This is a genomic window from Streptomyces sp. NPDC005648, assembly GCF_040605395.1.
Lineage (GTDB): Bacteria > Actinomycetota > Actinomycetes > Streptomycetales > Streptomycetaceae > Streptomyces.
Genome location: NZ_JBEXCS010000020.1, coordinates 1 through 55741, shown reverse-complemented (window position 1 = coordinate 55741; position 55741 = coordinate 1). Strand labels below are relative to the sequence as shown.

58 protein-coding genes (1 of these 58 cut by a window edge) are annotated in these 55741 nt (G+C 70.4%); 34 read left to right on the top strand and 24 right to left on the bottom strand.

Annotation, left to right across the window (positions count from 1 at the left end; genetic code table 11):
• On the top strand, positions 1–185 hold the 3' portion of the coding sequence (locus tag ABZT17_RS14580; protein WP_356348221.1) for a CoA transferase. The gene continues 871 nt to the left of window position 1, outside the view; only the last 185 of its 1056 coding nucleotides appear in the window; its start codon lies off the left edge, out of view; the stop codon is at positions 183–185.
• On the opposite strand, the gene ABZT17_RS14575 is transcribed toward ABZT17_RS14580, so the two are convergent.
• Positions 162–1181, bottom strand: a complete 1020-nt coding sequence (locus tag ABZT17_RS14575) for a ferredoxin--NADP reductase (RefSeq protein ID WP_356348218.1) — start codon at positions 1179–1181, stop codon at positions 162–164. The genes ABZT17_RS14580 and ABZT17_RS14575 overlap by 24 nt on opposite strands.
• Before the next feature lie 97 nt (positions 1182–1278).
• On the opposite strand from ABZT17_RS14575, the gene ABZT17_RS14570 reads away from it, so the two are divergent.
• The 4 genes from ABZT17_RS14570 (at position 1279) to ABZT17_RS14555 (ending at position 5614) form a co-directional block, all read left to right on the top strand.
• A complete protein-coding gene (locus ABZT17_RS14570; protein ID WP_356348215.1) occupies positions 1279–2787 on the top strand; it encodes an AMP-binding protein in 1509 nt (502 codons plus the stop codon).
• A 71-nt stretch (positions 2788–2858) separates the two neighbouring features.
• On the top strand, positions 2859–3752 hold the full coding sequence (locus ABZT17_RS14565) for an acyl-CoA dehydrogenase family protein (RefSeq protein ID WP_356348213.1): 894 nt from the start codon (positions 2859–2861) through the stop codon (positions 3750–3752).
• Positions 3739–4827: an acyl-CoA dehydrogenase family protein gene (locus tag ABZT17_RS14560; protein ID WP_356348210.1), complete on the top strand. Its 1089-nt coding sequence runs from the start codon at positions 3739–3741 to the stop codon at positions 4825–4827. Before ABZT17_RS14565 ends, ABZT17_RS14560 begins: the two co-directional genes overlap by 14 nt.
• A gap of 1 nt (position 4828) precedes the next feature.
• Entirely contained in the window at positions 4829–5614 is a 786-nt protein-coding gene (locus ABZT17_RS14555; RefSeq protein WP_356348208.1) for an enoyl-CoA hydratase/isomerase family protein, read from the top strand.
• 1 nt (position 5615) lies between these two features.
• Here ABZT17_RS14555 and ABZT17_RS14550 read toward each other — a convergent pair whose 3' ends face one another.
• Genes ABZT17_RS14550 through ABZT17_RS14530 form a run of 5 tightly spaced genes read right to left on the bottom strand, consistent with a single transcriptional unit; the run spans position 5616 to position 12405 of the window.
• Positions 5616–7352 carry an RICIN domain-containing protein gene (locus tag ABZT17_RS14550; protein ID WP_356348205.1) on the bottom strand — a complete coding sequence of 579 codons (1737 nt, stop codon included), beginning with the start codon at positions 7350–7352 and terminating at the stop codon, positions 5616–5618.
• 51 nt (positions 7353–7403) lie between these two features.
• A complete protein-coding gene (locus ABZT17_RS14545) occupies positions 7404–8225 on the bottom strand; it encodes a carbohydrate ABC transporter permease (protein WP_356348203.1) in 822 nt (273 codons plus the stop codon).
• Positions 8222–9193, bottom strand: a complete 972-nt coding sequence (locus ABZT17_RS14540) for a sugar ABC transporter permease (protein WP_356348200.1) — start codon at positions 9191–9193, stop codon at positions 8222–8224. Before ABZT17_RS14540 ends, ABZT17_RS14545 begins: the two co-directional genes overlap by 4 nt.
• Before the next feature lie 7 nt (positions 9194–9200).
• Positions 9201–10451 (bottom strand): extracellular solute-binding protein, encoded by a 1251-nt coding sequence (locus ABZT17_RS14535; protein ID WP_356348197.1) that lies wholly within the window; start codon positions 10449–10451, stop codon positions 9201–9203.
• A 31-nt stretch (positions 10452–10482) separates the two neighbouring features.
• Positions 10483–12405, bottom strand: a complete 1923-nt coding sequence (locus ABZT17_RS14530; RefSeq protein WP_356348195.1) for a beta-L-arabinofuranosidase domain-containing protein — start codon at positions 12403–12405, stop codon at positions 10483–10485.
• A 220-nt stretch (positions 12406–12625) separates the two neighbouring features.
• Here ABZT17_RS14530 and ABZT17_RS14525 point away from each other — a divergent pair, with 220 nt between their 5' ends.
• Complete coding sequence (locus ABZT17_RS14525) at positions 12626–13648, top strand: LacI family DNA-binding transcriptional regulator (protein ID WP_356348193.1); 1023 nt, start codon at positions 12626–12628, stop codon at positions 13646–13648.
• A gap of 46 nt (positions 13649–13694) precedes the next feature.
• Here the strand turns inward: ABZT17_RS14525 and ABZT17_RS14520 are convergent, their stop codons facing one another.
• Entirely contained in the window at positions 13695–14462 is a 768-nt protein-coding gene (locus ABZT17_RS14520; RefSeq protein WP_356348191.1) for an SDR family NAD(P)-dependent oxidoreductase, read from the bottom strand.
• Between the two features lie 99 nt (positions 14463–14561).
• Here ABZT17_RS14520 and ABZT17_RS14515 point away from each other — a divergent pair, with 99 nt between their 5' ends.
• The gene (locus ABZT17_RS14515) at positions 14562–15716 is read left to right on the top strand and encodes a thiolase family protein (RefSeq protein ID WP_356348188.1); all 1155 of its coding nucleotides are present in this window, start codon (positions 14562–14564) and stop codon (positions 15714–15716) included.
• Here ABZT17_RS14515 and ABZT17_RS14510 read toward each other — a convergent pair.
• From ABZT17_RS14510 to ABZT17_RS14500, 3 genes are all read right to left on the bottom strand, one after another.
• Entirely contained in the window at positions 15713–16771 is a 1059-nt protein-coding gene (locus tag ABZT17_RS14510; protein ID WP_356348186.1) for a dihydrodipicolinate reductase, read from the bottom strand. The genes ABZT17_RS14515 and ABZT17_RS14510 overlap by 4 nt on opposite strands.
• Positions 16768–17613 (bottom strand): acyl-CoA thioesterase domain-containing protein, encoded by an 846-nt coding sequence (locus ABZT17_RS14505; protein ID WP_356348184.1) that lies wholly within the window; start codon positions 17611–17613, stop codon positions 16768–16770. The genes ABZT17_RS14510 and ABZT17_RS14505 overlap by 4 nt, the downstream gene beginning before the upstream one ends.
• 126 nt (positions 17614–17739) lie before the next feature.
• Complete coding sequence (locus tag ABZT17_RS14500; protein ID WP_356348182.1) at positions 17740–18411, bottom strand: TetR/AcrR family transcriptional regulator; 672 nt, start codon at positions 18409–18411, stop codon at positions 17740–17742.
• A gap of 156 nt (positions 18412–18567) precedes the next feature.
• On the opposite strand from ABZT17_RS14500, the gene ABZT17_RS14495 reads away from it, so the two are divergent.
• From ABZT17_RS14495 to ABZT17_RS14480, 4 genes are read left to right on the top strand one after another with little or no spacing between them, the layout of a single operon-like run.
• Positions 18568–18717, top strand: a complete 150-nt coding sequence (locus ABZT17_RS14495; RefSeq protein ID WP_356348180.1) for a hypothetical protein — start codon at positions 18568–18570, stop codon at positions 18715–18717.
• Entirely contained in the window at positions 18707–19723 is a 1017-nt protein-coding gene (locus ABZT17_RS14490; protein WP_356348178.1) for an acyl-CoA dehydrogenase family protein, read from the top strand. Before ABZT17_RS14495 ends, ABZT17_RS14490 begins: the two co-directional genes overlap by 11 nt.
• Positions 19720–20895 (top strand): acyl-CoA dehydrogenase family protein, encoded by a 1176-nt coding sequence (locus ABZT17_RS14485; protein WP_356348176.1) that lies wholly within the window; start codon positions 19720–19722, stop codon positions 20893–20895. Before ABZT17_RS14490 ends, ABZT17_RS14485 begins: the two co-directional genes overlap by 4 nt.
• A gap of 10 nt (positions 20896–20905) precedes the next feature.
• Positions 20906–21688: an enoyl-CoA hydratase gene (locus ABZT17_RS14480; RefSeq protein WP_356348174.1), complete on the top strand. Its 783-nt coding sequence runs from the start codon at positions 20906–20908 to the stop codon at positions 21686–21688.
• On the opposite strand, the gene ABZT17_RS14475 is transcribed toward ABZT17_RS14480, so the two are convergent.
• Positions 21685–22530: a helix-turn-helix transcriptional regulator gene (locus tag ABZT17_RS14475; protein ID WP_356348172.1), complete on the bottom strand. Its 846-nt coding sequence runs from the start codon at positions 22528–22530 to the stop codon at positions 21685–21687. The two genes, ABZT17_RS14480 and ABZT17_RS14475, sit on opposite strands and share 4 nt — an antisense overlap.
• A gap of 103 nt (positions 22531–22633) precedes the next feature.
• On the opposite strand from ABZT17_RS14475, the gene ABZT17_RS14470 reads away from it, so the two are divergent.
• Entirely contained in the window at positions 22634–23341 is a 708-nt protein-coding gene (locus ABZT17_RS14470) for an SDR family oxidoreductase (RefSeq protein ID WP_356348170.1), read from the top strand.
• Positions 23342–23480: 139 nt separating this feature from the next.
• Here the strand turns inward: ABZT17_RS14470 and ABZT17_RS14465 are convergent, their stop codons facing one another.
• The 5 genes from ABZT17_RS14465 to ABZT17_RS14445 form a co-directional block, all read right to left on the bottom strand.
• Positions 23481–24242, bottom strand: coding sequence for an acyl-CoA dehydrogenase family protein (locus tag ABZT17_RS14465; protein WP_356348168.1), 762 nt, complete (start codon positions 24240–24242; stop codon positions 23481–23483).
• Positions 24243–24244: 2 nt separating this feature from the next.
• Positions 24245–25345, bottom strand: coding sequence for an acyl-CoA dehydrogenase family protein (locus ABZT17_RS14460; RefSeq protein ID WP_356348166.1), 1101 nt, complete (start codon positions 25343–25345; stop codon positions 24245–24247).
• Positions 25342–25767 (bottom strand): nuclear transport factor 2 family protein, encoded by a 426-nt coding sequence (locus tag ABZT17_RS14455; RefSeq protein ID WP_356348164.1) that lies wholly within the window; start codon positions 25765–25767, stop codon positions 25342–25344. The genes ABZT17_RS14460 and ABZT17_RS14455 overlap by 4 nt, the downstream gene beginning before the upstream one ends.
• Positions 25757–26329, bottom strand: coding sequence for a carboxymuconolactone decarboxylase family protein (locus ABZT17_RS14450; protein WP_356348162.1), 573 nt, complete (start codon positions 26327–26329; stop codon positions 25757–25759). The genes ABZT17_RS14455 and ABZT17_RS14450 overlap by 11 nt, the downstream gene beginning before the upstream one ends.
• Before the next feature lie 83 nt (positions 26330–26412).
• Entirely contained in the window at positions 26413–26880 is a 468-nt protein-coding gene (locus ABZT17_RS14445; protein ID WP_356348363.1) for a pyridoxamine 5'-phosphate oxidase family protein, read from the bottom strand.
• Positions 26881–27013: 133 nt separating this feature from the next.
• On the opposite strand from ABZT17_RS14445, the gene ABZT17_RS14440 reads away from it, so the two are divergent.
• The 13 genes from ABZT17_RS14440 to ABZT17_RS14380 are packed head-to-tail and all read left to right on the top strand — an operon-like array spanning position 27014 to position 40503.
• On the top strand, positions 27014–28468 hold the full coding sequence (locus ABZT17_RS14440; RefSeq protein WP_356348160.1) for an aldehyde dehydrogenase family protein: 1455 nt from the start codon (positions 27014–27016) through the stop codon (positions 28466–28468).
• Positions 28469–28513: 45 nt separating this feature from the next.
• Positions 28514–29902, top strand: a complete 1389-nt coding sequence (locus tag ABZT17_RS14435; protein WP_356348158.1) for an ABC transporter substrate-binding protein — start codon at positions 28514–28516, stop codon at positions 29900–29902.
• Entirely contained in the window at positions 29902–32013 is a 2112-nt protein-coding gene (locus tag ABZT17_RS14430) for an ABC transporter permease (RefSeq protein ID WP_356348156.1), read from the top strand. Before ABZT17_RS14435 ends, ABZT17_RS14430 begins: the two co-directional genes overlap by 1 nt.
• A complete protein-coding gene (locus tag ABZT17_RS14425) occupies positions 31994–32704 on the top strand; it encodes an ABC transporter ATP-binding protein (protein ID WP_356348154.1) in 711 nt (236 codons plus the stop codon). The genes ABZT17_RS14430 and ABZT17_RS14425 overlap by 20 nt, the downstream gene beginning before the upstream one ends.
• Positions 32701–33408, top strand: coding sequence for an ABC transporter ATP-binding protein (locus tag ABZT17_RS14420; RefSeq protein WP_356348152.1), 708 nt, complete (start codon positions 32701–32703; stop codon positions 33406–33408). Before ABZT17_RS14425 ends, ABZT17_RS14420 begins: the two co-directional genes overlap by 4 nt.
• On the top strand, positions 33405–33842 hold the full coding sequence (locus ABZT17_RS14415; protein WP_356348150.1) for a hypothetical protein: 438 nt from the start codon (positions 33405–33407) through the stop codon (positions 33840–33842). Before ABZT17_RS14420 ends, ABZT17_RS14415 begins: the two co-directional genes overlap by 4 nt.
• Positions 33808–34125: a hypothetical protein gene (locus tag ABZT17_RS14410; RefSeq protein WP_356348148.1), complete on the top strand. Its 318-nt coding sequence runs from the start codon at positions 33808–33810 to the stop codon at positions 34123–34125. The genes ABZT17_RS14415 and ABZT17_RS14410 overlap by 35 nt, the downstream gene beginning before the upstream one ends.
• 43 nt (positions 34126–34168) lie before the next feature.
• Positions 34169–35467 carry an amidohydrolase family protein gene (locus tag ABZT17_RS14405; RefSeq protein WP_356348146.1) on the top strand — a complete coding sequence of 433 codons (1299 nt, stop codon included), beginning with the start codon at positions 34169–34171 and terminating at the stop codon, positions 35465–35467.
• On the top strand, positions 35467–36234 hold the full coding sequence (locus ABZT17_RS14400) for an SDR family NAD(P)-dependent oxidoreductase (protein WP_356348144.1): 768 nt from the start codon (positions 35467–35469) through the stop codon (positions 36232–36234). The genes ABZT17_RS14405 and ABZT17_RS14400 overlap by 1 nt, the downstream gene beginning before the upstream one ends.
• Entirely contained in the window at positions 36234–37403 is a 1170-nt protein-coding gene (locus ABZT17_RS14395; protein WP_356348142.1) for a CaiB/BaiF CoA-transferase family protein, read from the top strand. The genes ABZT17_RS14400 and ABZT17_RS14395 overlap by 1 nt, the downstream gene beginning before the upstream one ends.
• Positions 37400–38224, top strand: coding sequence for an enoyl-CoA hydratase (locus ABZT17_RS14390; protein ID WP_356348140.1), 825 nt, complete (start codon positions 37400–37402; stop codon positions 38222–38224). Before ABZT17_RS14395 ends, ABZT17_RS14390 begins: the two co-directional genes overlap by 4 nt.
• Positions 38209–39342 (top strand): thiolase family protein, encoded by a 1134-nt coding sequence (locus tag ABZT17_RS14385; protein WP_356348138.1) that lies wholly within the window; start codon positions 38209–38211, stop codon positions 39340–39342. Before ABZT17_RS14390 ends, ABZT17_RS14385 begins: the two co-directional genes overlap by 16 nt.
• A gap of 12 nt (positions 39343–39354) precedes the next feature.
• Positions 39355–40503, top strand: a complete 1149-nt coding sequence (locus tag ABZT17_RS14380; protein WP_356348136.1) for an acyl-CoA dehydrogenase family protein — start codon at positions 39355–39357, stop codon at positions 40501–40503.
• A gap of 6 nt (positions 40504–40509) precedes the next feature.
• On the opposite strand, the gene ABZT17_RS14375 is transcribed toward ABZT17_RS14380, so the two are convergent.
• Positions 40510–41538: a phosphotransferase family protein gene (locus ABZT17_RS14375; protein WP_356348134.1), complete on the bottom strand. Its 1029-nt coding sequence runs from the start codon at positions 41536–41538 to the stop codon at positions 40510–40512.
• On the bottom strand, positions 41535–42854 hold the full coding sequence (locus ABZT17_RS14370; RefSeq protein ID WP_356348132.1) for an acyl-CoA dehydrogenase family protein: 1320 nt from the start codon (positions 42852–42854) through the stop codon (positions 41535–41537). Before ABZT17_RS14370 ends, ABZT17_RS14375 begins: the two co-directional genes overlap by 4 nt.
• A gap of 37 nt (positions 42855–42891) precedes the next feature.
• Between ABZT17_RS14370 and ABZT17_RS14365 the strand changes: the two genes are divergently transcribed.
• The 3 genes from ABZT17_RS14365 (at position 42892) to ABZT17_RS14355 (ending at position 44934) form a co-directional block, all read left to right on the top strand.
• Entirely contained in the window at positions 42892–43578 is a 687-nt protein-coding gene (locus ABZT17_RS14365) for a helix-turn-helix domain-containing protein (protein WP_356348130.1), read from the top strand.
• Entirely contained in the window at positions 43575–44033 is a 459-nt protein-coding gene (locus tag ABZT17_RS14360) for a VOC family protein (protein ID WP_356348128.1), read from the top strand. The genes ABZT17_RS14365 and ABZT17_RS14360 overlap by 4 nt, the downstream gene beginning before the upstream one ends.
• Before the next feature lie 79 nt (positions 44034–44112).
• Positions 44113–44934, top strand: a complete 822-nt coding sequence (locus tag ABZT17_RS14355; RefSeq protein ID WP_356348126.1) for an SDR family oxidoreductase — start codon at positions 44113–44115, stop codon at positions 44932–44934.
• A gap of 51 nt (positions 44935–44985) precedes the next feature.
• On the opposite strand, the gene ABZT17_RS14350 is transcribed toward ABZT17_RS14355, so the two are convergent.
• From ABZT17_RS14350 to ABZT17_RS14340, 3 genes are read right to left on the bottom strand one after another with little or no spacing between them, the layout of a single operon-like run.
• On the bottom strand, positions 44986–45297 hold the full coding sequence (locus ABZT17_RS14350; RefSeq protein WP_356348124.1) for a DUF1330 domain-containing protein: 312 nt from the start codon (positions 45295–45297) through the stop codon (positions 44986–44988).
• A gap of 14 nt (positions 45298–45311) precedes the next feature.
• Positions 45312–45500 carry a ferredoxin gene (locus ABZT17_RS14345; protein WP_356348121.1) on the bottom strand — a complete coding sequence of 63 codons (189 nt, stop codon included), beginning with the start codon at positions 45498–45500 and terminating at the stop codon, positions 45312–45314.
• A 34-nt stretch (positions 45501–45534) separates the two neighbouring features.
• Positions 45535–46812, bottom strand: coding sequence for a cytochrome P450 (locus ABZT17_RS14340; protein WP_356348119.1), 1278 nt, complete (start codon positions 46810–46812; stop codon positions 45535–45537).
• Positions 46813–46990: 178 nt separating this feature from the next.
• Here ABZT17_RS14340 and ABZT17_RS14335 point away from each other — a divergent pair, with 178 nt between their 5' ends.
• From ABZT17_RS14335 to ABZT17_RS14315, 5 genes are all read left to right on the top strand, one after another.
• Entirely contained in the window at positions 46991–47167 is a 177-nt protein-coding gene (locus ABZT17_RS14335; RefSeq protein ID WP_356348116.1) for a hypothetical protein, read from the top strand.
• A 15-nt stretch (positions 47168–47182) separates the two neighbouring features.
• Complete coding sequence (locus tag ABZT17_RS14330; RefSeq protein ID WP_356348113.1) at positions 47183–48082, top strand: NAD(P)-dependent oxidoreductase; 900 nt, start codon at positions 47183–47185, stop codon at positions 48080–48082.
• A gap of 69 nt (positions 48083–48151) precedes the next feature.
• Positions 48152–49438, top strand: coding sequence for an aromatic ring-hydroxylating dioxygenase subunit alpha (locus ABZT17_RS14325; RefSeq protein ID WP_356348111.1), 1287 nt, complete (start codon positions 48152–48154; stop codon positions 49436–49438).
• 18 nt (positions 49439–49456) lie between these two features.
• Entirely contained in the window at positions 49457–49786 is a 330-nt protein-coding gene (locus ABZT17_RS14320; protein WP_356348108.1) for a hypothetical protein, read from the top strand.
• A 55-nt stretch (positions 49787–49841) separates the two neighbouring features.
• Positions 49842–51101 carry an amidohydrolase family protein gene (locus ABZT17_RS14315; RefSeq protein WP_356348105.1) on the top strand — a complete coding sequence of 420 codons (1260 nt, stop codon included), beginning with the start codon at positions 49842–49844 and terminating at the stop codon, positions 51099–51101.
• 73 nt (positions 51102–51174) lie between these two features.
• Here the strand turns inward: ABZT17_RS14315 and ABZT17_RS14310 are convergent, their stop codons facing one another.
• Positions 51175–51939, bottom strand: coding sequence for an SDR family oxidoreductase (locus tag ABZT17_RS14310; protein ID WP_356348103.1), 765 nt, complete (start codon positions 51937–51939; stop codon positions 51175–51177).
• Positions 51940–52284: 345 nt separating this feature from the next.
• Positions 52285–53775 carry an AMP-binding protein gene (locus ABZT17_RS14305; protein ID WP_356348101.1) on the bottom strand — a complete coding sequence of 497 codons (1491 nt, stop codon included), beginning with the start codon at positions 53773–53775 and terminating at the stop codon, positions 52285–52287.
• Between the two features lie 102 nt (positions 53776–53877).
• Between ABZT17_RS14305 and ABZT17_RS14300 the strand changes: the two genes are divergently transcribed.
• The gene (locus ABZT17_RS14300; RefSeq protein WP_356348099.1) at positions 53878–55044 is read left to right on the top strand and encodes an acyl-CoA dehydrogenase family protein; all 1167 of its coding nucleotides are present in this window, start codon (positions 53878–53880) and stop codon (positions 55042–55044) included.
• A 46-nt stretch (positions 55045–55090) separates the two neighbouring features.
• Here ABZT17_RS14300 and ABZT17_RS14295 read toward each other — a convergent pair.
• A partial coding sequence (locus ABZT17_RS14295) for an electron transfer flavoprotein subunit alpha/FixB family protein (protein WP_356348096.1) occupies positions 55091–55741 on the bottom strand: 651 nt, incomplete at its 5' end.

Genomic DNA, 55741 nt, shown 5'->3' with positions numbered 1-55741 from the left:
TCGGCGTCGCCGCGGCGGCCGTGCGCACCCTCCACGAGGCCCTGGAGGCCACACCGGAAATGATCGTGCGGGCCGGCGAGTTCCGTCTGGTCGCCGGCCCGGTGCGCGTCGTCGGCTACGAACCCGCCCATCGGCCCCCGCCCCGGCTGGGCGAGCACGGCTCACTCGTAGTGGACGGTGACTGAGCCCTCGTCGGGCACGCCCTGGCAGGTGAGGACGTAGCCCTCGGCGACCTCCTCCTCGGTCAGGGCGTCGTTCACGCGCATGGTCGCGCTTCCCTCGGTCACCTTGGCCATGCAGGTGGCGCAGTTGCCCGCCTCGCAGGAGAACGGCGGGGTGAGCCCGGCCCGCCTGGCGCTCTGCAGCAGCGTCTCGCTGGGGTGCTTCGGCACCGAGACCCGCTTGCCGCCGAGCAGGATGGTGACCGTGCCGGTCTCCTGCGGGGGCTGTACGGGCGTCCCGGGCACCGCGGGCGTGGGTGCCGGCGCGGGCGTACCGCCGCCGAACCGCTCGCTGAACACCCGCCCCGGCCCCGGCAGCGCCGACTCCACGAGCGCCATGAAGGGCTCCGGCCCGCACACATAGGCGTCCGCGTCTCCGTCGGTCCCGACGAACTCCCGTATCGCCTCCGGGGTGAGGAACCCGGCCTTGGCGTCGAGATGCCGCACGACGGTCAGCCGCCCGGGATGGCACACGGTCAGGTCGTCCAGCAGCGTGGGGAAGATGGCCGACTCCCGGTCCCGGTCGGCGCACAGCAGCCGGACGCTGCGATCGGTGGAGGCGAGGACGCTCTTGGTGAGGGACAGGATCGGGGTGATTCCGCTGCCGCCGCTGAACCCGAGCAGCGGGGTGCTGGCCGGGCGAAGGCAGAACAGGCCGCGCGGCAGGCTGAGTTCGAGCTCGTCGCCCTCCTCCACATGGTCGATCAGCCAGTTGGAGACCTTGCCGCCCGGGACCCGCTTGACCGTCGTCATCAGCTCGGCGTCGACCTCCGGGGCGCTCGACATCGAGTACGAGCGGAACAGGCCCCAGCCGTCCACCCGTACCCGGAAGACACAGAACTGCCCGGCCTGATACGCGAACGGACCGTCGTGCGGGTCCAGCACGAAGGTCCGCGCGTCGGCCGTCTCCTGGACGATCTTGACGACGGTCGCGCGCCGGAACAGGACGGGGCTCGCCATGGACGCCCTCCTCGAGCTCTGGTATCAAGGTTCTATAGAAGTGAGAATACTATTCTCATCAATGAGATGGGACCCTCTCAACGGGTGGGGGCGAGAGATGAGCGAACGGGCCGCGCTGGTCTTCGAGGACCGGGAGTACGGCCGGGCCGAACTGACCGCCCTTTCCGAAGGACTGGCCGGGGTACTGGCCCGGCGGGGCGTACGGGCGGGGGACCGGGTCGCCCTCATGTCCTCGAACCGGCCCGAGTTCGTGATCGCCGTACAGGCCGTGTGGCGTCTGGGCGCGGCGGTGGTCCTGCTCAGCCCGGCGTGGAAGCGGGGCGAGGTCGAACACGCCCTGGACATCACCGAACCGGCGCACGCCATCGGGGACCACCCGGTGCTGGCCGAGCTCATGCCGATGCTGCACTTCGACGAGTTGCACCCCGACGAGCCGATCACGCCGGGCGAGGCCAACCACCTCGTGCCTGGCACCGCTCCCGCCCCGAACGCCGCTGCCGGATCGGACGCCCCTGCCCAAGCCGGTGCCGATGCCGGTGCCGATGCCGTGCTGGTGTTCAGCTCCGGCACCACCGGCATGCCCAAGGCGGTACGCCACACCCACGCGTCCCTCGCCGCCGCGGTGGACCACTGGAGAACCGCCCTCCAGCTCACCGCGAACGACCGTATCCAGATCGCGACACCGCCCTCCCACATCCTCGGCCTGCTGAACATCGTCACGGCCCTGGAGGCGGGCGCGTGGCTGCGGCTGCACCGGCGCTTCGACCTCGACCGACTGCTGCACCACATCGAACTCGACCGCATCACCGTCGAGATGGCGGTCGCGCCGATCGCGCTCGCCCTCGCCTCCCACCCGAAGCTGGAGAGGTACGACCTCTCGTCGCTGCGGTTCATCATGTGGGGCGCGACGCCGGTGACACCCGGCATCGCCGAGACGGTGACGCGCAGGACGGGAGTCGGCTGGGTGCCCGCGTACGGGGCCAGCGAACTGCCCGTCATCGCCTGCAACCCACTCCACGGGTCCCGGTTGGACACCCCCGGGCGTCCCGTCCCCGGGGTGGAGATGCGGGTCGTGTCCCTGGAGAGCGGGCAGCCGGTAGGTTCGGGTGAGACCGGGGAGATCGAGGTTCGCGCCGAGTCGCTCATGGCCGGGTACCTGCCGGCCGAGGCGACGGCGGATGCCCTCCATGACGGCTGGTACCGCACCGGCGACGTCGGCAGCCTGGACGCGGACGGCTGGGTCCGTCTCACCGACCGCTCCAAGGAGATGATCAAGGTGCGGGCCTTCCAGGTCGCCCCCGCCGAGGTCGAGGCCGTGCTCCACGGCCACCCCGCGGTCGCCGACTGCGCGGTCTTCGGTGTCCCCGACGGGGTGGACGGCGAGGCGGTCGTCGCGGCCGTGCGGCGGTGTGGTCCGGTCGAGTCCGGCGAACTCGTCGAACTGGTCGGCAGCCGGCTGGCCTCCTACAAACGGCCCCGCCGGGTGGAGTTCGTCGACGAGATCCCGCGCCTGCCCTCAGGGAAGGTCCTGCGGCGCGTCCTCAAGGAGCGGGCCCTCGCGGAACAAGGCCTCACAGGACAAGGGCTGCAAGACACGCCCTCATGACACAGCACCAATGATCATGATCAGCCCTCTCAACGATCAACCCCTGTGAGAGCAGGCTCTCAAGGAGTGCGATGGACGTACGTCTGACAGCTGAGCAACGTCAACTGCGGGACGCAGCCGCCAAGTTGGCCGGTAACCTCGGCCCCGGGACGGTCGTCGACCTGGATGACGCGGACCGGATCGCTCGGCTGGAGAAGGCCGTCGAGGCCACGGGCTGGCGGGCGCTGCGCTCCGACGGGGCGTCCGGAGTCGAAGTCGCCCTCGTGGTCGAGGAGTTCGGACGAGGCCTGGTCGACGTGCCGTACCTTGGACCCGTTCTCGCCGATGACCTGGTCCCGAAGGCCCGCTCGACGACGATCGCCGTGGACGGCCGGGCGCGGGACGCGCGCGGTATGCGAAGGGCCGTCTTCCTGGAGGGCAGCCGCATCCTGTCCGGAGAGAACGGCCCGCTTGTGCACGGCGCCGACCTGACCCGCCTCGACGCCCGGCTGAGCGGCACCCCCGAGCAGATCGGCTCCCTGTCCGACGACGACGCCGGATCCTGGCAGGCCCTGGCCCACGTCGCCACCTCCGCCGACCTCGTCGGCACGGCCCGCGGTGCCCACGCCCTGGCCTGCGACTACGCCAAGATCCGCGAGCAGTACGGCCGTACGATCGGCTCCCATCAGGCCGTCGCACACCTCCTCGCCGAAGGGCTGGCCCTGATCGAGGGTTCGATCAGCCTCCTGAGGCACGCGGCGTGGGCCGTCGACGAACTGCCCGCCCCCGAGGCGCTCCGCGCCGCGCGCATCGCCAAGCTGTACTGCGCCCGAGCCTCCCGCACCGTCTGCGAGACCGCCGTCCAGGTGCACGGCGGCATCGGCAACACCTGGGAATGCCTCGCCCATGTCCACCTCCGCCGGTCGCTCGTCTCCGCAGACCTGTTCCCCGTACGCCTGGAGGAGATCGACTGTGGACTTTCGTGACGCGCCGGAGGAAGCCGCGTTCCGCGAGCGGCTGCGCGGTTGGCTCACCGAACGGGCCGGCGCCTTCCCCACCGCCGGCGACGAGTACTGGGCCCGCCAGGGCGAATGGCACCGCGCCCTGCACGCGGCGGGGTTCTTCGGCCTCTCCTGGCCCAAGAAGTACGGCGGCCATGAACTCCCGCCCGTCTACGACGTCATCCTCGACGAGGAACTCGCCCGCGCCGGCGCCCCCGCCCGCCCGAGCCTCGGCTATCTGGTGCAGGGGCTGGGCAGGCACGGCAGCGAGGAGCTGCGGCAGCGCTTTCTCCCCGGCATGATCGACGGTACCGAACGCTGGTGCCAGGGCTTCAGCGAACCCGGCGCGGGTTCCGACCTCGCCTCCCTCACCACCACGGCCACCCGCGAGGGCGACCACTACGTCGTGGGCGGCCACAAGATCTGGACGAGTTACTCCGACGTCGCCGACTGGTGTCTGCTCCTCGCCCGCACCGATCCGGAGGCCCCCCGGCACAAGGGGATCTCCGCGTTCATCATCTCCATGGACCAACCCGGCGTCGAACAGCGCCCGTTGAAGATGATGAGCGGGGTCACCAAGGAGTTCGGCCAGGTCCTCTTCGACGGCGCGACCGTGCCCGCCGACCGGATGATCGGTGCGCCGGGGGAGGGCTGGGCGCTGGCGATGACGGTCGTCGGTCATGAACGGGAGCCGTCGACCCTCGGCTTCTCGGCCCGCTACGGCAAGCTGGTCCGTGAACTCGCCGCCCGCGTCCAGGGCCCTCCACCCTCCGAACTCGTCTGGGCCGTGGTGGAGACGGAGATGCTCCGCCTGCATGTACGCCGACGCCTGTCCGAACAGCTCGACGGCGTCTCGCACGGCCCCGAGGGCTCCCTGGACAAGCTGCTCATGACCTGGACGGAACAGACGGTCGGCCACGCCGCGCTGGCCGTCGGCGGCGCCGGCGACCCCGACCTCCTGCACGCCTACCTCTACAGCCGTGCGCAGAGCGTGATGGGCGGCACCTCGCAGATCCAGAAGAACATCATCGCCTCGCGGATCCTCGGACTGGGAGCCTGACATGACGGAGAGTCGGAACATGTACGGCATGCCGGAGGAGATCGAGGTCCGTGCGGAGGGCCCGCTGCGGTTCATCACCCTCAACCGTCCGGACGCCCTCAACGCGGTCAACGACCCGCTCCACACCGGTCTCGCCCGGCTCTGGCCCCGGCTGGCCGATGACCCGGGTGCCCGAGCGGCCGTACTGACCGGGGCGGGAAAGGCGTTCTCGGCAGGCGGAGACTTCGCCTACCTCGACGAGATCCGGCAGGACCCCGAACTCCGCTCCCGCACCATCGCCCACGGCCGAGAGATCGTCCTCGGCATGGTCCGCTGCCGGGTGCCCCTGGTCGCCGCCGTCAACGGGCCGGCCGTGGGCCTGGGTTGCAGTCTGCTGGCGCTGAGCGACATGGTCTACATGGCCGAGAACGCCCATCTCGCCGATCCGCACGTCCAGGTCGGCCTGGTCGCCGCCGACGGCGGCCCGCTCACCTGGCCCCTGCACACCAGTCTGCTGCTCGCCAAGGAGTACGCCCTCACCGGCGCCCGCATCCCGGCGGAGAAGGCCGTCGCCCTGGGGCTGGCCAACCATGTGGTGGCCGACCCGCTGGCCGAGGCGACGGCCTGCGCCAAACGCATCGCGGAACTCCCGAGGCAGGCGGTGGAGAGCACCAAACGCGTTCTCAACATGCACCTGGAACGCGCGGTGCTCGCCACTCTCGACTACGCCACCTCCGCTGAGGAACAGTCCTTCCAGACCGACGACTTCCGCGACACGCTCGCCCGGCTCACCGGTGGGGAGAAGTGACTCACCGGGACGTCAGCTTCCACAGATGGTCCGCCGTCCCGTTGTCGTCCCACTGCAGTACCTGGGCACCCGACGAAGTGCTCATGCCGTCCACACCGAGCAGCAGCCCGCTGTTGTAGTTGGCGATCTTGTAGTAGCCGTCGCCGGACGGGATGAGCTGCCAGAGGTGGTCGGCTGTGCCGTTGTCACCCCAGATCAGGGCCTTGCCGCCGTCCGCCGTGCTCATGGAGTCGATGCCCAGCAGCAGCCCGCTCGCCTTGTTGCTGATCTTGTAGAGGCCGGATCCGGCGGCGGTCAGGGCCCAGGACTGGCTGTTGCCCGTGCCCGACGTCGCCTGCACCACCGATGTGCCCTGCGCCGTGCCCGCGCTGGAGGTGTCGAGGGCGAGAGCGCTGTTCTTGTTGGTGATCTGGTACGTGCCGGCCAGCGAGGACGAGGTTCCGCTCGGGGTGATGGTGAGGTGGTAGCCGTCGGAGGCATTGGTCGTCACGGGCACCGTGATCGTGCCGTTCGACACGGCGTAGTCGGCGTCGGAGATTGTCACCGGCCCGGACACCGCTGTCGTACGGCCCTTGGACGGCGTGTACTCCAGCTTCGCGTGCACGGTCGCGCCGAACGCCGACAGCGAGCCCAGGCCCTTGATCTGTACGGCACTCGAACCGGCGCCACCGCCGAAGATGACGCTGATCTGGTTGCCGGAGCCGTTGAGGGAGGCCGCGCCGTCGATACCCGTCTGTGCCGGGGGAGTGGTGACCAGCATGTTCCCGGACATGTCGCCGTACCACTTGTAGAGCCAGTACGCGCCGTTGGGTGAGCCACCGGTGTCGGTCAGCGTGTCGCCGAGGGTGCCGTAGTGGTTCCAGAAGGCCAGTTCCGCGTCGTGCACACCGGCCCGCTCGAACTTGGCGACGTAGCCGACCAGCGGTCCGGGCACACCGACCTCGCTCGTGGTGCCGTACTCCTCGATCGCGATCGGTCGCGGGCTGATGCCGAGGCTGCTCTCCAGGGCCCGATACGCGGAGACATGCGCGGCTATGTTGGCCGAACCCTGCAGTTCGTGCCAGGCGATGATGTCCGGCACCGTCCCGCTCGCCTTGGCGTCGGTGAGGAACGTGCTCATCCAGGACTGGTTCCACGCCGAGTAACTCGGCCCCTGGATCGGCGTCTTGGTGTCCTTGGCCCGCACCTCCTTGTACGTCCGCGCCCAACCGGCGTCGAAGGCGCCCGCGTTGGCTGTGTCCCACGTCCAGTCCGGCTCGTTCCACAGCTCGTAGGCGGCGATGTCGGTGGCTCCGGATGCCTGCACGGACGCTACCTGCTTGTCCACGGCCGACAACCAGTCGCTCCAACTGACCCACTTGTAGGGAAAGTTCGGATACCAGTCCGGCATACGTACGACGACCTTGGCGCCGGCCCGGGCCGCCTTGGCTGCCACGACCAGCGCGTCACCCGCCGGTTTGGGCTCGCCGTTGGGGAGCTGGGAACCCCCCGGGGCCATCTGGACGAAGGTGTTCGGCTTGAGCGGGGTCACCAGGCTGTCGGACGGGGTGCTCGCGTCCGCGAGGCCGTAGAGACTGCCCGTCGCCACATGGGTGACCGGGCGCAGCGTCTGGTCGGCGTTCACGACGAGCGTGGTGGACGCGGTGGGGGCGGCCTGGGCGGGAGTCACGAGGGCGGCCGTGAGAACCGCCGTCCCCAGGGCGGCCGCCACACCGCCGTAGCGTCTTGTGCGGGTCATGGCAGATCTCTCCTTACGGAGGTGAGGTGATGGGGGAGGTGCGGTCCTGCTTCAGTCCTTGACCGCGCCCGCGGTCACGCCCGCGGCCACATAGCGCTGTGCGAGGACGAGCAGGACGGCTGCGGGCACGGACGCGACGACGGCGGTTGCCATGATCGCGTTCCACTCCTGGTTGTTGTTGCCGATGTACTTGTAGATGCCGAGGGTGATCGGCCTCAGATCGCCGCCGCCGTCCAGGGTGTTGGCGAAGACGAAGTCGGACCAGGCCCACAGGAAGCTGAAGAGCGAGACGGTGACCAGGGCGTTGCGGCTCACCGGCAGCACGACCGACCAGAAGGTGCGGAAGGTGCCGGCACCGTCGATACGGGAGGCGGCGATGAGCTCGCCGGGGATGCCCGACATGAAGGCGGTGAAGATCATGACGCCGAACGGCACGGCGATGGTGGAGTCCGCGATGATCAGCCCCCACCACGAGTTGAGCAGACCGAGGTCCAGGAAGATGCCGTAGAAGCCCATCGCCATGACGATTCCGGGGATCATCTGGGCGATGAGGAGCCCCAGGCCGAGCGCCCCGCCGCCGCGCGGACGGAGTTTCGCCAGGGAGTAGCCGGCCGGGGCGGCGAGCACCAGGGTGAGGGCGACCGTGCCCAGGCCGATCAGCAGGCTGGTGCCGAGATAGGGCAACTGGTCGTCCAGCACCGCCCGGTAGCCCTCGAAGGTCGGGTGCAGCGGGAACAGGTCGGGCGGGTCCTTGCGCATGTCCTGCTGCGGGGTGAGGGACACGTTCAGCATCCAGTACACCGGGAACAGCATCAGCGCGGTGAGCAGGAGGCCGATCACGGTGTAACGCCGTTTGCCCGTACGGTGGTTCACGCTTCCTGCTTCCTCTGGACGCGGATGTACAGCAGCCCGAAGACGAGCGCGATGAGAATGAGGATGTTGCCGACCGCGGCCCCGGGGCCGAACTTGGGCAGCAGCGTGCCGAATCCGAGCTGGTACGACCAGGTCGCCAGGGTCGACGAGGCGTCACCCGGACCGCCCTTGGTCATGATCCAGATCAGGTCGAAGACCTTGAGCGTGTAGACGAGCCCGAGCAGCAGCGTGATCGCCGACACCGGCCGCAGCAGCGGGAAGGTGATCCGGCGGAACTGCTGCCAGGCGCTCGCCCCGTCCAGCGCCGCCGCCTCGTACAACTCGCCCGGGATGTTCTGCAGGCCGCTGTAGAGGATGACCAGGTTGAACGGGATGCCGATCCAGATGTTGGCGACGATCACCGAGGTCAGCGCCCAGTCCGGCGAGGTCAGCCAGCCGACCTGAGCTACGCCGAAGAAGTGCAGGAAGTAGTTCACCACCCCTGACTCGCTGTTGAACATCCACGACCAGGTCGACGCCGACACGATCAGCGGCAGCAGCCAGGGGATGAGGAACAGTGCGCGGAGGGTCGGCGCGAGCCGGAAGCGCCGGTTGAAGAACACCGCGAGGGCGAGCCCGATGACGTACTGGAAGGCGATCGACACGAAGGTGAAGACCATCGTGTGCCGTATCGCCGGGCCGAAGGTCGGATCGTCCAGAACGGTACGGAAGTTCTCCCAGCCGGAGAACGGCGCATCCCCCGCCACGAAGGACCTGACGGTGTAGTCGCGAAGACTCAGATCGAGATTGCGGTAGAGCGGATAGAGGTAGAACGCGGCGAGGTAGGCGAGCAGGGGGGTGACGAAGGCGAGCGCGGTGCGGCGGCTCCTGCGCCGCTGCCGGCGGCGCAGGGACTCGGCGTCGGAGCCGCTCGCCCCCGCCGCGGCGGCCGGTGCCCGCCGCGGACGGTCGACCCGGGCGATGGTCATGCCGTTCCTAGCCCTTCTGCGCACTCGACTGGGCGGTGTCCAGGGCGTCCTGCGGACTCTTGCTGCCCGACAGCGCGGCCTGCACGGCGGTCCACATCGGCTGGGAGATGGTCGGGTACTTGGTGCCCAGGCCGCCGCTGGTGCGGCCGCGTGCCGCCGCGACCGCGGACACCCACGGCTTGAGCTTCGGGTTCTGCTTCACCTGCTCGGCCTGCACCGCGGCCGTGGGCGCGACGTACTGCAGCGTCGTGTCGGTGGGCAGCAGATTCGCGTCGCTGGTCAGACATGTCACGATCTTCTTGCTGACGTCGTAGCGCCCGGTCTGCTTCTGCACCGGCACGGTGACGAACTCACCACCCGTCGGCACCGGCGCGGAACCGCCGTTCTGCCCGGGGATGTTGATGATGCCGTAGTCGAAGCCGGCCTTCTCGGCGTTGCCCAGCTGCCAGGTGCCGTTCTCGCCGAAGGCGTAGTCGCCGGTCGCGAACTCCTGCCAGCTGGTCGTCTGGGTGTTCTGCAGCACGTCCTTGGGCGCGTACCCGGCGTCCACCCACTGCTTCCACAGCGACAGTGCCGCGACGCCCTTGGCGGAGTTGAGTGTGGTCAGATCCCCGCCCGCGCCCCAGAACCAGGGCAGGAACTGGAAGCTGCCCTCCTCCGTGTTGATCGCCGAGAACGTGATTCCCTTCTTCCCCGCCGACTTGACCTTCTTCAGCGCGGCGGTGAGGGAGTTCCAGTCCTTGATCGACGCGGCGTCCACGCCCGCCGCGGAAAGCACCTTCTTGTTGTAGTAGAGCGCGAGTGTATTGGCGCCGATCGGCACCCCGTACGCCGCGTTGTCGATGGTGCCCGCGCCGATGATGTTCTGCTGGATCGACCTGGTGTCCAGGCCCAGGTCGCTCGTCTTGTTGAGGATCCCCGCCTCGACCAGGGTGGAGACGACCGGGTTGTCCACGAGCATCACATCGGGCGCGTTGCCCTGCTGGGCCGCCAGCAGGGCCTTGTTGCCGAGGTCGGTGGTGTCGTACGCGGTCCGCTTGAGCTTCACCCCGGCCTTGGTGCCGCACGAGGTCACGAGCTTGCCCCAGGCCGAGGAGGCGTCGAACTGCGGGTACGGGTCCCAGAAGGTGTACGTCCCCCCGGAGCCGCCCGAGGACGAGTCCGAGGAGGAGCTCGAGCCGCCTCCGCAGGCGGTGAGGGAGACGAGGGTGCCGACCGCGGCGACGGCGGCGAGGAGAGTGCGGCGGGTGGGTATCACGGGGTGACCTCGTTGTCGTAGAACGGGATTCTCAGGAGGTGGGGAGCCAGACGCGCATGCTGCCGTCCTCGCGGTTGGCCCAGGCGTAGTAGGGGACGGCGGTCAACTCGACGGGTTCGCCGTCCTGTTCGGGGGCCGCGACGGTGTCGGCTGAGGCGTACGGCCACCACCCCCGGTCGGGGACGCGGCGCCGCCGCCCGGCGGCCACCACGGTGGTGACGCCGCCGAGGAGGTCCGGGCGGTGCTTGACGGCCAGTGGACGGGTGGTGTCCAGGACGATGTCGTCCAGGCCGCCGCCGGGGTGATCGATCTGCTCCAGGCAGTGCACGAGCGGCCCGCGCTCGATCGCCACGCAACCGCGTACGGCGTCCACCCGCGGGTCGGCCGCGGTGAGCCGCGGCTCCATGGCGAGCTCCAGCACGACCCGGTCGCCGGGCGCCCAGGACCGCTCCAGCCGCAGCCAGCCGTCGTCCACGGCGGCGTCGTACGTCTCCTCCCCGCACCGCACCCGGAAGTCCCGGCACCAGTTCGGGATGCGCAGCGACAGCGTCCAGGGCCGGTTCGCCGGGGTCTCCTCGACCGTGAGGGCGATCGTGCCGTGCCAGGGATAGTCGGTCTCGGCGCGTACGGCGAACGGGCCGCAGGAGTAGCGGCCGGTGACGTACTGGTGGATCTGCAGGCCGTCGTCGTCGCCGGTGGCGAGGTAGTGCTCCAGGCCGGCCAGCAGCCGCATCACGTTCGGCGGGCAGCAGGCGCAGCGGAACCAGCGGGTGCGGCGGGCCGACTGGTCCCCGCCGGGGTCGGTGTGGCCGTCGCGGACCTGCAGCGGGTTGACGTACAGCCACTGCTCGCCGTCCAGGGAGACACCCGCGAGGAAGCCGTTGAACAGGGTGCGCTCGATCAGGTCCGAGTAGCGGGCCTCGCCGGTGAGCAGGGCCATCCGCCAGCTCCACTGGATGGAGGCGATGGCGGCGCAGGTCTCGCAGTAGGCGCGCTCGTTGGGCAGTTCGTACGGGTCGCCGAAGTCCTCCTCCTCGTGATGGGCGCCGAGCCCGCCCGTGAGGTGGGTCTTGGTGGTGGTCATGGCCTGCCACAACCGCTCGGCGGCGGCCCGGAGTTCGGCCTCCCCGGTCTCGGCGGCCAGGTCGGTGACGCCGGCCAGCAGATACAACTGCCGTACGGCGTGCCCCTCCACGTGGGTCGCCTCGCGCACCGGCACCCGGTCCTGGCAGTAGGCCTCGCCGCCGAGGAGACCGTGGCCGTGGCGGTCGACGAAGTAGCCGGCCAGATCGAGATAACGGCGTTCTCCGGTCTCCCGGTACAGCTCCACCAGAGCGGTCTCGACCTCGGGGTGCCCGTCGATCCCGTCGATCTCCTTGCCGCTGTCCGGCGGCCCGAAGACCGAGTCGATGTGGTCGGCGAACTTGACCGCCACGTCGAGGAGTTGGGTGCGCCCGGTGGCCCGGTGGTGGGCGACCGCGGCCTGGATGAGATGGCCGGCGCAGTACAACTCGTGGCCCCAGCGCAGGTCCTGGTAGCGCTCACCGCCCTTGACCAGCTGGAACCAGGTGTTGAGATAGCCGTCCGGCTGCTGGGCGTCGATGACCAGGGAGACGATCCGGTCGACGTCCGCCTCCAGCTCGGCGGACGGCCCCTGGCCCAGCTGCCAGGCCGCCGCCTCCAGCCACTTGTAGACATCCGTGTCGACGAACGGGTACGCGCCCTGGAAAGCGCCCTCGGCGGAGCCCGCCGCCAGCCGCAGATTGTGCAGATTGCCCGCGGACTCGAGCAGCTCCGGGCCCTGCGGGATGGAGGTGCGCGCGTTGACCTCGCGACGCGACTGCCAGAAGCCGTCCGTCACTTCGGCCGCGCCGGGCCGCAGGACGGAGTGGGAGCCGGGGCCCAGACGGACCGGGCCGGTGGGGGAGGGCGGGGTGGCGTGGGTGCGGGGCATGGCTCTCCGGGGGATGGAAGGCGGGGGGAGCGACCGGGACTGGGCAACGATCTGCGCAACCGTTTGCCTCGCCGATGAGTAGAGGGTAGACAGAGGATCGAGGTCAAGGGCTCTGCACAAGTTTTCTCTTGTTGCTCAAGGACTGGCACTCCACCGGACCGCCTGCGACCATGGACCGCGCCCCGACCGCCAGGGGCGACGACTGAGAAAAGGATTGCCCGTGACCGAAGCCGCTCCGCGTTCCCCCTCCGCCGGACGGGCGAAGCTCGCCGATGTCGCCGCGCTCGCCGGCGTCAGTGTCGGTACGGCCTCCAAGGCGCTGAGCGGGGGCGGCCGGATGCGGCCGGAGACCCGGCAGCGGGTGCTGGACGCCGTGGAGACGCTCGGGTTCCGGCCCAACCAGCATGCGCGGAGCCTGCACACGGGCCGCAGCTGGACAGTGGGGCTGATGACGACGGACGGCATCGGCCGCTTCAGCACACCCGTGCTGCTGGGGGCCGAGGACGCGCTCGGCGCCGGAAAGATCTCCGTGCTGCTGTGCGACACCCGGGGCGACACCATCCGGGAGCAGCATCATCTGCGCAACCTCATGGACCGGCGGGTCGACGGCATCATCGTCACCGGTCGCCGCACCGACCCGCGCCCGCCCCTGCGCGGTGTCGAGGGCATACCGGTCGTCTACGCCCTCTCCCCGTCCACCGACCCCTCCGCCACCTCCGTCGCCTCCGACGACCGGGGCGGCGCGCACCTCGCCGTCGAGCATCTGATCGCCACCGGCCGCACCCGCATCGCCCACGTCACCGGCCCCGAACACCATGCGGCCGCCCGGGACCGCGCCCGCCACGCCGTGGAACTGCTGGACCGCTCCGCGCTGCAACTCGCCACCGGACGCGTGCACTTCGGGGAGTGGAGCGAGGCGTGGGGTCGTCGGGCCGCCGACGCGGTCCTTCGTACGGCACCCGACACGGACGCCTTCTTCTGCGGCAACGACCAGATCGCACGGGGGGTCGCGGACGCGCTGCGCGAGCGTGGCCTGGACGTCCCCGGACAGATCGCCGTCGTCGGCTACGACAACTGGGACACCATGGCCCTGGCCTGCCGCCCGCCGCTCACCACGATCGACATGGACCTGACCGAAATCGGCCGGATCGCCGCTCTCAAGCTGCTGGAAGCCATCGACTCGGAGTCGGTGCCGGGGGTGCACACGGTGCCGTGCCGGCTGGTGGTGCGGGAGTCGAGCTGAGGCACCCGGGAACGGCGGGCGGGGAGGGGCGCATACGGCGACGGGTCTATTTGGGCGGGAAGCGCAACGCCCCGTCCAGGCGGATCACCTCGCCGTTGAGATACTCGTTCTCGCAGATGTGCTGGACCAGGGCCGCGTACTCGGGGGAGCGGCCCATCCGGCGGGGATGCGGCACCTGGGGACCCCAGTACGCCTCCAGCTGGTCGCCGGCCTTGCCGTAGGCGGGAGTGAGGAAGGTGCCGGGGGCGATGGTGACTACGCGGATGCCGAGGGGGGAGAGGTCGCGGGCGGCCACTAGGGTCATGCCGACGACCCCGCCCTTGGCGGCGGCGTAGGGCAGCTGCCCGATCTGGCCCTCGAACGCGGCGATGGACGCGGTGTTGACGATGACACCCCGGCCGCCGTCCTCGGTCATGGGCTCCTGGCGGGCCATCGCGGCGGCGGTCAGGCGCATCACGTTGAAGACACCGGTCAGATAGATGTCGACGGTCTGCCGGAACCCGGCGAGATCCAGCGGTTCGCCGTCCTTGCCGATCAGCCGCCCCCCGCTCGCCCGGCCGCCGTGGGCGTCGACCGAGATCCGCAGGGGGGCGAGGGACTCCGCCTCGGCGATGGCCGCGCGCACCTCGCCCTCGTCGGTGGCGTCCGTGCGCACATACCGGACGCCCAGCTCCTCCTCCAGGGCCTTCCCCTTGTCGTCGGCGAGGTCGGCGACGACCACCGCCGCGCCCGCCGCGTGCAGTCGACGGACCGTGGCCTCGCCCAGGCCGCCCGTCCCACCCACGACGACCGCGGACGTCCCCTGAACCCGCATCGCTACTCCCCTCCAGGGATACACGATTCTAGTATTGCGAGAGTAGCATTCTCATCCAGTGAAGTGCTCCTGCCCGCCCCGCCGATTCGGAGACTCTCCATGCCCGAGGCCGTCATCGTGTCCGCCCTGCGCACCCCCATCGGCACCGCGTTCAAGGGGACCCTGCGCGACACCACCGCCTTCGACCTGGCCCACAACATCGTCGGCGCCGCGGCGGCCGGACTCGACCCCGACCGGGTCGACGACGTGATCCTGGGCGAGGGTCTCTACGGCGGGGGTGTCCTCGCCCGCCACGCGGCCCTGACCACAGGGCTCACCTCCATCCCCGGACAGGCCCTGAACCGCCACTGCGCCGCCGGGCTGACCGCCGTCGCGGGCGCCGCCGCGAGCATCCGGGCCGGCATGGACGACCTCGTCGTCGCCGGTGGAGTCAACTCCGCCTCCACCGCCCCGAAATCGGCCTTCCGCATAGACGGCGAATGGACCGAGCCGTGGATGCCGCCCACGCACCCCGACCGCCCGGACGCCCCCAACAACGACATGTCGATCACCATCGGCTGGAACGTCGCCCGGCGTGCCGACATCTCCCGCGCCGACATGGACGCCTGGGCACTGCGCTCGCACCAGAACGCCGTACGGGCCATCGACGAGGGCCGCTTCGACGCCGAGATCGTCCCTCTCGACACCCCGCACGGCCGCTTCCGAGTCGACGAACACCCGCGCCGTGACACCTCGTTGGAGAAACTGGCCGCGCTCAAGCCGCTGCATCCCGAGATCGAGGGCTTCAGCATCACCGCGGGCAACGCCTGCGGCGGCAACGACGGCGCGGCCGCCCTGGTCGTCGCGAGCGACGCCACGGCGAGCGCGGAAGGTCTGCCGGTGCTGGCCACCGTACGGTCCTGGGCCTCCGTCGGCGTGGACCCCGCGGAAACGGGACTCTCGCCCATCAAGGTGATCCCCAAGGCCCTTGCCCGCGCCGGTCTCTCGGCCGGCGATGTCGACCTGTACGAGATCAACGAGGCGTTCGCCTCGGTGGCTGTCGCCGCCGTCCGCCGCCTCGACCTCGACCCCGACCGCGTCAACGTCAACGGCAGCGGCTGCTCCCTGGGCCACCCCGTGGCCGCCACCGGCGCCCGTATGCTGGTCACGCTCGTGCACGAACTGCGGCGGCGGGGCGGGGGAGTCGGGGTGGCCTCGATGTGCGCGGGGGGCGGGATGGGATCGGCGATGGTCGTGGAGGTTCCGGCGCCCTAGTCGGCGGCCAGGTGTGCGGTGGTTCGGCGCAGGGTGGCCGTGATCTGCGGCAGATCCGGCGTCGTACGGATCCCGGGGGCCGCCGCACACACCAACGGCACCGCGTTGACCGCCCTGTTGGCCGTGTACGACGGGGAGATCTCGGCCATCCGCTCCAGTGGGACCGGCAGCCGGAGGGTGACGTCGAGGGGCGCGTCGCCCTCGACGGAGATGTGCCAGCCGGTGTCGTGCAGGTCCCAGGCCGGTTCGAGGTCGGTGGTGCAGAACCAGGTCGCTCGGAAGCTGAGCAGCGGGCGGCCCGCGTGCAGACCGGTCACCGTGAGCCGTTGGGCGGCCACCGTCCCGGCCGCCAACTCGCCCGCGGCGATCCGCGTGCGCCGACGGGCCGTCGCCAACTCACCCGTCGCCTCAAGGAAGTCGAGATGCAGCGACAACGCCTCCGCCACCAACCGCAGCGACGGGCCGAAACTGGTCCGGGCGTGCGACAGCCGTGCCTCGTCGAACGCGGCCGGTGTCGCGCCGAAGCCCATCACCCCGAACAACAGCTCAGGAGAGGGACGTCGGGAGAGATCGGCGTACTCGTCGATGGCCAGTGAGTCGAGGCGCCGCGCGATCGATGTCAGCACGAGCGGTACCGCCTCGGTGATGAAGCCCGGGCTGCTGCCCGTGCTGTGGATCGAAGTGCCGCCGCGCCCACAGGCGTTCTCGACCCGTTCACGGACGACGGGATCCATGCTCTCGGGATGGTGGAACTCCCCTCTTGTGGTCACGACGTTCGCCCCCGACTCCAGCAGCCGGCACACCTCGTCGACATCGCACACCAACGGCATGTAGAGCACACAGTCCGCGCCCAGCGCCAGTACGCGCTCCATGTCATGGGTGGCGGTGACGCCCGTCGCCTCCGCCCCGCACAACTCCCCCGCGTCCCGGCCCACTTTTCCGGGCGAATGGACGTACAGGCCGGTCAGGCACAGGTCGGGATGCTCGATGACGGCCCGCAGGGAGCGGGCGCCGATGGTGCCTGTGGCCCACTGGACGACTCGGTACGGCGTCATGCCTCCTCCCGTGTGAAGCGCAGCAGCGCCTCCTGGGCGTACGACGCGACGAGCATGCCGCTCTCGGTCAGGACGTCGCCCCGTCCGAAGCAGCGGCCGTGCGCCAGGACCGGACTGTGCTGGCGCAGCAGCAGCCACACGTTGGCGCTGAACGGGCGGTGGAACCAGAGGGTGTGCGAGGTGACGGCGGAGGTGAACGCCTTTCCCGCGTCGTGCTGGGTGATCGCCGCGAGCGGCCGCAGCGCCGTGCCGATCAGCGTCAGATCGGTGGCGTAAGCGGTGAGGGCCGGGGCGAAATGCGGCTCCGAGGAAGGGAGACGCGTCCACAGGTCGAACTCGGGCTCCTCGGACAGCGGCGAGTCGAGGTCGACGGTGGTCCGTGTCTCCCAGGGAATCGGGTGGAACTCCGTGCGGTGTTCCGGACCGGGGACGGGCGGCACGGTGGGGACTGTCTGGTGCGCCGGCCCGTCCTCGGAGGTGTGCAGGGACACCGACGCGGTGGCCACCACACCCTTCGACTGCCGGGCCACGATCGTCAGCGCGGCGAAGGAGCCTCCGTCGTGGTGCCGGTCGACCTCGTAGCGGACCGGCTCCTGCGTCAGGCCCGCGCGGGCGAAGAGCGTGTGCAGGGACTTGACGCTCTTGTCCGGGCAGGCCTGCTGTGCCGCCCGGACGAACTGGGCGAGCAGTTGCCCACCGAACAGCCGGTGGTAGCCGAGGCGCTGACTGCGCCCCTCATAGGTGAAGGGCGCGCCAGGGGCGTCGGTGCCGTCCGTCGTCGGTGTACGCAGATCGAGGCAGGCCAGCAGATCGTCCCAGAGTTCACTCACGGCAAGTGGCATGCCTGGGAGCGTAAGCGATATTCCCGACTATGAGAATGGAATTCTCGCCGCTGATCGCGTCGCGTCGGGTCGCTGGTCGCCGTCGGGTCGCGTGGTTGTCTGCCGGCTGCTGTCGCCTGCGGGCGGTCAGTCGCCCGCGAACCCGTGCGAGACGAAGTCCCAGATCTCGTCCGCGGTCAGCGGGTGGCTCCCCTCCTGGCCGCTGGACTGGGCGTTGAACATGACGGTCTGCATGGTCAGGGCCGCCGCCCGCTTCGCCGTGAAGCCCTGGCGCAGCACATGCTTGTCCTCGAGGTCCTGCATCAGCTCGGTGAACAGCGCGAGCAGCGGGGCGTTCGCCACGCGCATCTCCGCCGGGTGCGAGAACAGCAGACGCATCGCGAAGTCGGTGAACAGCGGGCGCTGCTTGCCGGTGCGGTCGGGACGCGAGCTCTCGAACAGGTCCTGGATGACGACCTTGACCCGGTCCAGTGGGTCGGACTCCTCGGCCGCGACGGCGCGCAGCTCGTCGGCCGACTTGCTCATCGCGTCCTCGAACAGTGCGAGCAGCAGCTCGTGTTTACCGTCGAAGTGCTGGTAGAAGCTCCGCAGGGACTGCTTCGAGCGGTCGACGACCTCCTGCACCGTGAAGTCCGTCGTGCCCTTCTCCGCCATGATCGCCTGAGCCGCGTCGAGAAATCGCTCGACCCTCTGTTCGGCCCGACGTTTCGCCGCCTGGGTCGAGCGCTCCACTGCGCGCTGCTTCCAGGCCGGTTCCTCGGTCGGGGTGCTCACGGGCTGGTCCGCCTTCTGTGCCATGGGGAGAACATTACTGCAGTGTAGCGGCAGGGTTCTGTGACCATGCTGGACACCTCCGGCGATATGGAGGAGACTGTTGATTCCTCATTGAGAGAATGTCATTCTCGCACAGTTCATGAGTCAACTCGCATGGTTCTTCAACCAAGGAGGCCGTTCGTGGCGTGGGACGCGCGGACCGACCGCGGGGTCGGGCAGTTGAGGCCGGTGGTGGAAGGCCTTCTCGTCGGGGCTCTCCTCACGGGCGCCGTCCTGGTCGGTGCGGTGCTGGCCGGGGTCTTCGTCCTCGGGGGCCCGGATGCTGTTTGAGTTCGACGCCGAGCAGCGGCTGTGGCAGGACACCGTGCACAAGGCCGTCCTCAAGGAGTGCCCGCCCACGCTGGTGCGGGCCGTCGCCGACGACGGCGTGGACCCGGCCCCGCTGTGGCGGGTCTACGCCGACCTCGGCTGGACCGAGCTGACCGACCCGGCCGACGCGGTGGAGCTGGCGATCGTCCTGGAGGAACTGGGCCGCGCCACCGACCCGACCCCCTACCTGGCCACCCTGACCCGGTTCGCGCCGCTGGCACCCGAGTTCGACGAGCCCGGCCGCACCGGCACCGCGGTCCTCTCCGGTGCCACCGCGCGCCGGGCCGGCGGCGGCTGGATCCTGGACGGCACCGCGAGGCACGTTCTCGACGGCGACCGGGCCGACCGGCTGGCCGTGGTCACCGGGGCGGGCGTCTTCGTCGTACCCGCCGCCGGCGTGACCGCCGTACGGACCCCCGTCTTCGACCCCGTCCTGCACCTCGCGGAAGTCACGTTCTCCCAGGTGCGCGTCACCGAGGACAGCCGGAGCACCGCCGACCCGGAGCGTGCCCGGCACATCGCTCTCACCGGTCTGGCCCTCACCATGGTCGGTGCCTGCCGCCGCGCCCTCGACCTGGTCCTTGACCACGCCCGCACCCGGCACCAGTTCGACGCACCCATCGGCTCCTTCCAGGCCGTCCAGCACAAGGCCGCCGACATGCATGTCGCCGTCGAACGGGCCCGTGCCCTCGCCTACTTCGCCGCGCTCACCATCGCCGAGGACGACCCCAGGCGCCGGCTCGCCGCGTCCATGGCCAAGGCGGCGGCCGGCGAGTGCCAGGCACTGGTGTTCCGCAACGCCGTACAACTCTTCGGTGCGATGGGGCACACCTGGGAGAACGACCTGCAGTTCGCGATCAAGCGGGCCAAGGCGGGTGAGCTGATGCTCGGCGGCGCCACCCACCATCGGGCACTGATCGCCGAGGAGTACCCGGCCGGGTCGCCGGTCGCGGAGGAGGTGTCATGAGGCTGACCTTCGACGCCGAAGTCGAGGCCTTCCGCGCCGAGTTCGTGGCGTTCCTGGAGGCCCACCTGCCCACGGAGGCCGAGGCGACCGAACGCTCCCGCTCCACCGCGCACATCCCCGAATGGGCCAGGCACTGGCAGCGGCTGCAGTTCGACCAGGGCTGGCTGCTGCCCGGCCAGCCCCCCGAGTTCGGCGGCCGGAACGCGAGTGTCATCCAGCAGTACGTGCATCGCGAGGAGCTCTCCCGGCGCCGTATCTACCACAGCTTCAACCCGCAGGGCGTGGGCATCATCGCCGCCTCGCTGATCTCCTTCGGCACCGAGGAGCAGAAGCACCGGTGGGCGGTACCCATCCTGCGCGCGGAGATCACCGCCGCTCTCGGCATGAGCGAACCGGGTTCCGGCTCCGACCTCGCCTCCCTGCGCACCCGCGCCGAACTCGACGGCGACCACTTCACCGTCAACGGCCAGAAGGTGTGGACATCCGGCGCCCACGACGCCGACGTCCTGCTCACCTTCGTCCGCACCGACCCCGAGGCGCCCAAGCACAAGGGCATCAGCGTCCTGCTCATCCCCACCGACACCCCCGGCGTGACCCGCCGCCCCTTCGCCTCCTACACCAGCCCCGACGACAAGGACTTCAACGAGGTCTTCTTCGAGAACGTCGTCGTCCCCGCCGAGAACCTCGTCGGCCCCCTCAACCAGGGCTGGCGCGTCGCGAACGGCTCGCTGGGCCACGAGCGCACCCTGATGTGGCTCGGCGAGGCCGAGCGGATGGGCGAGGTCCTGCGGGACTTCCGCCCCACGGGCCCGCTGGAGAAGGACTGGTACGCCACGCTCGTCATGGATCTCCAGGCGCTCCGGCTGCTCGGTTCCGCCGCCCTGGCCCGCGCCGCCCGCGGTGAACAGGACGTACCGGCCCTGTCCGTGCTGAAGGTGTTCGGCTCGGAGGCGGCCCAACGTGCCCTGGAACGCGTCCTGGAGGCGTCCGGCCCTGACGGACTGGTGCATCCGGCGCGGACGGCGCCGTATTCCCACATGAGCTACGACGACGACTCCGCCAGCTGGTTCAACCGCTTCGCGCGCAGCTTCGGCGGCACCATCGCCGGCGGTACGTCCGAGATCCAGCGCACGATCATCGCCGAGCGGGTGCTCGGTCTGCCCCGACGTTGAGGAGAGATCCGTGCACATTCTGTACGAGGTGAAGGACCGGATCGCGACTCTCACCCTGAACCGCCCCGAGGTCGCCAACGCCCAGAACGCGGCTCTCCTCGACGAACTCGACGCCGCCTGGACCCGGGCCGCCGAGGACGAGGACGTCAAGGTGATCGTGGTGCGCGCCGAGGGCAGGCACTTCTCCGCCGGGCACGACCTCAAGGACCGCTGGCCGTCCCCGGACGAGATCACCCTGGAGTGGATCTACCGGGCCGAGAACCGCCGGTACCTGGAGTACACACTGCGCTGGCGGAACGTGCCCAAGCCGTCGATCGCCGCCGTCCAGGGCCGCTGCATCGCCGGCGGGCTGATGCTGTGCTGGCCGTGCGACCTGATCGTCGCCTCCGAGGACGCCCTGTTCTCCGACCCCGTGGTCACCATGGGCATCGGCGGGGTCGAATACCACGGCCATACCTGGGAGTTGGGGCCGCGCAAGGCCAAGGAGATCCTCTTCACCGGACGCCCCCTCACCGCGGCGGAGGCCGAGAAGGTCGGCATGGTCAACCGGGTCGTCCCCCGAGCGGAACTGGACGGCACCACCCGCGAACTCGCCGAGCAGATGGCCGGGATGCCGGCCTTCGGCCTCCGCCAGGCCAAGCGGGCCGTCAACCAGACCCAGGACGTACAGGGCTTCTACGCCGCCGTCCAGTCGGTCTTCGACATCCACCAGACCGGTCACGGAAACGCGTTGAGCGTCAGCGGATACCCCATTCTCGCGAAGCTCGACGAGATGAAGGAGAAGCTGCGTTAGCCCTTCTCGGCCAGGTTCTGGGTGCCGAGCACGGACAGCAGCTCCAGTTTCTCGGCCGCCTCGGTGCCCGGCTCGGCCGAGTAGACGAGGATGTGAAGATCGCTCTCGTCGACCCTCAGCAGGTCGCAGTCCAGGGTCAGCAGACCGACCTGGGGATGCTCGACCGTCTTGTGCGAGGTCTGCAGCCGGCCGACCCCTCCCGCCTCCCACAACTCCGCGAATCGCGCGCTCTCGCCGCGCAACTCGGCGATCAGGCACCCCAGTTGCCGGTCGGCGGGATAGCGGGCGGAGGCCGCGCGCAGCTCGGCGACCAGGCCGGCCTCGAAGGCCCGCCGTTCCTCCGGGGTGTGCCGCACCCGGCCGGGCACGCCCATGAAGTTGCGCCACACCCCGTTGCGTTCGAAACCGCGCAGGGTGGACGGATCGCCCATCAGGGCCGCGTGCATCGGATTGGCCAGCAACAGCGTCATCGCCGCGTCGGAGACCGCGACGGGTGTGCCCACCAGCCGGTCGAGGAGCCGCTGCACGCTGGGCGTGATGAACGCGGGCACCATGTCGGGGCCCGGCACGACCAGTCCCGCCAGCCCGAACAGGTAGGTCCGTTCGTCGCCCGAGAGGCGCAGTGCCCGCGCGAGGGCCTCGACGACCTGGACGGACGGACTGGCGGCCCGTCCCTGTTCGAGCCGTGTGATGTAGTCGACCGAGATCCCCGCCAGCAGGGCCAGCTCCTCGCGTCGCAGCCCGGACGTCCGCCGGTAACGCCCGGAGGGCAGCCCGGCCGCGTCCGGGGAGACCCGGTCGCGCCAGCGCCGCAGTGCCTGCCCGAGTTCCGTCGCCGTCATGCTCCCCAGTCAACACCGCCGGCCGTGGATGTGCCTGGTACCGGCAGTCCCAGGAAGAAGGGGCTTCTGGCTGACCGGGTCGCCGCGGCGGAACCTGGACGGCATGACGACAACACTCATCACCGGAGCGAACAAGGGCATCGGCTTCGAGGCCGCCCGCCGGCTCGTCGCAGCCGGCCACACCGTCTACATCGGGGCGCGGGACGCGGAGCGCGGACGCCTGGCCGCCGAGCGGCTGGGGGCGCGCTTCGTGCTGCTGGACGTCACCGACGACGCCACGGTCGACGCGGCCGTGAAGACCATCGCGGCCGACGGTGGAGTGGACGTCCTGGTCAACAACGCCGGAATCGAGACCCGGACCGAGGACAACGGCGTTCCCACAGCCGAGACCGTGACCGCCGACCAGATGCGGAACACGTTCGAGACGAACGTCTTCGGTGTCGTCCGCGTCATCCACGCCTTCCTGCCGCTGCTGCGGCGTTCGGCGGCCCCGGTCGTGGTCAACGTCAGCAGCGGCCTGGCCTCGCTGACCAGCCTCTCCGACCCGGACCACCCCGCGCACTTCTACCCGGGCATCGCCTACCCGACGTCCAAGACGGCGGTGAACATGCTCACCGTGCAGTTCGCGAAGGCGTTCCCCGACATGCGGATCAACTCCGTGGAGCCCGGCTTCACCAGGACGGACCTCAACGGCAACACGGGCACGCAGACCGTCGAGCAGGGGGCCGAGATCGTCGTGCGGATGGCTCAGCTGGCGCCCGACGGGCCGACCGGCGGCTTCTTCGACGTCAACGGCCCGCTGCCCTGGTGAGTCGCGATGCCGGGTAAGGAGCCTTCCTCGGGAGGGGCTCTCTCCTGGGTTGTTGGGCGCGCACTTCGCGAGGCGAACGGTGCCGTGGCCGGCATCGGCACCGTTCGTCACCCCGCGCGCGACGCGGTGTTCCGGGTGCTCACAGCTGAACCAGCCGGGGTACCGCGCCCTCCGCACGCAGCAGCGCGCCGGCCTCCCGGGTCAACTCCCGTGCGCTGCCCAGCAGTCCGTCCAGCACGAGAGCCCGGCGGACATGCCGGTGCAACGGGTGCTCGGCGGTGAACCCGATTCCGCCCAGCACCTGCTGGCAGTGCCGGGCCGCCGTCAGCGCCGCTTGCCCCGCCGCCGCCTTGGCCAGCAGTGAGCCGAGGGGATCGTCGGCGACCGCGAGGGTCGCCTCGGCGCCCTCCAGCGCCACGAGGGTCTCCGCGAGCCGGTGCCGTACCGCCTGGAAGGAGGCGAGCGGACGGCCGAACTGGACGCGGTCCAGGACATGGGCCCGCGCGAGTGCCAGCATGGCCCGCCCGCTGCCGGTCAGCCACCAGCCGACGGCTCGCCGGCCGGCGGCGAGCGGAACCGGCTCACCCGTGGGCACCGGACGCAGGGGCAGGTCCGCGTCGAGCCCCGTGCTCACGGACGGAGAACCACGTTCCCACTCCACCCATCTGCCGCCCGCGTACGGCAGGATCGCCGAGCCCACGACGTCGACGAGGACCGAGGCATGCGCCCCCGTCTCTCCCAGCAGCCGGAACACGGTCGGCAGCGCCACATCGGGAAACTCCGCCAGCAACTCTGACCAGCCCAGCTCCCTGAGCGCCGCGTCCAGCGCGGGCCCCGCAGCCGTGGTCGTCATCGTCTTGCGCAGTGTCCGCGACAGCAGTTCCACCTCGGCGGCGTCCATGGTCACTCCCTCCCGAGGCCGAGGAGCCGGCGGGCGATGATGTTGCGCTGGATCTCGGCGGTGCCGCCGTAGATGGTGGCCGCGCGTGAGTACAGGTACTCCGAGCCCCAGGGGGAGTCGTCCAGCTCCAGCACCCCGGGCAGCAAGTCCCGTACGGTCTCGAAGAGTTGTTGCTCGGCGGTGGCGAGCAGCACCTTGTCGACCGAGGTCTCGGGGCCGAGCCGGGCACCTTCGGCCAGCCGGCGCTGGGTGGCGTGCGAGCGGCAGCGGACGGTGTGCAGGGCGAGATAGGCGGCGCCCAGGGCCGTGTCGTCCGCGACGTCGCTCTGGGCGAGCAGCCGGTCGAGCCGGGTGTAGAGGTGTGCGACGCGGTGCCAGAAGCAGGTGGAACGCTCGTGCGGGAGCAGGTCCATCGCGAGGCGCCAGCCGTCGCCCGGGCGGCCGAGCATCCGGTCGGCGGGGACGGACACGTCGTCGAGGAAGACCTCGGCGAACTCGTCCACGCCGTGCATCGTGCGCAGCGGGCGGACCGTGATGCCCGGGGTGTCCATGTCGACGAAGAACGCGGTGATGCCGTCGTGGCCGGGCGCGGTGCGAGTGAGCAGGACGCAGCGGGCCGCGAACTGGGCGAGACTCGTCCAGACCTTCTGCCCGTTGACCACCCAGGTGTCGCCGTGCTGCACGGCCTTGGTGGTGAGGGAGGCCAGATCGCTCCCGGAGCCCGGCTCGGAGAAGCCCTGGCACCACTGCTCCCGGCCGCTCAGCAGCAACGGGACCATTTCGGCGGCCAGTTCGGGCCGAGCGTAGGAGATCAGGGTCGGGGTGAGGACCTCCACCATCGAGTAGATGCCGGGCTCGGCCAGGCCGCGGGTGGCGACCTCCTCGCCGAGCACCGCGCGGAAGACGGCGGGGCCCTCCAGACCGCCCACCTGGCGCGGCCAGCCGTAGCGCATCCAGCCCGCGTCGAACAACGCCCGGCGGACCCGCCCGAGTTGGGCGACCTGGGCGTCGAGCGACCGGTCGGGGCCGGGGGACAGGTCGTGCGTGTCGAGCCAGTCCCGCACGGCGGTGCGGAACTCCTCGACGGTGGTGAAGGCGCTCATACGGCCGGTCGCTCGAAGGCGTGCGGCCGTCCCGAGTCGTGCGCGCCGCAGCGGCGGATGAAGGTCATCGCCCGGGTCCGCAGCCGCCAGCCGTCGGCGGTGCGGACATAGGTGTCGTTGTAGTAACCGATGCGCATGTCGTGCGTGGCGTGGTCCACGAAGCACAGCGGCTGGGTGCCGGTCGCCGTGTCCGCCGCCAGCTCGACCAGGGGCGTACCGGTGAGGAACAACCCCTTGGGGGCGGCGGCGACGAGCGCCGGGAAGTCGGCCAGCGGGTAGGTGTCGCCGAAGGCGCTGTATGTGCCGTCGGGGGTGAAGACCGTGAGCAGCCCCTCGATGTCACCACGGGTGATGGTCACCGCATAGCGGGCCAGAAGCTGCTGGATCTCCACGAGATCGTCGGTGGCGTGGTCAGCGGCCACGGGCATGCCTCCTCTGCGCACGCTCGCGCGCGTCGTGTTCGGGCTGGATGCCGAAGGTGTTGAAGGCCATCGCCATCAGGGCGTACGACCCCACCGCGAACACCAGGTCCATCAGCTGGCGTTCGTCGAGGTGCTCGGCGAGCGCGCTCCAGGTGCCGTCGGAGATGTCGGAGCCCTCCTCCAGCTCGTCGACGGCCGCGAGAACCGCGCTCTCCAGCGGATCGGCCGCCTTGCCCTGCCCGGCCGCCTCGATCTCGGCCTCGCTGAGACCGAGATGCCGGGCGGCATGGACGTGATGGGTCCACTCGTAGGCGCAGTCGCGCCGCCTGGCCACGCGCAGGATGACCAGCTCACGCAGCCGGGCCGGGAGCGTGGAGCGATCCAGGACGTAGGTGCTGTAGGGGAGGAAGGCGCCGGTCAGCTCGGGGTGGCGGACCAGCGTGGAGAGCATGTTGCCCGCCGCTGCCGCGTTGCGCATGCTCCGGGGGAGCAGCGGGGCGAGAACCTCACGGGTCCGGTCGTCCCACTGGTCGTCCGGCAGCGGAGGCAGGCGAGGCGGCATGCGGACTCCCTCGACAGGCGGCGAGAATGTAATTCTCAATTCTGAGTGTCAGATTTTCATCCCTGGCGTGGTGGCGTCAACCGTCATGCGCGCAGCTTGGCGAAGTCCCAGCTGACGATCTTCTCCGGGTGCAGTCGCAGCCAGCCGTGCCGGCCGTCGTAGCGGAACTCCCCACCACCCATGTACTTGTCGGCGAAGAGGTTCTCCGGGGCCGCGAGTTCCGTCACCGCCGCACCCTTGCGGGGCACCTCGCCGACCACCTCCGCACTGCCCAGCAGCTCCACACCGCGCAGCCGCAGAAAGTCGAAGCCGCCGTCGTCCACCAGCACGCTCAGCCGCGGATCGCGGCCGAGGTCCGTCCAACGCCGGCTGCGGGTCAGCGAGTTGAGCCAGAGCGCGTGTCCGTCCCAGACGAACCAGAGCGCCCCGGCGTGCGGATGCCCGCCGGGGCCGACCGTGGCCACCCGGCACACGGGCTGTGTGCGCAGAAACTCGTCCCGCTCCTCCTCCGTCATGGCGATCGCGGTTCCCCTGCGTTGACCGGGCATGATTCCTCCCGACTCTCGTGTGAATGCCTAATTCTCCTGCACGACAGGTTGCTTCTCATCTAACGAGAAGCTACTTTCCACCGCAGACAGGACCGTGGCAAGCAGGCCCTGTGACACCCAGAAGAGATGGGGAGCCGTGAGTCTTTTCCATGAGGACCGGCTGTTGATCGACGGGGAACTCCTGCCTGCGCGTCGCAGCTTCGAGACCGTCGATCCGTCCACCGGGAAGGTGCTGGGGACGGCATCCGACGCCGAGGCCGGACATGTCGAGGCGGCCGTCGCCGCCGCCCGCCGCGCGTTCGACACGACCGGCTGGATGCGCGACCGCGACCTGCGGCTGCGCTGCCTGCGCCAGCTCTACGAGGCATTGCGCGAACACCGCGAGGAACTGAGGGAGTTGACCATCGCCGAGGTGGGCGCACCGCGCTCGCTCACGCACGGCCCACAGCTCGACGAGCCGATCGAGATGGTGAAGTACTACGCCGACCTGCTGGAACGCTACGAGTTCCGCGAGGACCTCGGCGTCGTCGAGAGCCGGGGACGCCGGCACCGGCGCTGGGTGGAGAAGGAGGCCGGCGGAGTTGTCGCGGGGATCCTGCCGTACAACTTCCCCAACCAGCTGGCCCTCGCCAAGCTCGCCCCCGCGCTCGCCGCCGGTTGCACCGTCGTACTCAAAGGCGCCCCCGACACCCCGTGGACGACCCTTGCCCTCGGCCGGATCATCGCCGAGGAGACCGACATTCCCGCGGGCGTGGTCAACGTTCTCACCTCCTCGGGCCCCGAGACCGGCGAACTGCTGACCACCCACCCGGACATCGACATGATCACCTTCACCGGGTCGACACCGGTCGGCAAGGCCATCATGGCGGCCGCCTCCGCCTCCCTGAAGCGGGTGTTCCTGGAACTCGGCGGCAAGTCCGCGATGATCGTCCTGGACGACGCGGACCTCGCCAACGCGGCGGTCTTCGCCGCCTTCACCATCTGCTCCCACGCGGGCCAGGGCTGCGCACTGACGTCACGGCTGCTCGTCCCGCGAGACAAGCACGACCAGATGGTCGGCCTGGTCGCCGCCATGCTCGGCAAGGTCAAGTACGGCGACCCGGCCGACCCCGCGACCAATATGGGCCCTCTCATCAGCGAGAAGCAGCGTTCCAAGGTCCACGGCATGGTCGAGCGGGCCGTCGCCGACGGAGCCCGCCTGGTCACCGGGGGACGGCCCGCCGAGCGCGAGGGCTTCTTCTACGAGCCCACCCTGCTCGCCGGCGTGGACCCGCGCGCCGAGATCGCCCAGGAGGAGGTCTTCGGCCCGGTGCTCGCCGTCATCGCCTACGACGACGAGGACGACGCGGTCAGGATCGCCAACGACTCGGTGTACGGCCTGTCCGGCGCGGTGATCGGCGCCGACGACGAACGGGCGACCGCGGTGGCCCGCCGTATCCGCAGCGGCACCTTCAGCATCAACGGGGGCAACTTCTTCGCGGCCGACGCCCCGTTCGGCGGATTCAAGCAGTCCGGCATCGGCCGGGAGATGGGCGTGGCGGGGCTGGAGGAGTTCCTCGAGCTCAAGACCTTTGCCGTGCCGGCCGGCTGACGCCGGTACGCGGCAGTTCGGGGACACCACCGAGGAGGAACCCCCGTGAGAGTCAAGGCAATCCCCGTCGCCCTGTCGGCGGCCGCACTGTTCGCCGTCGCCGGATGCGGCGGCCATGACAGCGCCGGCGACGCGAGCGACGGCGGCGCGACCCCGACGAAGGCCGCGCAGCAGGCCTCGTCCGGGGACTTCGGCGACCTGAAGAACATCTGCGGTCCGGGAAGCGCCAAGAGCTCGCCGGCCCAGGGCGTCACCGCCGACGCCATCGACGTCGGCGTCTTCTCCGACGTCGGCTTCACCAAGAACTCCGAATTCATCGACACCGCCAAGGTGTTCACGGCCTGGTGCAACGCGGCCGGCGGAATCAACGGCCGCAAGCTCGTCGCCACCACCCGGGACTCCGCCCTCATGCAGGTACGTCAGCAGATGCTGGCGGCCTGCAAGCAGGACTTCGCGCTCGTCGGCGGCGGCGCGGCCCTGGACGCGCTGGGCGTGCAGGACCGGCTCAAGTGCCTGCTGCCCGATTTCCCGGCGCAGGTCAGCCAGGTCCAGAACGTCGGCTCTGACCTCCAGCTGAACGAGACGGGCGGAGCGGCCTACGCCCGCTACATCGGCTACTACGACTGGCTGCTGAAGCAGGCCTACCCGAAGTCGGCGGACGCCGTCGGCACCATCGCCGGCGACGCCCCCGTGACCAAGGTTCTCAACGGCGAGACCGTGGAGACGCTGAAGGCCGCCGGCGGGAAGGTCACCTACCAGGACCTCTACCCCGCGGCCGGTGTCTCCGACTGGACGCCCTACGCGCAGTCCATCAAGAGCAAGGGCGTCAAGGGCCTGGTCTTCAACGGCGACTTCGCGAGCCTGTCCAAGCTCGAACAGGTCCTGACCGGGATGAACTACAGGCTCGACTGGATCGACGCCAACAACAACGCCTACGGTCAGGCCTTCCTCCAGCTCGCCGGGAAGTCCCTCGACCAGCAGAACAACTTCGCCGATCTCAGCGGCGTGTACCCGCTGGAGAAGGCGGCCGACAACCCCGCGACCCAGCAACTCGTCGCCCTGTTCAAGAAGTACGACCCCGGCGCGCAGATCACACTGCCCGGCGTCCGCGGTTTCGCCGCCTGGCTGCTGTTCGCCAAGGCCGCCTCCTCCTGCGGCGACGACCTCACCCGCAAGTGCGTCTACGAGGCCGCGGCCAAGGAGAGCGCGTGGACCGGCGGCGGGCTGCTCGCCCCGGTCGACCTGTCCCAGCCCGGCGCCCCTCTGACCTGCTTCAACATCGAGAAGGCCACACCCGACGGCTGGCAGCCCGCGGACTTCGAGCCCGACACCGGCGCCTACAGGTGCCACGAGCCCGCCCACAAGTTCAAGGGCGACTACGGCAAGCCCCTCACCCTCGCCGACGTCGGCAAGAGCCTGAGCGATGTGAAGTAATGGAGCAGTTCCTGACCTTCGGGATCGTCGGTCTGAGCACCGCCGCCATCTACGCGGTGATCGGCAGCGGACTGGTGCTCACCTACGTCACCACCGGAGTGTTCAACTTCGCGCACGGGGCGGCGGGCATGCTCGCGGCGTTCTGCTACTGGCAGTTCACCGTCGGCTGGGGCTGGCCGGTCCCGGTGGCCCTGGCGCTGGTCCTCCTCGTCCTCGCCCCCGCCTTCGGCCTCGCCGTGGAACGGGTCCTGATGCGGCCGGTGCAACGCCTCGGCGAGGCCGAGCGGTTGGTGATGACGGTGGCGCTGCTCAGCGGCGCCATCGCCGCCGCCCGCTGGATCTGGGACCCCAACGTCCCACGTCCGCTGTCGGTGTTCTTCGCCGACAAGAAGCCCTTTCACATCGGACCGGCCACCCTCACCTGGCATCAGGCCCTCACCATGGCCGTCGCCGTCGGCGTCGCCGCCGGTCTGTGGTTCCTGCTCAACCGCACCCGCACCGGCGCCGAGATGCGCGCCACCGTCGACGACCGGGCCCTGGTCCGGCTGACCGGTGCCGACCCGATCCGCGCCAGCCGCGTGGCATGGATCCTCGGCACCCAACTCGCGGCGGTCGGCGGCATATTGATCGCCCCGACCGTCGCCCTCGACGCCTCCCAGCTGTCGCTGCTCATCGTCAGCGCCTACACGGCAGCGGTCTTCGGGAGGCTGCGCAGCCTGCCCCTGACCTTCGCCGGGGCGGTCGTCGTCGGCTGTCTGGAGAGCTACCTCACCGGCTACCTCCCGCAGAACCCGTACCTGCCCGGACTGCGCCTGGCCGCCCCCGCCCTGCTGCTCTTCCTCGCTCTCCTCCTGTTCCGCCACCCGGGCCTGCGCCACCGCGACCGACGCCTGGTCCAGGTCCCGGCCCCCAGCCTGCGCGGCACACTCGTCTTCGCCGCCTCGACCGTCGCCTTCGGGATCGTCCTGGCGACCGTGCTCGACGAGTCCCAACTCGCCACCTACGGCCCGATCTTCTCCCTCGGGATCGTCGCACTCTCCTACGTCCCCCTCGCCGGGTACGCCGGTCAGATCTCCCTGTGCCAGCTGAGCATGGCCGGCATCGGCGCCGTCACCTACGGACACCTCGGCGCCCACGGGGAGTTGTGGGCGCTCGCCGCCGCCATCGCCGTGTCCGGGGCGGCCGGCGCGCTGATCGCGGTGCCGGCACTGCGGTTCTCCGGGGTCTATCTCGCCCTGGGAACAGCCGCGTTCACGGTGATCCTGGACCGATGGATCTTCACCCTCCCCTCCTTCGACCTGTTCGGGGCGCGCATCTCCCTCTTCGACCAGGGCTCGGTCGACATGAACGGACCCGACCTCCTCGGTCTACGGCTGGACTCCGCAGCCGAGTTGACGGTCGTCGCCGCGGTCTGCCTCGGACTCGCCTCCCTGGCGATCGCCTGGCTGCGCCGCAGCGGCTTCGGACGGCGCCTGATCGCACTGAGGGACAGCGAGGCCGCGTACGCGACGCTCGGCGGCAACCTCCTGCTGACCAAGGTCGCCGTGTTCGCACTGTCGGCCGGCATCGCCGGACTCGGCGGCGCCCTCTACGGCATGCAGCAACGGTCCATAACCGCCGACCAGTTCAACCTCGTCGCCGGACTGCCGATCTTCCTGGTCGCCGTGATCGGCGGCCTGGGCGCGGTCGGCAACGGCCTGTTCGCCGGGACCGCCTTCCTCGGACCGAACGTCCTGATCGGCGTGGCCTCCTGGACACAGAACATCGTCACCGTGCTGCCGGCCCTGGCCGGAATGGGCCTGGGCCACAGCCCCGAGGGCATCGTCGCCCGCTTCCGGCGCGATTGGGAGCCCCTCGGCCATGACCTGATCGCTCTGCCCGCGCTGCTGGGCGCCCTGGCACTGGGCTGGGTGCTGCGGCTGACCGATGCGATCAACGGCTGGACGTTCCTGGCCGGTTCACTCGTGACCGCGCTCGCCCTGCGCTCCTGGGCCGCCGCTCGCCGGGCCCCGAAGACCGAACCGGACGTGCCGGTCGAGTGGTGGGGCATACGGCGTCCCTGGCGCCCGCAGGACGGGGAGGTGCTGGTCCGTGCCACTGCTGGACGTTAGCGGAGTCACCGTCGCCTTCGGCGGCAACCGGGCCCTCGACGGCGTCGGGATGAGCGCCGACCGAGGTCGTGTCACCGGGCTCATCGGGCCCAACGGGGCAGGAAAGAGCACCCTGTTCGACGTGGTGTCCGGGCTGCGCCGGCCCCAGTCGGGAAAGGTCGTCCTCGACGGCCGCGACGTCACCCACCTAGGTCCGGCGCGCCGTTGCCGGCACGGACTGGCCCGCACCTTCCAACGCCTCGAACTCTTCGGCCGGTTGACCGTCCGCGACAACCTCCTGGTCGCGGCGGAGCTCGGCCCCGACCGGCGGCGGGCGGCACGGGTGACCGACGGGCTCCTGGACCGCCTCGGTCTCACCGGTATCGCCGAGACCTGCGCCGACAACCTGCCCACCGGCGTCGCCCGCCTCGTCGAGGTGGGCCGTGCCATGGCCGTACGACCCGAACTCCTGCTTCTGGACGAGCCCGCCGCGGGGCAGGACGGCGAGGAGACCGAGCGGTTCGCGGCGCTGCTGCGCTCGCTCGCCGAGGACGGCACCGCGGTCGTCCTGGTCGAGCACGACATGGGGCTGGTGATGGGCGTGTGCGACGAGGTGTACGTGCTCGACCTCGGCAAGGTCATCGCCGTAGGACCGCCCCAGGTGATCCGCAACGACGAGACGGTGCTGGCGGCCTATCTGGGGGACGTGTGAACGCTCTGCTCGAACTGCGCGCCGTCCGCGCCGCCCACGAGGGCATCACCGTCCTGCACGGCGTCGACCTCGCGGTCGGCGCCGGACAGGTCGTCGCGCTGCTCGGACCCAATGGCGCCGGGAAGACGACCGCCCTGCATGTGGCAGCAGGCGTCCACCCGGCGCAGTCCGGCCGACTCCTGCTCGGCGGACGGGACATGACCGGCGCGGACCCCCGCGACCTCGCCCGGGCCGGCGTCTGCCTGATCCCCGAGGGCCGGGGCGTTTTCCCCAACCTCTCCGTCCGCGACAACCTGCTGATGATGACCTTCACGGGCCGCGGCAGGGAACAGATAGAGGAAGTCGCCTTCGCCCGGTTCCCCGTCCTGGGCAAGCGGGCCAAGCAGGCGGCAGGCACGCTCTCCGGAGGCGAGCAGCAGATGCTCGCCCTCGCCCGGGGCCTGGCCACCGACCCGGCCGTGCTGCTCCTCGACGAACTGTCCATGGGACTGGCGCCCCTGGTCGTCTCCCGGCTCTACGAACAGGTCGCCGAGATCGCCCGGCAGGGCGTCGCGGTCCTGGTCGTCGAGCAGTTCGCGGCGGCCGTCCTCGGCATCGCCGACCACGCCGCGGTCCTCGTGCGCGGCCGCATCGAACGCCAGGGCCGCCCCGACGGCGGGCTGCGCGACGAACTGTCCGCCCTCTACCTGGGGAGTTCCGTATGACACCCACCGAGCCCCACACAGACTCCCGTGAGGCGCAGCCAGGTTCTCGCGAGCCGAGCACGGACTCCCGCGCCGACCGGTTCGTCCGCGAACTCGCCGAGCTCAAGATCCCCGACCCGGCGGCCGCGCGGGCCGGCCTCTGGCTCCGTCTCGGCGGCACCCTGATGGCCGTAGGACTGGTCCTCGCGCTCTCGTCCTACTTCCTCTCCCACAACACCCAGAACCCCCTCGACCAGCGCGACGCCCTCGCCCTCGGCCTGGGCGGCATCGCCGCGACCGTCGTCGGCGCGGCCCTGTTCCTGCGCTACTCGCTCACCGGCTTCCTCCGGTTCTGGATGGCCCGGCAGTCCCACGACCTCGCCGTGCTCGCCGACCGCCTGTTGGAAAGGGACCTCAACCATGACCTCACCGGCACCGACGCTGCGCCCCGGTGACCAGCTCGCCAGCACGGTGTGCACCACCCGGGTGGTCGTCGTGCGCGCTCCCGCCGACCCGCAGCCGGCCCTGACCTGCGGTGGCGCCCCGCTCGTGGCCGCCGCCACCGCGCCTCCCGCCCCCGCCGGCGACGCAGAGCCGGTCACCCTGCTCGGCAAGCGCTACGTAGACGGAAACGGCGTTCTTGAGCTGCTGTGCACCAGTCCCGGAGCCGGCGAACTCGCCTGCGACGGCGTCCCCATGACCCTCAAGGCCGCCAAACCCCTCCCGGCCTCCGACTGACCGCCGTCACCCCCACCGGCTCCACCACCGAAAGGTACCTCGCATGAACAAGGACGATCTGATCCTCATCAGCGTCGACGACCACATCATCGAGCCGCCGGACATCTTCGTGAACCACCTGCCGAAGAAGTACCTCGACGACGCGCCCAAACTCGTCCACCGCGAGGACGGCAGCGACCGCTGGCACTTCCGCGACAACAGCGTCGGGAACGCCGCTCTCAACGCCGTGGCCGGCCGGCCCAAGGAGGAGTACGGCCTCGACCCGCAGGGCATGGACGAGATCCGGCCCGGCTGCTACGACGTCCACGAGCGGATCAAGGACATGAACGCGGGTGGTGTGCTGGCGCAGATGAACTTCCCGTCCTTCCCCGGGTTCTCCGCGCGCATGTTCGCCACCGAGGACTCCGACTTCTCCCTCGCGCTGGTGCGGGCGTACAACGACTGGCACATCGACGAGTGGTGCGGTGCCTACCCGGGCCGCTTCATCCCGATGGCGCTGCCCGCGATCTGGTCCGCCGAGCTGTGCGCGGCCGAGATACGGCGGGTCGCGGCCAAGGGATGCCACTCGATGACCTTCCCGGAGAACCCCGCGGTCCTCGGCTACCCGAGCTTCCACGACCCGTACTGGAACCCGGTCTGGCAGGCCGCCTGCGACACCGGCACCGTTCTGTCGGTGCACATCGGCTCCTCCGGCCGCCTGGCCATCCCGTCCGTCGACTCGCCGCCGGACGTGATGATCACACTTCAGCCGATCAACCTCGTCCAGGCCGCGGCCGACCTGCTGTGGTCGCGGACCCTGAAGGACTTCCCCGACCTGAAAATCGCCCTCTCGGAAGGCGGAACGGGCTGGATCCCCTACTTCCTGGAGCGTGTCGACCGCACCTTCGAGATGCACGCGGCGTGGACCCTCCAGGACTTCGGCGGGAAGCTGCCGTCGGAGAAGTTCCGCGAGCACTTCCTGACCTGCTTCATCACCGACAGGCTGGGTGTGAAGCTGCGGCACGAGATCGGTATCGACAACATCTGCTGGGAGGGCGACTACCCGCACAGCGACTCCCTGTGGCCGGACGCCCCGGAACAGCTCCACGGCGTGCTCGAAGAATTCGATGTGCCGGACGCGGACATCGTGAAGATCACCCACGAGAACGCCATGCGCTGGTACTCCTTCGACCCGTTCTCGCACATTCCGCGCGAGCGGGCCACGGTCGGCGCCCTGCGCCGGGCCGCCGCGGGCCATGACGTCAGCATCCGGCCGCGCAGCCGGCAGGTCACGGAACCGGTCGACAAGCTGGAGGCCTACCGCCAGCGGGCGCGCGCGGCTGTCGCAGCGGCGAGCAAGTAATGGCCCACGAGAACGGGCTGTTCGACCTGACCGGCCGTTCGGCGCTGGTCACCGGGGCGGCCGGCGGTATCGGTGCCGCCGTGGCCCACGCCCTCGCCCGGGCCGGAGCAGCCGTCCTGGTCACCGACGTGGACGGAACGGCCGCCGCCACGGTCGCCGGCAAGATCGGCGCGGCGGGCGGTACGGCGGACAGCGCCGTGCTCGACGTCCGCGCCCGGGACGCCGCCGAGGCCGCGGTGGCCCGGGCCGCCGCACTCACCGACGGGACGCTGCACGTCCTCGTGAACAACGCCGGCGTGACCGCGCCGGCCATGTTCTGGGACCTCGCCGAGGACGCCTTCCGGCGACTGCTCGACATCCATGTCATGGGCACCTTCACCTGTTCCCAGGCCGCACTCCCGTATCTGCCCACCGACGGCACGGGGCGCATCATCAACGTCACCTCGTCGGCCGGCCTCACCGGCACGCTCGGCCAGGTCGACTACTCGGCGGCCAAGGCCGCGATCATCGGCATGACCAAGTCCCTCGCCAGGGAACTCGCCCGCCGGCAGATCAAGGTCAACGCCCTGGCACCCCTGGCGGCCACTCCCATGACCGAGACCATCCGCACCGACGAGAAGTTCGCCGCCACCATGCTCGCCCGTATCCCGCTCGGCCGCTGGGCCGAACCCGAGGAGGTCGCCGGAGCCTTCGTCTTCCTCGCCTCGGACGCGGCCTCCTTCGTCACCGGCCAAGTCCTGCCGGTGGACGGCGGTCTGGTGATCTGATGCCCGACGGACCCCTCTCCGGCGTCACGGTAGTGGCGCTGGAGCAAGCCGTCTCCGCCCCCATGTGCACCCGGATCCTGAGCGACTTCGGAGCCCGGGTCATCAAGGTGGAGAACCCGGACGGAGGCGACTCCGCCCGGCACATCGACGACGTGGTGAACGGCCTCGCCGCCCACTTCGTCTGGGCCAACCGCGGCAAGGAGTCGCTCGCACTCGACCTCAAGTCCCGCGCGGGCATGGCGATCCTGCACCGCCTGCTCGACCGCGCCGACGTCCTGGTCTCCAACCTCGCCCCGGGCACCACGGGCAAACTAGGCCTGGCACCAGCGGACTTGACGGTCCGTCATCCCCGCCTGATCGCAGTGGAGATCGACGGCTACGGACCGGGCGGCCCGCTCTCCCACAAACGGGCCTACGACCTTCTGGTCCAGGCCGAGTCCGGCGTCTGTGCGGTCACCGGCCACCCCGGGGCACCGGCCAAACCCGGTCCGCCGATCGCCGACACCGCCACCGGCCTCTACACCGCCCTGTCCATCGTGTCGCTGCTCTACGCGGGCGAGCGCGGGCGTTCCGTCGCGGTGAGCCTGTTCGACACCATGGCCGAGCTGATGGGCTACCCGCTGACCTACACCCGGCACTCGGGTCTGGAGCCCGAGCCCATCGGCATGAGCTCACCCGCCGTCGCGCCCTACGGCGCCTACGCCACCGCCGACGGTCACACGGTCGTCCTCGGTACCACCAACGACCGTGAATGGCAGCGCCTGGCACGGGAGTTGCTCGACCGCCCCGACCTCGCGGACGACGAGCGCCTGCGCACCAACCCCGGCCGGGTCGAGCACCGGGAGCTGCTGGACACCGCGCTCGGCGAGTGGTGCGCCCGGCACGACCTGGCGTACGTCCAGCGGCGCGCCGACGACGCCGGCATCGGGAACGCCCGCTACAACACGCCGAACGACGTCCTCGCCCACCCGCACCTCGCGGCCCGGGACCGCTGGCGCCGTGTCGACACACCCGCCGGACCGATACCGGCCCTTGTGCCGCCTCCGGTCATCTCCGGCTACGACCCCCCGATGGGCGCCGTACCCGGCCTCGGCGAACACACCGACAAGGTCCTCGCCGAACTGGGCCTCACCGGCGAGGAGATCGCCGAACTGCGGGGCGAGCGGTGACCGGACGGCCCGCACTGCTGGTGGGCGACAGCGCCGGCGTGCGGACTGTGACCCTGAACCGGCCGCACCGCAGGAACGCCGTCGACCGCGAGTTGTGGGCGGCCCTGCGGCACGCGCTCACCGAGGCCTCGCGCGACGAGCGCGTACGGACGCTGGTCCTCACCGGCGCGGGGGGAGCGTTCTGTTCCGGCGCCGACCTCACCAGCGCCGGCGCCGACACCCGGCATCCCCTGGACAAGGTGCGCGACATCAACGAAGTCGCCCTGCTGCTGCACGAGTTGCCGGTCCCGACGATCGCCAAGGTGAACGGGGTGGCGGTCGGTGCGGGCTGGAACCTGGCCCTGGGATGCGACCTGGTCGTGGCGACCCCGGAAAGCCGGTTCTCGCAGATCTTCACGCGCCGCGGACTGTCCCCGGACGCGGGCGGCTCCTGGCTGCTGCCCAAGCTGGCGGGACTCCAACAGGCCAAGCGGCTCGCCCTGCTGGCCGAGATGATCGACGCCGAGGAGGCCCGGTCGCTGAACCTCGTGACCTGGGTGGTGCCGACCGAGGAGATCGACAAGTACGTCGCCGACCTGGCCGACCGGCTGGCAGCCGGACCGCCGCTCGCCCTCGCGCAGACCAAGGCCCTGCTGAACGAAGGAGCCGACCGCACACTGCGCGAGGCCCTCGCCGGTGAGGCCCGGGCCCAGACGGTGAACTTCGCCTCGACGGACATCACCGAGGCGTATGCGGCCTTCGCCGAGAAGCGAGAACCACGTTTCACCGGCCGCTGGTACCGACTGCCCCCTCCGGAGGACCCTTCATGCGCGAAGCAGTGATCGTCGAGGCCGTCCGCACACCCGTCGGCAAACGGGGCGGCGGCCTGTCGGAGGCACACGCGGTGGACCTCTCCGCGATCGTCCTCGACGCCCTCGCCGAACGCACCGGCATCGACCCGGCGGTCGTCGACGACGTCATCTGGGGCTGCGTCTCCCAGGTGGGCGACCAGTCCAGCAACATCGGCCGCTACGCCGTCCTCGCGGCCGGCTGGCCAGAGACCGTCCCCGGCACGACCGTGAACCGGGCCTGCGGATCCAGCCAGCAGGCCCTCGACTTCGCCGCCCAGGCCGTCATGTCGGGCCGGCAGGACGTCGTCGTGGCGGGCGGGGTCGAGGTGATGAGCCGGGTGCCGCTCGGCTCATCACGGACCACCGGGATGCCGTACGGACCCCGGGTCCTCGCCCGGTACCACGGATTCTCCTTCGACCAGGGTGTCTCCGCCGAGAAGATCGCGCAGAAATGGGGCTTCACACGTGCCGAGTTGGACGCGTTCGCCGCCCTTTCCCATGAACGAGCCGCCGCCGCCCAGGACAGTGGCGCCTTCGACGCCCAGATCGTCCCCGTGGGCGAGGTGAGGGCCGACGAGGGAATCCGGCGCGGGACCACGGTCGGGAAGCTCGCCGGACTGAGGCCCGCCTTCCTCGACGACGGCGTCATCCACGCGGGCAACGCCTCCCAGATCTCCGACGGCGCGGCGGCCCTTCTCGTCATGACACCCGAAAAGGCACGGGAGTTGGGGCTCACCCCCCTCGTGCGCCACCGCTCGGGAGCGGTGGTCGGCGCCGACCCGGTGCTCATGCTGACCGGCCCGATCCCGGCGACGGAGAAGGTGCTGGCCAAGGCGGGCGTGGCGCTGTCGGAGGTCGGCGTCTTCGAGGTCAACGAGGCGTTCGCCCCGATCCCGCTCGCATGGCTCGCCGAGACCGGCGCCGATCCCGAGCTGCTCAACCCGCTCGGGGGAGCCATCGCGCTCGGCCACCCGCTGGGCGGGTCCGGCGCCGTCCTGATGACCCGCATGATCCACCACATGCGCGACCGCGGCATCCGCTACGGCCTGCAGAGCATGTGCGAGGGCGGCGGCACGGCCAACGCCACACTCGTCGAACTCGCCGTCTGAAGAGGGGTACCGGTGCGCCGAGACATCTACACCGCCGACCACGAGGCGTTCCGCGAGCTGGTACGGGAGTTCGTGGCCAAGGAGGTCGTCCCGAACTACGCGGACTGGGAGAAGGCCGGGCGTCTGCCGCGTGCGATCTTCCAACAGCTGGGCTCACTCGGCCTGTTGGGCATGGCCGTCCCGAAGGAGTACGGCGGGGCCGGCCTGGACGACTACCGCTACAACGTCGTCCTCCAGGAGGAAGCCGCCCGCGCCCTGGTCACCCTGGGCACCGTCCGCACCCAACTCGACGTCGTCCTGCCCTACTTCCTCGCCTACGCCGACCAGGACCAGCGCCGGCGCTGGTTCCCCGGACTCGCCGCCGGCGAGCTGCTCACCGCCATCGCCATGACCGAACCGGGCACCGGCTCCGACCTCGCCGGCATCCGCACCACAGCCGTACGCGACGGGGACTCGTACGTCCTCAACGGGGCCAAGACCTTCATCACCGGAGGTCTGCTGGCCGACCTGGTGATCGTGGTGGCCCGCACCTCGACCGACCCCGCCGACCGACGCGCGGGCCTGACCCTGCTGGTCGTCGAGGACGGCATGCCCGGCTTCGGCCGGGGACGGGTGCTCGACAAGATGGGCATCAAGGTCCAGGACACGGTGGAGCTGGCCTTCGACGGCGTACGGGTGCCGGTCGCCAACCGGCTGGGGGAGGAAGGGGCCGCCTTCGGCTACCTCGGCCACAACCTCCCCCAGGAGCGGATGACGGTGGCGGTCGGCTCGGTGGCGCAGGCGCGGGCCGCGCTGGAGACGACCCTCGCCTACGTCAAGGAGCGCGAGGTCTTCGGGAGGACGGTGGCGTCCTTCCAGAACACCAAGTTCGAACTCGCCGCCGTGGCGGCCGAGATCGAGGCCGCGCAGACCATGCTGGACCGTGCGGTCCTCGACCTGGTGGACGGCGAACTCTCCGGCGCGGACGCCGCGAAGGTGAAGCTGTTCTGCACCGAGATGCAGGCCCGCGCCGTCGACCGCTGTCTCCAGCTCTTCGGCGGCTACGGGTACATGGCCGAGTACCCGATAGCACGCCTGTACGCCGACGCGCGGATCACCCGGATCTACGCCGGGACCAGCGAGGTGATGAAGGTGATCATCGCCAAGTCGCTGGGGCTGTGAGGCGGGTCAGGTTCCGTACCGTGTCGTCTCCGCCAACTCCGCCGCGCTCCGCATCAGTTGCAGCACCATCGGCCCGAAGGACCGCAACTTCTCGTTGTCCCCGGCCCGGTGGAAGCCCTGCTCCAGCACCACACCCAGTTTCCACTGGGCGAGAACGTCGTAGTAGTCCATGTCGTCGACCTGGCGGCCGGACACCTCGGAGTAGCGCCGGATGAGCGCCTCCCGCGAGGGCATGCCACTGAGGTCGACATAGGAGGCGGTGGCCGCCTCGGGCGCGCCGGTGTCCTCGGGCCAGCCACGGAGCATCCAGGCGAGGTCCAGCTTGGGGTCGCCGACCGTGCCCATCTCCCAGTCGACGATCGCGGCCAGCCTGGCCGGCCCGCCGTGCCGGTACATGACGTTGGCGAACTGGTAGTCGCCGTGCATGAGACCGGGGACGTAGTCGAGCGGCTTGTGGGTACGCAGCCAGGCCGCGGCCACGTCGAAGCCGGGCAGCTCGCGGGTCTTCACCCGCTCCAAGTAGCGGCTCCAGCGGTCCACTTGGCGCTCGTGGAAACCCTCCGGACGTCCGAGGTCCCCCAGCCCCTTGGCCCGCCAGTCCACCCGGCCGAGCAGGGCCGCGCCCTCGGCCAGCTGATACGCGAGCCCGGCACGGACTTCGAGGTCAGTGTCGAAGGGGGCCGGCCAGCCATGCCCGCCCGTGTGGGACATCGGCGACCAGCCGTCGACGAACTCCATCAGATAGAACGTCCGTCCAAGAACCTCGGTGTCCGTGCACACGGCGATCGCCTCGGTGTGCGGGACGTCCGTGCCGTTCAGCGCCTCGGTGATCCGCCACTCCCGCAGGATGCCCTCGTCACGGGCGGTCGGCGCGGTCGGCGGTGGAATGCGCAGGGCCGCGTGGAACTCGCCGCGCCGGATCTCGTAGATCTCGTTCTGCGCGCCGCCCGAGACATGGCGGGCCTCGATCGGCTCGCCCTTCCCGGGCAGCCCGGACTCGTCCAGCCAGCCCGCCAGACGTTCGGCATCGATCATCGGGACCCCGCCCCGGCCTCGGGGGCGGCCTTCTGGTCCAGGAACTCCGCGTACTTGGTCCGCGCCGCCGCGACCCGCTTGGGGAGATAGCCGCTCGGCCACAGGTCGTCACTCGCCTTGTGGTCACGCAGCACCTGCCGGGCGACGGTCACCTTGTGCACCTCGGTCGGCCCGTCGGCGATACCGAGGACGCTGGCGCCCAGCAGCATCCGGAACAGCGGCATGTCACCGCTGACACCGAGCGCGCCGTGCACCTGGATCGCGCGGTGTGCGATGTCGTGCAGCACACCCGGCAGCAGCACCTTCACCATCGCGATGTCCTTGCGGACCTTGCGGTAGTCGTTGTACTTGTCGATCTTCCAGGCGGTGTGCAGCACCGCCAGCCGGAACTGCGTCAACTGCGCCCACGAGTCGGCTATGTGCCCCTGCACGAACTGCTTGTCGGCCAGCACGGTGCCCTGCGTGTGCCGGCTCAGCGCCCGCTCGCACATCATGTCGAACGCCTTGCCCGCGAGCCCGATGGTCCGCATCGCGTGATGCACCCGCCCACCGCCCAGCCGGGTCTGCGCGATCACGAACGCCTGGCCCTCACCGCCCAGCAGCGCGTCGGCCGGCACCCGTACGTCCTCGTAGTGCACCAGCGCGTGAGAACCACGTTCTTCCGGCTCACCCGCCAGGGCGACGTTGCGCTCGATGCGGATGCCGGGGGTCTCGGCGGGCACCAGGAACATCGACATGCTCTTGTACGGGTCCCCGTCCGGGTCCGTCACCGCCATCACGATGAAGAACGCGGCCGTCCTGGCGTTGGACGAGAAGTACTTCCATCCGTTGACGACCCACTCGTCGCCCTCGCGCACCGCCCGGGTGGTGAACTCCTTGGGATCGGCGCCCGCCTGGGGCTCGGTCATCGAGTAGCAGGAGAAGATCTCCCCCTCCAGCAGGGGGCGCAGATAGCGGTCCTTCTGTGCCCGCGTCCCGTAGTGCGCGAGGATCTCGGCGTTGCCCGTGTCCGGGGCCTGGCAGCCGAAGACGATCGGGGCCCAGGAGGAACGGCCCAGGATCTCATTGAGCAGGCACAGCTTGACCTGCCCATGTCCCTCACCGCCCAACTCGGGGCCGAGGTGGGTCGCCCAGAGTCCGTGCGCCCGCACCTCCTTCTTGAGCGGGTCGAGGACGCGGCGCAGGGTCTCGTCGGGCGGGGTGAACTGCAGGCCGTCCCACAGGAGATCGAGGGGCTCGACCTCCTCCCGCACGAACTGGTCCGCCCAGTCCAGCTGTGCCTGGTAGTCCGGTTCGGTTTCGAAGTCCCACGGCATTGTGTCTCCTTCCGGCGGCTGCCAGAATAGCGTTCTCATGAAAGAGAATACAATTACCTCAACTTGGAATGATGCTTCTGAAGGGCTGGCGGAAGGAGGCGACATCGCCGACCGGATCGCCCGGCGCACCCTCGCCCGACGCGGCGCCCACTACGCCGGCGAGGTCCGTGCGCTCCTCGACGCCGCGCTTGAGGTCATGCGGCGCCGCGGCACCGCCTCCCGGCCACGGGTCGCCGACATCGTGACGGCGGCCGGACTGTCCAACGACGCCTTCTACCGGCACTTCCGGTCCAAGGACGCCCTGGTCGCCGCGATCATGGAGGACGGCGCCGAGCGCCTGTGCGGCTACATCGCCCACCAGATGGCGAAGGAGGCGGCGGCCCAAGGCCAGGTGCGCCGCTGGGTCGAGGGCGTGCTGTCGCAGGCGATGGACGAGGAGACCGCGGCGACGACCCTCGCGGTCATGTGGAACGCGCAGAGCGTGGGGGAGGGGTTCCTGGCCGGCCCGCCCACCATCGCCGACCGGCTGGCGACCCTGCTGCGCGAGCCGTACGCCCGACTCGGCAGCGACCGGCCCGACTTGGACGCCTCGCTCGCCGCCCACGCCACGGTCGGCAGGCTCGCCGACCACCTGTGGCAGCGGGTGCCGCCCACCCGCGCCGACATCGACCACATCACCCGGTTCTGCCTGCGCACCGTCTCACCCGAGGAGGCCCACGAGTGAAGAGCAGTGACCAGTTCCACGTCGGGATCGTCGTCGACGACATCGCGACGGAGGCGGCCGAACTCACGGAACTGTTCGGCTACCAGTGGTGCGAGGAACTCGGCGCACCCGCCCAGGTGACCCTGCCCGACGGCGACCGGGTCCTCGACCTGCGGTCCATGTACTCGATGTCCGTGCCACGGCTGGAGCTGGTCCGGCGCGTCCCGGGCACCCTCTGGGAACCGGCCGCCGATTCCGGTGTCCACCACCTGGGCTACTGGTCCGACGACGTGGCCGCCGACTCGGCCGAACTCGCCCGGCACGGTCACGCCGTCGAGGCCCTCGGCAAGCGCCCCGACGGGACGCCGTACTGGGCGTTCCACCGCAGCGCCACCGGCCCCCGCGTCGAACTCGTGACGCGCGCTCTCCAGCCCGTTCTGGAGCAGTACTGGGCGACCGGCCGCAGGCCCTCATGACCGTCGTGCACCTCGTGTGCGTCGCGCCGGTCCGGCACAGCGCGCACGTCGTTCGGGAGGCGTTTCGAGAGGAGTGCAGATGACCACCGTGGGAATCGTGACCGGCGCCGGGCGCGGTATGGGCCTGGAGTGCGCACGGCGTCTGGTCGGAACCGTCGACCGGCTGCTGATGGTCGACCTGGACGAGAACGCCGTTACCGAAGCGGCAGAAGAGCTGTCCACCCATGGGACCGTCGCCGAGCCGCACGTCCTCGACGTCACCCACCGCGACGGCCTGACCCGGCTCGCCGCCCGCGCCCGCGAGCTGGGCGCGCTGCGCGCCGTCGCCCACGCCGCCGGCATCTCGCCCACCATGGCCGACTGGCGCCGTATCCTCACGGTCGACCTCGTCGGTACGGCCCTGCTCGCCGAGACACTGCGTCCGCTCGCCACCGAGGGGACGGCGATGGTGTGCTTCGCCTCGATGGCCGCGCTGTTCGGCGACACCGCACCGCGGCCCGCGGTCGAGGCGGCCCTGGCGGATCCCCTCGCGGAGGACTTCCTCGCCCGCATCCGTGAGGCCGTCGGACCGGGTATCGAGGACCCGGGGACGGCGTACAGCTGGGCCAAGCGTGGGGTTCAGCGCTTCGTCCAGCGGGAGGCCGTGCGGATCGGAGGGGCCGGTGCACGGGTCTGCTCGGTCTCGCCCGGCATCGTCGCCACCCCGCAGGGCCGTCAGGAGGCCGAGCACCACCCGTCGATGAAGGCCCTCGTCGAGCAGTCGGCGCTCGGCCGGGAGGGCCGTCCCGAGGAACTCGCCGCGGTGGTCGCCTTCCTGCTGTCGGACGAGGCGTCCTTCCTCACCGGCGTCGACATCCTGGTCGACGGGGGCGTGCGCGCCGGGCTGGCGGCGAGGTCATGAACGGATGCAGGGCCGCCCTGAGCCGAGAGTCTCAGGGCAGCTCTACGGCGGTCATCGCGCCGTCGGCGGCAGGGTGAGACCGGAGACGATCACCGCGTTGGTGTCGGCGGCCGCCTGCCTGAGCGGCCTGGCCCTCGTGTAGGCGTCCGACGCGTACCAGGCCCGCGCGGCCTCGACGGACTCGAACTCCAGGACGACGGTCTGGTTCCCGTGCCAGTCGCCCTCCAGGACCTCCGGCGCGGGGTCGGCCGCCAGGACACGACCGCCGTTCTCGGCCAGGGAGGGCGCGGCTGCCCTGCCGTAGGCGGCGATGCCCGCCGGGTCCTTGATGGACTCGGTGAGAATGACGTATCCCTTCGGCATGGCTCTCCTCGTCGTCAGCTCACGGTGATGGCGCGCTCGGGGCACATCGCGGCGGCCGAGCGCACCGCGTCCTCGTGCACGGCGGGGACGTCGGGGGAGTCGACGACGGCATAGCCGTCGTCGCTCAGGTCGAAGACCTCGGGGCAGATCGAGCAGCACACCCCGTGCCCGCGGCAGCGGTCGTCGTCGACGGTGACCTTCATCGGACCTCGCTCCACTTCGCTTCGGCGGCCTCCGTCATGCCTGGTTCCACTCCAGGTCGAGATGGGTCAGACCGCGCAGGATGAAGGTCGGCACGTACTGGTAGCGGCGGGCGCCGGCGGGGCCGTGCACCCGCTCGGCGATCCTGATCTCCGAGGTGCGGTCCAGAAGCCGTTCCAGGGTCACGCGGGCCTCGGCGCGGGCGAGTGGCGCCCCGGGGCAGGTGTGCGGGCCGCGCCCGAAGGCGAGGTGCCGGCGGACGTTGGCCCGGCCGACGTCGAAGGCCGCCGGGTCCTCGAACTGACGGGGGTCGCGGTTCGCCGCACCGTTCAGCACCATCAGCGTGGTCCCGGCCGGGACGTCGACGCCGCCCACCGTGGTCGGCACCTTCGACAGCCGGAAGTCGCCCTTGACCGGGCTCTCCGCGCGCAGCGTCTCCTCGATGAAGTTGGGGATACGGTCCCGTTCGGCGCGCAACAGCCGCTGCAGCTCCGGCCGTTCGGCGAGGATCCTGAGCGCGGAACTCAGCAGCCGGACGGTCGTCTCCTGGCCGGCCGCGAACAGGTTGGCCGCGACGCGGACGACGTCGATGACCTCGGGCGTGGAGCCGTCGGGGAAGGTCGCGGTGGCGAGGCCCGTGAGCACGTCCTCGCGCGGTTCGCGCCGCCGCTCCTCGACGTACGTCGTGAAACGTCCGTAGAGGTACTCCAGCGGCGAGTGGTGCATCGTGTCCTCGCCGGTGCTGCCGACGCCACCCCCGTCCTGCGGGCGGCGCTGGAGGTGGTTCATGAAGTCCTGACGGTCCTCCTCGGGGACCCCGAGCAGGTCGGCGATGACGAGGAGAGTGAAGGGCCCGGCGAAGCCGCTGATGAACTCGCCCTCGCCCGGGGCGAGATAGGTGTCGAGCAGCCCGTCCGCGAGGTGCCACATGGACGCCTCGTTCTCCTTGAGGCGCTTGGGTGTGATCAGCCGCATCAGCAGCGCGCGGTGGTCGGTGTGCGTGGGCGGGTCCATGGTGGGGAGCTGGTCGCTCATCGGCAGCTCGTCCCGGTGGCGCTCGATCAACGCGCTGACGTCGTCGCCCTCCAGCGGCACCGGGAACCCCGGGAAGGGGCCGCTCACCGAGACGCAGGCGGAGAAGTTCTCGGTGTCGTTGTAGACCTGCACCGCCTCTTCGTACCCGGTCACCATCATCACGTCGTGATGGCTCTCGCGATGGACCGGACACCGAACCCGCAGGGCGTCGAAGTAGGGATAGGGGTCGGCGACGAGCGTCTCGTCCCGGAAGAAGTCGATCGCCTCGAAGTCGCTCACGGTCTGCTCGGCTCCCTCTCGGTCGGCCACCCGGACGACCAGGGACGGTAGCACAATTCTCCAACTGCTGGAATGCTGGCTGTACATTTTGGAGAGTGTCATTCTCGCATTGCGGGCGGGGCTGCCTACGGCGACCGGCCCGGCCTCTCTCTCCAACGGCCACCAGGGAGCCAGCCCCGTGGAAGCGACCGAAGAGACAGCGGAAACCACCGAGGAGACCGAAGAGACCGAAGAGCGGCTGCGCGTCGCCCACGGCATGCGTCGCGAAGTCCTCCGCGACGCCTATGTGGACGCGGAGGAGTTCCGTGCCCGCGGGAAGTGCGGCCGGGCGGGCGGTGAAGGACGTGCGCGCTGAGCGGGAGGCGGGTTCGTGAGCGGGGAGAACGTCGGTTTCGTCGGGCTCGGCAACATGGGCAGCGTCCTGGCCGGCAACCTCGTAGGAGCCGGTCATACGGTGGTGACGCACGACGCGCTCGGTCCGCGGCGGTCGCCCGAAGGGGCCGTACATGTGCCCGCCGTCGCCGAAGTCGCCCGCAGAGTAGAGGTGTTGGTACTCAGCCTGCCTGACGGAGTCGCCTCGCGGCAGGTGGCCCAGGCCGTTCTGGAAGCCGCCGACCGGCGGGTGCGGTACATCGTCGACACCTCCACGATCGGCGTAAGCGCCGCAGGAGCCATCGCCGAGCTGCTGGCCGAGGAGAAGATCGGATACGTCGACGCCCCCGTGTCCGGCGGTGTCGCCGGGGCCCACGCCCGCACTCTCACCGTCATGTACGCGGGGGGCGACGAGACCTGCTCCCGTGTGGAAACGGTCCTCTCGGGCCTCAGTGACCGTCGCCGCAGGGTCGGTGACCGCCCCGGAATGGCCCAGGCCCTCAAGCTCGCCAACAACTTCCTCTCCGCGACCACCCTCGCCGCCACCAGCGAGGCCGTCGCCTTCGGCCTGGCCGCGGGGCTCGACATGGCCACCATGCTGGACGTCCTGAACGGCTCCAGCGGGCGGAGCGTGGCGACCAGCGAGAAGTTCCCGCGTCATGTCCTGACCGGTCGCTACGCCGCCGGGTTCACCAACTCCCTGATGGACAAGGACGTACGGCTCTATCTGCGTGAGGTCGCCGAGTACGGCGGTCCGGCGTGGATCGGTGAGGCGATCGGCGCGTTGTGGCGGCAGTTCGCCGAGGCGGAACCGGGGGCCGACTTCACCCGGATCTTCCCGTACATGGAGGGTTCCCGACCCGTGGCCGACTTGACGCCCACTGAAGAGCGAGAATAGCATTCTCATTCGGAGAGACTGAGATTATCGTGAGTCCCCTCCGTACAAGCGAATGGAGGACCAGACCCCATGGCGCACTTCAAGAAGCCCGAGGCGGGCAGCTGGACCGCACACCTCAAGATCGACACGGAACCGGTGTCGTACGAGGACTCGATCTCGCCCGAGCACTACGAGCTGGAGCGGGAGGCGATCTTCCGGCGGACCTGGCTGAACGTCGGCCGGGTGGAGCAACTGCCCAAGCGGGGCAGCTACTTCACCAAGGAGCTGGACGCGGCCGGAGCCTCCGTGATCGTGGTGCGCGGCATGGACGACGAGGTGCGCGCCTTCCACAACGTGTGCCGGCACCGCGGCAACAAGCTCGTGTGGAACGACTTCCCGCGCGAGGAGACCGGCGGGGTCTGCCGCCAGTTCACCTGCAAGTACCACGCCTGGCGCTACGACCTCGAGGGCAAGCTCACCTTCGTCCAGCAGGAGCAGGAGTTCTTCGACCTCGACAAGTCGCAGTACGGCCTCAAGGGCGTGCGGACGGAGGTCTGGGAGGGGTTCGTCTTCGTCAACCTCGACCCCGAGAACACCACTCCGCTACGGGAGTACCTGGGCGAGTTCGCCAAGGGCATCGAGGGCTACCCGTTCCACAAGATGACCCAGGCGCACAGGTACCGGGCCGAGATCGGCGCCAACTGGAAGCTGTTCATCGACGCGTTCGCCGAGTTCTACCACGCGCCGATCCTGCACGCCGGCCAGTACGTCTCCGACGAGGCCCGCAAGATCCAGAAGTACGGCTACGAGGCGCTGCACTACGACATCGACGGCCCGCACAGCATGGTCTCCTCCTGGGGAGGCATCGCCCCACCGCACGACCGCAAAATGGTCAAGCCCATCGAAGGCGCCCTGCGCAGTGGCCTGTTCGGCCCCTGGGAGGCGCCCGACATCGGCCTCGAGACGGCGGATCTGCCACCGGCCGTCAACCCGACCAAGGACCCACGCTGGGGCATGGATTCGTTCGTCTTCTTCCCCAACTTCATGCTGCTGATCTGGCGGCCGAACTGGGTGCTGACGTACCACTACTGGCCGACCTCGTACAACACGCACATCTTCGAGGCCACGTGCTACTTCGTGCCTCCGGAGAACGCCTTCCAGCGGCTGCAGCAGGAGCTGGCCGTCGTCTCCTTCAAGGAGTACGGGCTGCAGGACGGCAACACCCTGGAGGCGACCCAGAGCATGCTCGAATCGCGGGCGGTAGGGCAGTTCCCGCTGAACGACCAGGAGGTTCTCCTGCGCCATCTGCACGGCACCGCCCGTCAGTTCGTACGCGACCACCAGCAGCGCACGTCCGGCGCCCCGGCCGCGTCCTGAACCGAGGAGACCCGAACCATGGCCCCCGTCTTTCCCCCCGAGTTCGCCGCGCTGGAGCCGTTCGCCGACTGGGCGGTCCCGACCGAGAAGGCCCGATACGCCAAGCGGATCGCCAGCACCATGGACGAGCTCGACACGTTCTACAACGCCGCGTTCCCCCTTCTCGCATCCGGCACGGACTATCTGCGGAACGTGTCCATGGAGGACATCTCCGAACCGGACAAGCATCTGCTGTGGCTGTTCTGCGCGCTCGTGACCGTCGCCTTCTCGGTGGAAGCCTGGCGCCAGCCCAAGGTGCCCGACACCGGCGCGGCGAGCATCGACGCCGTGGCCGAGCCGGCGGTGTGAGTGACGTGAGAGCCGCATTCTCCGACGGAGCAGCCTTCCTTGCCGGAGCGGTGTGATGGCCCGGTCGCGCGAGCCGCAGCCGCCGATCCGTCTGCGCGCCGCCCGTATGGTCGACATCGACAAAGGCGAACTGGTCGAGCCGGGTGACCTGTTGGTGGAAGGCGAGCGCATCAAGGCCGTCGCCCCGGCCACCGTCCCGTCCGACGCCGTCGTACTCGATCTCGGCGACGTCACCCTGCTGCCGGGGCTGATGGACATGGAGGTCAACCTCTTCCTCGGCGGACCCGACCACCGCAGCCCGCTCATCCCCGTCCAGGAGGACCCGGCCGTACGCACCCTGCGCGCGGTCGCCAACGCCGGCCGCACCCTCCGGCACGGCTGGACGACCGTACGCAACCTCGGTCTGTTCGTGCAGAGCGGGGGCGTGCTCCTGGACGTGGCGCTGAAGAAGGCGATCGACCTCGGCTGGGTCGACGGCCCGCGGATCGTGCCCGCCGGACACGCGATCGCGCCCACCGGCGGTCATCTCGACCCGACGATGTTCCAGGCGTTCGCGCCGGGCGTGCTGCCGCTGACCGTGGAGGAGGGCATCGCCGACGGTGTCGCGGAGGTGCGCAAGGCGGTCCGGTACCAGCTCAAGTACGGTGCCCGGGTGATCAAGGTGTGCGCCTCCAACGGGGTCATGTCGCACACCGGGCCGGCCGGTGCCCAGCAGTACTCGGACGAGGAGCTGCGGGCCATCGTCGACGAGGCGCACCGGGCCGGGGTCAAGGTCGCCGCGCACTGTATGGGGGACACGGCGATCCGGGCGGCCGTCGAGGCGGGTGTCGACTGCATCGAACACGGCTTCCTCGCCGGTGACTCCACCCTCGACCTGATGGCCGAACGCGGCACGTTCCTCGTCGCGACGACGTATCTGACCGAGGGCATGAACACCGCCCACGCCGATCCGGAACTCCAGGCCAAGGCCGCCGAGGTCTTCCCGCGGGCCCGTGAGTCCACCGCCCGGGCGATCAGGCGTGGCGTCAAGGTCGCCCTCGGCACCGACGCCCCCGCCGTCCCGCACGGCAGGGGCGCCAAGGAACTGATCGCCCTCGTCGACCGGGGCATGCGGCCGGTCGACGCGTTGCGCGCCGCCACGGTCGTCGCCGCCGACCTGATCGACGCCGACGACCGTGGCCGCCTCGAACCGGGACTTCTGGCCGACATCATCGCCGTCCCAGGCGACCCGCTGACGGACATCGGGGTGACGCAGGACGTGCGGTTCGTGATGAAGGGCGGTCAGGTGTACCGGCAGGACGCCTCCGAAGCCTGATCGGCGACGGCGGGGGGATGCGAGAGCCGCGGTTCCCGACGGAACCGCGGCTCTCGCGTGGTCGCAACGGCATTCACACCTTGCGGGTGATGCCCCCGTCGACCCGGACGATCGCACCGGTCGTGAAACTGGAGGCGGCGCTCGCGAAGTGCAGGGCCAGCGGCGCCACATCGTCCGGCACGCCCAGCCTGCCCAACGGCACGAACGACGTGTCGAAGTCCTCGGCGGCCCAGGCCTTGTGGGCGTCGGTCAGCACCGGCCCCGGCAGAATCGCGTTCACGCGCACCTTCGGGGCGTATGCCTCCGCCAGGCCGACCGTGAGGGCGTTCAGGCCGGCCTTGGCGCAGGCGTACGGCAGCTCGTGCACACTCGCCATCAGGGAACCGGCGGTGCCGATGTTGATGATCGACCCGCCCCCGTGATCCGCCATGTACTTCGCTGCGAGCACCGCGAGCCGGAAGGGGCCCTTCAGGTTCACGGCGAGTGTCTTGTCGTAGAGCTCCTCGCTCACGGCGTCGAGGCTCTCGTACATCGGCGACATCCCGGCGTTGTTGACGAGCACGTCGAGCCCTCCGAACTGCTCGACCGCCTCGGCGACCAGCCGTTCGCAGTCGTCCCAGCGCCCGACATGGCAGGCGACCCCGACGGCCCGCCGCCCGGTCGCCCCCCGCACCTCCTCGGCCACCGCCCGGCACGCCTCACCCTTGCGCGAGGCGACGACCACATCGGCACCGGCCTCGGCCAGCGTCTGCACAATGGCCCGCCCGATCCCACGCGAACCGCCGGTGACGACGGCCACCTTGCCCGTCAGGTCGTGAAGCTCTGCGAACGACGTCATGCGGTAATGATGTCATCACTGGAGGAGAATAGGAATCTCACACACCCTGCATCCTGGACGCCGGGCGGCGACTGCCCGGCAGTGTCGTGGGCCTGCTGCGCCGTTCGTATGTCGAGGGCGGCTGGGAGTCGGCGATCGCCTGACCCGTGCTCGACCGGATACCTGGCCCCGTCCTCAATCCGGGCGAGCCCTGGGCCGACCGGATCCTCGCCGACCTTCCCGCCCTGGGCGGCCCCTGGACCGCCCTCCTGGACGCTCTGCGACCCCACCCTGGTGCTGCGCAAGGTGACGCAGAGGCAGATACGGGCGGTGCCGGCGCGATGAGCCCTCGGAGCCGCTGCTGGGTCAGTCGTCCGGCGCCGTGGTCACCAGGCGGCGCCGCAGCAGCTTTCCGGTCGGGGTGTAGGGGAGTTCGTCGCGGAACACCACCGCGTCCGGGGTCTTGGACCCGCGCAGATGTGTGCGCACCCAGGCCCGCAGGGTTTCGGCGTCGACGGCCGCTCCCTCGTGGGTGACCACGAACGCGGCGATCCGTTCGCCCCATTCCTCGTCCGGTATGCCGACCACTGCGGCCTCGCGCACCGCTGTGTGGCGCAGGAGAACGTCCTCCACCTCCGCGGGAGCGATGTTCTCGCCGCCGCGGATGATGGTGTCGTCCGCGCGTCCCTCGATGAACAGATAGCCCTCGGCGTCGAAATGGGCCAGATCGCGGGTGTGGAACCAGCCTTCGCCGTCGAGCAGGGCCGCAGCGCCCTTGTACTCGCCGGACACCTGAGGGCCGCGCACCCACAACTCGCCCGGGGCGCCGGGGGGTTGGACGCCACCGGCGGCGTCCCGGATCTGCCCCTCCACGCCCGGCACCATGCGGCCGGCCGAGCGCAGACGGGCACGGACCGCCGGGTCGTCGGAGGAGAGCGCGGCGCGGTGGTCGTCCGGGCCGAGCAGGGCGATGGTGGAACTGGTCTCGGTGAGGCCGTAGGCGTTGGTGAACCCGGTGTCGGGGAAGGCGCGCAGAGCCGCCTCCAGCACCGTGTGCGGCATCCGGGCACCGCCGTACGCCAGCGCGCGCAGCGTGGGGACGTCCGCCGGGCCGCCGCCGAGGTGCTCGACGACGCGGGCCAGCATGGTCGGTACGACCATGGCCGAGGTGATGCCCTCGGAGCGCACCAGGTCCAGCCAGGCGCCCGGCTCGAAGCTGCCGAGGTGCACCATCCGGCGCCCGGCGTAGAGGTTGCTCAGCACGGAGCCGATGCCTGCGACGTGGTAGGGCGGCACGGCGGCCAGGACGGCGTCGTCGGGGGCGGCGGACGCGAAGTCCACGGTCTGCAGGACGTAGCTGGTCAGATGGCGGTGACGCAGCACGGCGGCTTTGGGAGCCGCCGTCGTCCCGCTGGTGAACAGCAGCACGGCCGGGTCGTCCGGGGAGCCCTCCGGCCCGTCCACCGGCTCGGCGGCGCGCCCCTGTGCCAACAGCGCCTCAGGGGTGCGGACATCGAGGCCCGCCTCGCCGAACACGCCCGCGAACGCCTCGTCCGCCACCACGAGAGGCTTCTCCGTGTGCTGCAGCAGACCGGTCAACGCCTCGGCGGACAGACGGTAGTTGACGGGCACCAGAGGTACGCCCGCCAGGGCGGCACCGAACAACATCATCGGAAAGGCCGGGCCGTTGACCCCGGCGAACACCAACTCTCTTGCCCCGGACCGGCGCACGACGGCCGCGACCCCGGCCGCCGTATCCCGCAGCTCCGCACAGGTCGTCCCGGAGTCGCGCCGTCCGATCGCCACCCGGTCGGGATCGCCCGCCACGGCCATGTCGAGCAGCATCGCGATGTTCAAGGTGGCCCCTTCCTTCCACTCCCCGGCTGCGAACGATATTCTACCTGGGAGAAAATATCATTCTCCATAGTCGTGCGCCGGACTTGCGTCCCAGGGAGCCCCGTGGATTTCGAGCTGACCGAGCAGCAGGAGGACATCCGCGCGGGCGTCCGTGAACTCGCCGCCTCGTTCGGCCCCGGGTACTGGGCCGAGCAGGACGAGAAGGCCGAGTTCCCCTGGAGCTTCTACGACGCCTTCGCCAAGGCCGGCTGGCTGGGCATCGCGGTCCCCGAGGAGTACGGCGGCGGAGGACTCGGTGTCCTGGAAGCGTCCCTCCTACTGGAGGAGGTGGCCGCCTCGGGCGCCGGCATGAACGGCTGCAGCACCATGCACCTGACCATCTTCGGCCTCAACGTCCTGGCCCGGCACGGCAGCGAGGAACTCCGCCGCGAGGTCCTCCCGCACGCCGCCGCCGGAGACCTGCACGTCTGCTTCGGTGTCACCGAACCCGACGCCGGCACCGACACCACCAGCATCTCCACCTTCGCCCGCCGCGACGGCGACCACTACGTCATCGACGGCCGCAAGATCTGGATCACCAAGGCCGGCGACTCGCAGAAGATGGTTCTCCTGGCCCGTACCACCCCGCGCGACCAGGTGGACAAGCCGACCAAGGGCATCTCGGTCTTCCTCGTCGACGTCGACCGCACGGCGATGGACATCCGGCCGATCCCCAAGATGGGCCGCAACGCCGTCGCGTCCAACGAGATCTTCATCGACGGTCTGCGAGTGCCGGCGCGTGCCCGCATCGGCGAGGAGGGCGAGGGCTTCCGCTACCTTCTCGACGGACTCAACCCCGAGCGCATCCTGCTCGCCCACGAAGCTCTCGGCCTCGGCCGGGCCGCCCTCGACGCCGCCACCCGCTACGCCCGCGACCGCGTTGTCTTCGGCCGCCCCATCGGCCGGAACCAGGGAATCGCGTTTCCGCTCGCCGAGGCACTCACCCGCCTCGACGCCGCCCGTCTGATGGCCCGCAACGCAGCCTGGCGCTACGACCGGGGCCTGGAGTGCGGCCGTGAGGCCAACATGGCCAAGTTCCTGTGCGCCGACGCCGGTTTCCAGGCCGCGGACCGGGCGGTGCAGACCCTGGGCGGCATGGGGTACGCCCGTGAGTACCACGTGGAGCGGTACTTCCGTGAGTCACGGCTGCTGCGACTCGCGCCCATCAGCCAGGAGATGGTGCTCAACTACGTGTCCCAGCACGTGCTGGGGCTGCCCAGGTCGTACTGAACCCCGGCCCGGACAGCCCCAGAATGCGTGGACGCGCTGAACACCCTCAGCCCTTGCGGGTGTTGATCTCCTCGGTGAGGGCGGGGACGACGTCGAAGAGGTCGCCGACGACGCCGTAGTCGACGAGGTCGAAGATGGGGGCTTCGGCGTCCTTGTTGACGGCGACGATGGTCTTGGAGGTCTGCATGCCGGCGCGGTGCTGGATGGCGCCGGAGATGCCGTTGGCGATGTACAGCTGGGGTGAGACGCTCTTGCCGGTCTGGCCGACCTGGTTGGTGTGGGGGTACCAGCCCGCGTCCACCGCGGCGCGTGAGGCGCCCACGGCCGCGCCGAGGGAGTCGGCGAGGGCCTCGATGAGGGCGAAGTTCTCGGCGCCGTTGACGCCGCGGCCGCCGGAGACCACGATCGCGGCCTCGGTCAGTTCCGGGCGGCCGGTCGACTCGCGCGGGGTGCGGCCGGTGACCTTGGTGCCCCGTGCCTTCTCGGAGAACGTCACGGCGAGTTCTTCCACGGTGCCGGCGGCCGGGGCGGGCTCGACGGCGGCGGAGTTGGGCTTGACGGTGATGACCGGGGTGCCCTTGATGACGCGGGAGGTGGTGGTGAAGGAGGCGGCGAACACCGACTGGGTGGCCACCGGGCCCTCGTCGCCGGCTTCCAGGTCGACGGCGTCGGTGATGATGCCGGAGCCGGTGCGCAG

Coding starts and splice junctions, on each gene's coding strand:
- ABZT17_RS14415 (WP_356348150.1), top strand. CDS start 33,405: ATGACACCCACCGAGCCCCACACAGACTCCCGTGAGGCGCAGCCAGGT.
- ABZT17_RS14350 (WP_356348124.1), bottom strand. CDS start 45,297: ATGCCGAAGGGATACGTCATTCTCACCGAGTCCATCAAGGACCCGGCG.
- ABZT17_RS14450 (WP_356348162.1), bottom strand. CDS start 26,329: ATGCCGCCTCGCCTGCCTCCGCTGCCGGACGACCAGTGGGACGACCGG.
- ABZT17_RS14515 (WP_356348188.1), top strand. CDS start 14,562: ATGCCCGAGGCCGTCATCGTGTCCGCCCTGCGCACCCCCATCGGCACC.
- ABZT17_RS14520 (WP_356348191.1), bottom strand. CDS start 14,462: ATGCGGGTTCAGGGGACGTCCGCGGTCGTCGTGGGTGGGACGGGCGGC.
- ABZT17_RS14370 (WP_356348132.1), bottom strand. CDS start 42,854: ATGCCGTGGGACTTCGAAACCGAACCGGACTACCAGGCACAGCTGGAC.
- ABZT17_RS14485 (WP_356348176.1), top strand. CDS start 19,720: ATGAGGCTGACCTTCGACGCCGAAGTCGAGGCCTTCCGCGCCGAGTTC.
- ABZT17_RS14410 (WP_356348148.1), top strand. CDS start 33,808: ATGACCTCACCGGCACCGACGCTGCGCCCCGGTGACCAGCTCGCCAGC.
- ABZT17_RS14365 (WP_356348130.1), top strand. CDS start 42,892: ATGAAAGAGAATACAATTACCTCAACTTGGAATGATGCTTCTGAAGGG.
- ABZT17_RS14355 (WP_356348126.1), top strand. CDS start 44,113: ATGACCACCGTGGGAATCGTGACCGGCGCCGGGCGCGGTATGGGCCTG.
- ABZT17_RS14310 (WP_356348103.1), bottom strand. CDS start 51,939: ATGACGTCGTTCGCAGAGCTTCACGACCTGACGGGCAAGGTGGCCGTC.
- ABZT17_RS14405 (WP_356348146.1), top strand. CDS start 34,169: ATGAACAAGGACGATCTGATCCTCATCAGCGTCGACGACCACATCATC.
- ABZT17_RS14400 (WP_356348144.1), top strand. CDS start 35,467: ATGGCCCACGAGAACGGGCTGTTCGACCTGACCGGCCGTTCGGCGCTG.
- ABZT17_RS14475 (WP_356348172.1), bottom strand. CDS start 22,530: ATGACGGCGACGGAACTCGGGCAGGCACTGCGGCGCTGGCGCGACCGG.
- ABZT17_RS14430 (WP_356348156.1), top strand. CDS start 29,902: ATGGAGCAGTTCCTGACCTTCGGGATCGTCGGTCTGAGCACCGCCGCC.
- ABZT17_RS14505 (WP_356348184.1), bottom strand. CDS start 17,613: ATGCCACTTGCCGTGAGTGAACTCTGGGACGATCTGCTGGCCTGCCTC.
- ABZT17_RS14465 (WP_356348168.1), bottom strand. CDS start 24,242: ATGGACGCCGCCGAGGTGGAACTGCTGTCGCGGACACTGCGCAAGACG.
- ABZT17_RS14345 (WP_356348121.1), bottom strand. CDS start 45,500: ATGAAGGTCACCGTCGACGACGACCGCTGCCGCGGGCACGGGGTGTGC.
- ABZT17_RS14530 (WP_356348195.1), bottom strand. CDS start 12,405: ATGCCCCGCACCCACGCCACCCCGCCCTCCCCCACCGGCCCGGTCCGT.
- ABZT17_RS14460 (WP_356348166.1), bottom strand. CDS start 25,345: ATGAGCGCCTTCACCACCGTCGAGGAGTTCCGCACCGCCGTGCGGGAC.
- ABZT17_RS14500 (WP_356348182.1), bottom strand. CDS start 18,411: ATGGCACAGAAGGCGGACCAGCCCGTGAGCACCCCGACCGAGGAACCG.
- ABZT17_RS14325 (WP_356348111.1), top strand. CDS start 48,152: ATGGCGCACTTCAAGAAGCCCGAGGCGGGCAGCTGGACCGCACACCTC.
- ABZT17_RS14320 (WP_356348108.1), top strand. CDS start 49,457: ATGGCCCCCGTCTTTCCCCCCGAGTTCGCCGCGCTGGAGCCGTTCGCC.
- ABZT17_RS14575 (WP_356348218.1), bottom strand. CDS start 1,181: ATGGCGAGCCCCGTCCTGTTCCGGCGCGCGACCGTCGTCAAGATCGTC.
- ABZT17_RS14315 (WP_356348105.1), top strand. CDS start 49,842: ATGGCCCGGTCGCGCGAGCCGCAGCCGCCGATCCGTCTGCGCGCCGCC.
- ABZT17_RS14565 (WP_356348213.1), top strand. CDS start 2,859: ATGGACGTACGTCTGACAGCTGAGCAACGTCAACTGCGGGACGCAGCC.
- ABZT17_RS14395 (WP_356348142.1), top strand. CDS start 36,234: ATGCCCGACGGACCCCTCTCCGGCGTCACGGTAGTGGCGCTGGAGCAA.
- ABZT17_RS14375 (WP_356348134.1), bottom strand. CDS start 41,538: ATGATCGATGCCGAACGTCTGGCGGGCTGGCTGGACGAGTCCGGGCTG.
- ABZT17_RS14540 (WP_356348200.1), bottom strand. CDS start 9,193: ATGACCATCGCCCGGGTCGACCGTCCGCGGCGGGCACCGGCCGCCGCG.
- ABZT17_RS14570 (WP_356348215.1), top strand. CDS start 1,279: ATGAGCGAACGGGCCGCGCTGGTCTTCGAGGACCGGGAGTACGGCCGG.
- ABZT17_RS14555 (WP_356348208.1), top strand. CDS start 4,829: ATGACGGAGAGTCGGAACATGTACGGCATGCCGGAGGAGATCGAGGTC.
- ABZT17_RS14490 (WP_356348178.1), top strand. CDS start 18,707: ATGCTGTTTGAGTTCGACGCCGAGCAGCGGCTGTGGCAGGACACCGTG.
- ABZT17_RS14510 (WP_356348186.1), bottom strand. CDS start 16,771: ATGACGCCGTACCGAGTCGTCCAGTGGGCCACAGGCACCATCGGCGCC.
- ABZT17_RS14385 (WP_356348138.1), top strand. CDS start 38,209: ATGCGCGAAGCAGTGATCGTCGAGGCCGTCCGCACACCCGTCGGCAAA.
- ABZT17_RS14550 (WP_356348205.1), bottom strand. CDS start 7,352: ATGACCCGCACAAGACGCTACGGCGGTGTGGCGGCCGCCCTGGGGACG.
- ABZT17_RS14470 (WP_356348170.1), top strand. CDS start 22,634: ATGACGACAACACTCATCACCGGAGCGAACAAGGGCATCGGCTTCGAG.